The organism is Phyllobacterium chamaecytisi (assembly GCF_020164455.1).
In the GTDB taxonomy this organism is placed as follows: domain Bacteria; phylum Pseudomonadota; class Alphaproteobacteria; order Rhizobiales; family Rhizobiaceae; genus Phyllobacterium; species Phyllobacterium chamaecytisi.
This window is the reverse complement of record NZ_JAIQWW010000006.1, coordinates 1-57,510: the sequence shown is the minus strand read 5'-3', so window position 1 is coordinate 57,510 and position 57,510 is coordinate 1. Positions and strand designations below refer to the sequence as shown.

The window sequence follows — 57,510 nt, the reverse complement described above, 5'->3', positions numbered from 1 at the left end:
CTTCATCGGCTACGACGGACTTTTCCAGGTACCGTTCTTTGTTGATATTGACGTTTTTGCCAAAGTATCACCGACGCCGGAATCAGCCGAAGACGATTATCTCGCGGCATTCGACGCGGCGCGTGCGTCGATCCAAGGCGCAGCAACAAAGGCCTATTCCCACGGACGCAAAACCATGTACGTTCTGACCGCAACGGACTTTCGTTAGTAGCTCCAAGCTTTGAAAGGAAAGCGTGGACCGGATGGGACAGGCGCTCGTCTGCCATTTCGTTGGCCAGGATTGGAAACCGGAAAAACGTTCCTGTCCGCCTTGCCATCGCGTCCGGTTGACACGGTCATCACACTTTCCAGGGAGTCAACGGCCCGCCTAGAAGATGGTTCCGAGCTTTTCGCTTGCTTCAGGCCAGCTTTTTGGCCTCGCGAAACGAGATAAGCTTGCGACGATTTTCATCCCAAAGGACGAGGTCAACGCAGCGAAGACTTTCCATGATGGTGATGCGGCCGACATCGCCGAGCTCCGGATAGTCTTTCAGCACTTCCGGAAGCCGGTAACAGGGAACCCTCGAGGACAAATGATGCACGTGGTGGATGCCAATATTGCCGGTCATCCAGCGCAGCACGCCCGGCAGCACGTAATGCGAAGAACCATGCAGCGCGGCCTCTGCAAATTGCCACTCGGGACCGGACGACCAATGCGTTTCCTCGAACTGATGTTGCACGTAGAACAGCCAGATACCGGCAGCGCCGGCCAGAGTGACGATCGGCAGATGGATCAGGAGAAATGGGCCGACGCCAACCAGCCACATAAGAAATATCGCCAGAACCGCTATTCCGAGATTGGTCGCCATCGTCGAAACCCACGGCTCCAAGCCAGAACGCATCATGCCGAAGGGTAGTCGCTGCTTGAAGATGAAAAGCCAGATGGGCCCGATACCGAACATCACGGCTGGGTGGCGATACAGCCTATACCCAAGCCGGCCCCAGCGCGACAGTGCGCGATACTCCGCAACGGTCAGCGTCGTAATGTCGCCGTCGCCGCGCTCGTCAAGATTGCCGGCCGAAGCGTGATGCAAAGCGTGCGTACGACGCCAGTAATCATAAGGAGTCAGAGTCAGAACGCCGATCACTCTGCCCGTCCAGTCATCCGTATGACGATGTGCAAAAAAAGAACCATGGCCGCAATCGTGCTGGATCATGAATAGCCGAAGCAGGAAGCCAGCTGCGGGAACGATCAATACCAGACCCCACCAGTATCCATAGTGCACGGCGGCCCAGGTCAATGCCCAGAAAAAAGCGAACGGAATGACAGTAACAGCGAGTTCGAAGGCGCTGCGTCCTCTGTGCGGTTTACGGTAGCTGGAAAGAATCTTGAGCCAAGGACGATCGCCCGAGCCAATTGCAGGTAAAGTTTTAGCGGAAGTGGTTTTCATCGGCTATCATACCCTTGGCGTGCCAGCGCGCGCAAGATGTTTCGACAAGAAACATTTGGTGAATTCACAGCCTGTGATTTCTGTTTGGTTGTATGTACGACACCAACCGTGCGACGTCGTTTTCGGATTCATGGCTGGCTAGAGGCGAGGCCCGACGAAAGACCTTTTCGACTGGGGGTCAAGCGCCGAACCTCTATACCCAGGGGAGGGCAGGATGAAGCGTGACTCTCGGCAACCCCTTCGTCAAATCACATTCGGGTGCGCCACTCTTTGCAATTTGGTGGCAACTGATGTCCCGATTGCATAGAAGCCAAGAAAAATGCAGCATACCATTTCTGGCGCGGCGGCAGGCCATCAGATCGGACTTACTCCTCCGGGTGAGAACTCCTTGTCGTCAGGCTTTCGGTAGAAGGGGTCTGATACGGCATCCATGACGCGCGCGCAGCAAGTTGGCGTACTTATCGGCTTAGCGATCGTAGCGGCGCTCACGATCCTGCGGGCAAGTGACCCGCCGCTGCTGAAGCAGGCCCGCGACCTCACATTCGACGAATATCAGCGCATCGCGCCACGAACGTTCGAAAACCTGCCCGTCAAGGTCGTCGATATAGATGAAGCCTCGCTGCGGGAGTTCGGTCAGTGGCCATGGCCGCGGGACCGGCTTGCCACCCTGGTCGACAGGCTCACTGAAATGGGGGCATCTGCAATCGCGTTTGATGTTCTTTTCGCTGAGCCGGACCGTTTATCGCCGCGTACAGTCGTACGGGACGTTGCCGGAATTGATCCCTCGCTGCTTGGTCAACTGCCTGATAATGATGAAATTTTTGCTCAAGCGATTGCCGGGAAACCTGTCGTCCTGGGCTTTGGTTTGTCTAACGAAGGGAATTATCGCCCACAGGTGAAGGCCGGCTTTGCCTTTACAGGTGAAAATCCTGCCGGCGCGCCTCCACGCATCAAGGCCGCGACACCGTTGCGGCCGGAATTTGAAGCCAATGCCGCCGGTATTGGGCACATCAGCCTCAATCCCGGTGACCCTTCGGCGGTCGTTCGCGCGGTTCCGCTTTTCCTGAGCGATGGCGAACAGCTTTATCCCAACCTTGCGCTTGAAGCGCTGCGCGTCGCCCAAGGCGCTTCTACCTATGTGCTTGCAGGCGCGACAAACGTGCCCAACACCATAACCATGGTCAAAATCGGGGAATTCGTTGTTCCGGTGACTGCCGAGGGTGAACTATGGCTCTATATCACCCCCGATACCGCCGAGAGATATATTTCAGCCAAGCAGGTACTGGCGCCTGGAGGCGCCGCTCCCGAGATAAAGAACGCTATCGACGGCAGTATCGTCTTTATCGGGACATCCGCTGCCGGGCTTCAGGACATCCGAACCACTGCCCTTGGACAGAACGTGCCTGGCGTTTCGCTGCACGCGCAAACCGTCGAGCAGATATTGTCGGGACGGTTTCTCTCGCGTCCGGATTGGGCAAATGGGCTCGAAATCCTGTCAATCGCAGCGATGGGAAGTCTGCTGGTGATATTGACGACTTTCGTTAGTCCGGCCGTCGCCTTGGTTTGTGGGCTTCTGATCACGGTCATGGCTCTTGTCGCGTCGTGGCTAGCCTTTTTCTACGCGGGCCTCTTGTTTGATCCCTTGGCGCCAATCGTCAGCGGGTCGATAACGCATTTTGCAGCGACGTCGTTTCGCTTTCTGGTGATCGACCGCGAACGCCGAGCGGTCAGACGCGCATTTGGCCACTATCTCTCGCCTTCGCTGCTGTATCGTATCGAGCATACGCGGAATGCATTGCGCCTTGGAGGAGACGACCGGGAACTGACGGTTATGTTCGTCGACGTTCGCAATTTCACCGAAATCAGCGAGCGCCTGACCCCGGCAGAAGTCGTATTGTTCCTTAACACGCTTCTCGATGCGCTTAGCCGTCATGTCATCGCCAATGAAGGGACTCTCGACAAGTTTATCGGCGACTCGATAATGGCCTTCTGGAACGCCCCTGTGGATGTAGCCAATCATGCCAACAAAGCGGTCCATGCCGCATTGGCCATGCGTGAGACACTCGCGCGCCTCAATCAGGATAATGCGTTTGGCTTTGGAGACGAACAGAAAGTCGGAATAGGTATCGGTATCCATACCGGACTTGCATGCGTCGGAAACATGGGTGCGGAGACACGCTTCAACTATTCCGCCATTGGGGATGCGGTCAACATTGCTGCGCGTATCGAATCCTCGTGCAAGGAGGTCAGCTTCGACATTCTTGTTTCAGATAGCACTGCCGAAATGCTGCCGGGCTATGCTTTGCTTGAAGCAGGCGCCCTCGCCTTGAAGGGGAAAAGTATGCGGACCAGGCTTTTCGCGGTTGTCGGTGATGAAAAGATCGGCGGAACTGCCGAATTTGTGCAACTGCGGGCTATCCACGCCCAACTCATCGAAGCCTTGCGGTTGCGGTCTTCAAGCAGTCGTAAATTCTTGCGGATCGTAAAATTGCAGGCGGTGAAACTCACAAGTGGTCTGCCGGAATTCTATCGCCGTATATCGCGTCGATCCGATCACTTCATCGATCAGCCGGCAGCGAAGGACCGGTCCCCTGGCATTTGATCGGATCCGGTTATCTGTTGTGCCTTGGTCCATTACCATCCCGGTTGTCGCGGCCTCTATCGTGATCGTGGCGATCTCTACCGCGCCGATCATCATCATGCCTGTCGTGGTGATGACCGTCTTTATCGTGGTGCCTGTCATGATGATGGTGCTTGTCGGGCTTATCAGGTTTATCCGGCTTGGATGGCGTATCAGGCGTCCTTGGCGTAGCCGGCGGATCGGGCGCATCGGAGGGTGCTGCAGCAGGCGGATCAGAAGCCCGAAGACTCTGAGGAGCAGGCGGATCGGGAGCTCGCGGACTTTGCGGGGCAGGACCGGGTGCCCTGGCTGGAGGAAGCGAGCCGTTATCCGCGGGCTCCGCTGCTGCCATCGAAAGGCCGCACCCTGTGCCAGTTATTCCCAATCCTCCTGAAAGCTTTTGATTGCCCGACAGGAAAGGCAGTGCCTTCGTACTGCCCAGCGTCTTGAAGATGTTCCGATCGACGCGGCGGGTATCGGTTATTCGGCCATTGGGCTTGGCAACGACACAATCGCAACGGCGCTTCAGTTCTTTGCAGCCGCCCGCACCGCAAAATCGTGCCGAACCGTTCAACAGGACGACTGCTGTGGTTCCGTCCGGGCCCACGTAGAAGTCGAATGCGGTTCCACGTACGCCGATCGTTCCGGCAGGGGTCAAGATATTATAGGCCGACGATTTTGAATTTCCGCTGACCCAGCGAAACGTTCCCTTGGCGGCTTTGATCGTCAGATTTTTGACCGAGCTGGTGTCATCATAGACGAATTTATCGATCGTCACTGACGAGCCCCAGCCCACCGCCAGCTTGGTACCATCACGGAACAGGAATTGACCAAGGCCCGACTGAGAGGTCTTGATCCTTTCGTCGCGATGGACTGGCGTATCCACCGCGATAGGGCCGCCTCCACCAGTTACTTCCGTTTTGATAAGGACAGCCTCACCAACAGGCTCCGCCGCCATCGTCGGCAGCGGGCCTAAAAGCATCATACTGAGCGCCGCTACGGCGGCAGCACGCGAGTACGGCATTGGACCCCCATCTGAAGCGGAACATAGTACATGCGATAGAGACAAGTGTCCCTTCATCCTTATTGGTTAGAGAGCTTCCGGGTCATGACTGCCCTGATCTTGCATTGGAGAAGGTCGGCAGGGGGTAATCAGCGAGCGTCGACTGTTCAACCGGGATTGGCGCAGTGACGTCAGACTCCGCAAGTCGCGGTCAGATGTAGACGGACTTGCTATACCGACGTTCCGGCCTCTAGCCGTCGTTCGTTGCAGCGTGAGAATAGGTCAACCAGGCGAGCACCGCTGCCACGAATAGCAAGGCCGGCACGTCGCCCAGCATATGGCCCATATGCGCGCCGGGGCTGTAGGACTGGACCGCCATGATCAGCGCGTGCACGACACTCGACCAGATCGTGAACTCTATCAGCGACCGATGCGCTATGGGATTGCGCGACGCACGGACCAGAAATATCCCCAGCGTTGCGTATATGCCCACGATCATCATGAAATACTGCGAAGCGGTGGGCGGGCCATCATGCCAGGCCCAACCTGACGGCCAGATAATCGCGAGTGGATAGACCAGACAGAATACGACACCGAAGGCAAACAAAGCGATCTGTAAAAGTTTTAGCCGGGACATGGGCGCGCTACTTTCTTAAGGGACCGAACGGCATTCTTCGTCAGAAGTATATTTAAAACCAGCCATCCAGGAAACGTATTGCTCTAGAGTCAGCGGCCGTTCTACCCCCTGCTTGCCTGCAAATGCGCGCTGTCTCGACCGATATATCTCTTTAAAATTATTTCGTGTTTTGGCGCACCCGACAGGATTCGAACCTGTGACCTCTGCCTTCGGAGGGCAGCACTCTATCCAGCTGAGCTACGGGTGCTGATACAAGGCTTGGCCTTACATGCGCGAAGCGTTTCTAGCCGATGCGGCCCGCCGCTTCAATGGCGAATTTCAGTTGTGCGCCGGGAAATGGAGGGCATTCGTCGTCACGCTTGATCTGGACGTTTGATGATGGCGAAGTTCATCTCGGAGCGCACGCGAAAACCCATCGCCTTGTAAAGCGAGATGGCGGGCGTGTTTGTGGCATAGACATGGAGGTAGGCAAGCTCATTCCTTGCCGAAATCTCGCCAGCGACGAAACGAAAGAGCATCGTGCCGAGACCGCGACCCTGAAAATCGGGATGGACACAAAGGCCGCTGAGTTCGGCAAAGCCGGGCTGACGCATCCGCTGACCAGCCATGGCGACAAGGCTGCCATCGATCTTGACGCCCCAGAAGTTGCCGAGGCTTTGGGCGTGAAGTGTGAAGGGTCCGGGTTTGGTCAGCATGGCCAAGGCGAGCATCTCGGCTGAATCGGCTTCAGTCAGCAGTTCGATTCTGCTGTCGCTGATCCGCTCGAAGGCCTGTTCGGCGATCATCTGCACGAGCTTGGCTTCGGAAGCAACCGTCAGGCCTTTTGGAACTGTGATGGCATCGGATTCGACGAGCGCCATGACCTCATGGGCAGTGACCAAATTCTCCAGGGCCTCCAGGCTTTCGGCCGTATTGTCGGCTGCGGCGGCGAAGGGGACGATGGAGGGTGGATATCGGCGGGCACGCTCATTGCCTTGGGCCAATGCCGAATGGACGGTTCGAAGGGCATCCCAGGCCGGGCGGTCGAGAATATGGCTCATGATTTCTGTCCCTTGTCGAGTTTGCCGCGATTGGCAAGGGGCGCATCTGCAAGCTCGCTCTCGATTGCTGTCAGTTGTTCCAGGATCGGGCCAGAAAGATCTTCACAAAGTTCGCTTACTGCCCGTTCTATGCGCGGCCAGATCAATCGCTTCGAATAATCAACGAGTTCCCGTCCCTTCCGCGTCAGCGACACCAGCTTTCGACGCTGATCCTCGACTGAAGTCTGCATGTCGACATATCCCAGTTCTTGAAGCTGCGAGATGATGCGGGTGGCGCCCGGTTGTGTGATACCGACAGCTTGGGCAAGTTGCCCTGTGGTCAGCGGGCCGGCGCGGTCGATCGCCGCAAGAAAGGGATATTGAGCGGACTGAATGGGGACGCCGAACTCTTCCATGATACGCTGCGTATCAGCCTGAAGGCGTTCGCCGATACGGCGGAAGCGGCTGCCGAGGCAGAGGAAGCCCAACGATTTGACGATATCTTCAACCAAGATGTTTCCTCGCGACAAATTGTATAACAAGTTATATAATACTTTATGAAATCAAAAACAAGAGCGGTAGAATGCGCCGATGCTGGCCAAGGCTTCGATGGTGAATTTTGTCGTATAAAAAGGAAGTTGTGCGGGTTCCGCAGGTGCAGGTTACAGTCGCGGATCCTGTCATGTGCCTGATGCGTACTAAGTATAATCTTTCGAGCTGATGCAGCGCTTTCTATGGCGAATTCGCATTGATTCCTGCGCCGCATGGCGCGATGATAAATTGCGGGCGCTCGCTGTCTGCACGGTTGGCCTCGTTGACAGAAACGGGAGACTTCTCATGGCGACCAAGACAGATTTCACCGCAGAGGAATGGAGCGAAGTGCTCGGCAGTGTCATGATGGCGGGGATGGCAATCACATTGGCCGATCCAAGCGGCCTCATCGGCATGACCCAGGAGGGACTGGCCAGTGGCAGCGCACTGCTTGCAGCCAAGACCGATCCGAATTCTAATGCCTTGATCAAGTCGGTGGTATCCGACTTCGAGACGTCCGAGGGACGCACGACAGCGCGCGGCCTGATCAAAAGCAAGCTTGCTGGCAAGCAGGCGGCCGAGATGAAAGGCGCCATTCTGGAGACGCTCGGCCAAGCCGTCGCACTCGTTGACGCGAAAGCTCCAGACGACGCTGCCGGATTCAAGGCTTGGCTTTATAGCATAAGTGAACGTGTCGCGAACGCAGCCAGCGAAGGTGGCTTCATGGGTTTTGGCGGTGTGCGGGTGAGCGACGCGGAGAAAGCCACTCTGGACGAGATTTCGAAGGCGGTTAAGCTCACGGCTTGAAGGGCCAGATCAACATCAACGGGAGGAAGTTTCGATGGCCAGCAACCAATCAGTGCTAGAGCAGATGCTTCAAGCCGCCCTGCAGGGAGGTGGGCTCCGCGCAGGGCAGGGAGGGGGAAACCCTAGCCAGCCTGCGCCGGGCGGGGAGGGCAATCTCGGCGATATTTTGGGAAGCCTGCTAGGCGGTAGCCCAGCATCGGCGGGCGGAGCCATCGCGGGCCGATCCGTGCCTGCCGGCTCCGGTGGCCTTGGCGATATTCTGGGCAGTCTCCTTGGAGGTGCAGCAGCCGGCAACGGCGCGAGCAGTGCTCCAACGAGATCGCCGCAGCAGCAGACGCAAATGCCACAAAAGGCGGGAACGAATGATCTCGCCCGCTATGGCGGCATGGCGGTGATCGGCGTGCTCGCCTACCAGGCGTTCAAACGATTTCAGGCACAGCAAGCTGGCGGAACGGGGACGAAATCGCCTGCAGCAGACACAGCTTCAGTGGCGCCGCCAGCCGACAATGGCTTTCATCCGGCGCAGGCGCCGGGGGGTGCCGATGCTCTCTCAGGTGTGTTCGTCAAGGCAATGGTGGCCGCGACACAGGCCGACGGCGTCATCGACGAAGATGAACAGCGCAACTTGGCTGGACGCCTTGATCAACTCGGTATCAGTCCGGCGGATCGTCGAGGTCTGACCGAACAGCTGACAATGCCTGTGAATCTGCGAGAAATATTGAATGCCGCGACTTCGCCGGAGGTAGGGCTACAGATTTACATGGCTTCGGTTCTGGCGATAGCGGTCGATACACCCGCTGAGAGAAATTATCTCGACGGGCTCGCGCGTGCTCTCAAAATCGATCCGGCGCTGAAGGCACAGGTCGAACAAACTCTGGGGCGTGCCTGACGCGCCCTGGTCCATGAACGATTTGAGTTCATCTGGAACACTGAGTCACGTCGCCGCCCGTGTCTTGCTCAGCAGCACGATGGCGATGAAGTGCTCGTGAGGTTGTGGATTGGCGGCGAGGCGATCGGCGAATCGGCTGAAGATCTCGTCGACCAATGCTGCACGATCTCGCGCAGGGTCAATACAGTTCATGATCGTTGGACCTGAGAAACCTCGCATCATCCCTGTCCAGCCGCCAGCGAGTTTGGTGGCATCCCCGGACCGCTTGAAATCATCCCAATGAATGTCCGGTCCTGGTTGGATTTCGGCGTGCTCGATTTGCAACCCAGCGAATTGCTTTTCTTTGGAGAAGGGTGCGTAAACGTCCGCTAGTCGACGTGGCGCAGTCGGAACATTTATGAGCGCCAGTTCATGGTCGGAAAAGACGCCGCCGCGCCTCATATCGCAAAAGACTTCCCACAATTCGCCGGTTAACCACTCCCATCCCAGCCTGTCCGGACGCCCCCCCGGGAAAAGCGACAGAAGCCATCCTCCAGGTCGAAGTTCCCTGGACCGAAGTTCCAAGAAATTCCGCCAGTCGCGGGCCTGTTGCTCGACAACTGCTTCCTGAATCTCTGGCAACTTGCTGCGCATTGCAAACGCATGATCTGGCGCGTCGATCGGATTTCGGCTCATCCACTGTATCGTCCAGGAATTCCAACCGAGATGAACGCGTCCCGGCGGCATCAAACCTTCGAAATAGGTGCGGCCGATAGCGGAGGGAAAGATTCCCGATCGACCTGCCATATAGCTGTCGGGATTGTCGCTCAGCGCCGTGAAAAGGGACGTAAAGTCATTTGATGGCAAGTCAGTGTGGATGACTTCCACCATTCGATCCTCACCCACTCTACTTCGAAGCACCCTAATCGCCGTCGAGACGGGCTCCATCGAATTGACGCCTTGCGACGAGCCGTAGTCGGCAATGACCAGCGTCTCTTCTCCCAATTCCACAGATTGGGCGGCCTTTTCCCAGAGCGCCAGAGCGGTTGCGTTTCCGGCTGCTTGCATGGCGGAATTACGATTGTAGAAGCCACGGCCCTCCATGGCAGCGATCGCAGGGCTGACTGCCTCAGACATGTTTTCCCCCAACCCGACACAGTGCCTCCGCAAGCGGGTTTTGTGTATTTTATACGCCTTTCTGCGCATGCTTACAAATCCGGGCGGTTGTTGTGGGATTCCATGTTTTGGACACGGCTACGGTGTCCAACGGCGACGGCGCGCACCGTGACCAAAAATCATACCGGTACCATTCAGCGGCGAAAATGAATGTCGCTTTGCAAAGGAAGCGCACTGACCATGTCGTCGAACGCTGCGCCATCACGAATATTTTAAAGTGTTCCAGATGCTATTTGTGAGATATCTAATGGTACTGCGCCGTAGCCAAGCCAAGGAGATCGACATGCAGATGAACCGACGCCACGTGTTGGCACTTTCCGGAGCCGCCGCTGCAACTACGCTCTTCGCGCCAGCCATGCAAGCTCACGCAGCCGCGCCTTTCAAACAGCCGGAACTCCCTTACGCGGAAGGCGCACTTGCACCGGCGATTTCGGCGAGAACAGTTGGCCTCCACTATGGAAAACACCATGCCGGTTACTTCAAGAAGCTCAATACCTTGGTTGAGAAGACACCCTATGCGGACCTCTCACTCGAGGAGGTTGTCGTACGTGCCAAAAAGGATGGAGATACCGCGATCTTCAACAACGCAGCACAGGCATGGAACCACAATCTCTATTGGCAACAATTCAAAGGCGGATCTGCCGCACCCAAAGGTGAATTCCTGCAAGCCATCGAGGGCAGTTTTGGCGGCTTTGACGAACTGAAGAAGAAGATGACCGCCGAGGGCGACAATGTTTTCGGCACAGGATGGGTATGGCTGGTCAAGGATGGTGACAAGCTCTCAATCGTCGGGATGCAAGACGCCGGTGACCCGCTCGCGGAGGGCAAGAAAGCGCTGCTCGGTATCGATGTCTGGGAACATGCCTACTACCTCGACTACGAGAACCGCCGACCGGAACACGTTGCGGCAGTTCTTGGCAAGCTTGTTAACTGGGAATTTGTCGGCGAACAATTTCAGGCATGATATTTTGTGCACAACGCCGTCCCCCGTTTCCGGGGAACGGTGTTTGAAATCTGATTAGTCGATGTCGAAGGATACACCCTGCGCCAGGGGAAGGGCGGACGAATAGTTCACCGTATTTGTGGCACGGCGCATGTAGGCTTTCCACGCGTCGGATCCGGACTCGCGCCCGCCACCCGTTTCCTTCTCGCCGCCAAAGGCTCCACCGATTTCGGCGCCCGAGGTGCCGATATTGACGTTTGCGATACCGCAATCTGACCCGTCAGCGCTGAGGAAACGTTCGGCTTCCTGTAAATTGAGCGTGAAAATCGAGGATGAAAGCCCCGCTCCGACTGCGTTGTGATCGGCAATCGCTTTGTCGAAATCGCTGTATTTCATGACATAGAGGATAGGAGCAAAGGTTTCTTCGGTAACCGGCCCATCCTGTTTCGGCATTTCGACAAGAGCGGGACGAACATAATAGGCATTGTCGTATCCGGTATCGATGCGCACACCGCCGGTTACCTCGCCGCCATGATCGATTGCTTGCCGCAGCGCCTTTTGCATATTGTCATAGGCAGCCTTGTCGATGAGCGGACCGACCAATGCCGATGTATCGAGCGGACTGCCGACGGAAACACTCTCATAGGCCTTCTTCAGGCGAGGCACGAGTGTTTCATAGACGCTTTCATGTACGAATAGACGGCGAAGGCTGGTGCATCGCTGACCTGCGGTTCCCATTGCGCCGAAGGCAATAGCACGCAGTGCCATGTCGAGATCGGCCGACGGGCAGACGATGCCGGCATTGTTGCCACCAAGCTCGAGGATCGAGCGGGCGAAACGCTTGGCGAGACGCGGCCCGACCTCACGGCCCATGCGGGTCGATCCCGTCGCCGATACGAGCGCAACCTTCGGATGATCGACGAGTGCCTCGCCAACGGTGCGGTCGCCCATCAACACCTGGGTAAGGCCGGCGGGAACATCACCAAAACGCTTGGCAGCTCGCTCAAAGATGGCTTGGCATGCAAGCGCGGTTAGAGGTGTTTTTTCCGATGGCTTCCACACAACAGCATTCCCGCAGACGAGTGCAAGCGCCGTGTTCCACGACCAGACGGCAACCGGGAAATTGAAAGCGGAAATAACCCCAACGACGCCAAGCGGGTGCCAGGTTTCCATCATGCGATGTCCGGGACGTTCGGTTGCGATGGTCAGGCCATAGAGCTGGCGCGACAAGCCCACAGCAAAATCGCAAATGTCGATCATTTCCTGGACTTCGCCGAGACCTTCCGACGGGATCTTCCCGGCCTCGATCGAAACGAGGCGGCCGAGTTCACTCTTCAGCGCGCGCAACTCCTCACCGAAGAGACGCACGAGTTCGCCGCGCCTTGGGGCAGGAACCAGACGCCATTCGCGGAACGCTGCATCAGCCTGTTCGATCGTCCTTGCCGTATCGTCCGCCGAATGAACCACGATATCGGCGATCTTCTCTCCGCTTACGGGACTAAAAGAAGGCATATTGCCTCCGGCATAAGCGGATTCAGCTACGCCGAGCTTGGAAAGGAGTGTTTTCACTTCTTGAGCAATGGTCATCTTGCTTTTCCTTTGTCTGTTTGCCTGCCGGTTTGGGGCAGCTTTTATCAGGCGGTTCGAATTTTTGATACAGCCGCTGCTCAGCTTGCGAGCGCGATGGGTTTGAAGTGTCTCAGGCACGTATCGATAGATGCTTTTTCAAGGCTTTCGTAATGCGCGAATTCGTCGAGAACCGATGTGCCAAGCTGGCCCTCGAATTCCAGCTGAATGGGGGTTGCTGCGAATTTCTGGTTCGCATCGTCACCGAGATTGGATTGGAAAATTCCGGCTGCACTTACGGGCAGAAAATCCTCGTAGACAATTGGGTCGTATTGGACGGCGCCCATCGCCACGAGCGTTTCGATGTTGGTGGCTTCGCGGGGTGACAGCATGTTTTGTGGAAAGCACTCTGCGACAGAATAGCGGAAGTAGCCGAGCCCGTTGGCGCGGATATTATCCCAATCATCGGGGAAGGCTTTGAACGCAACAGCCAGCGCGGCAATGTAGGCTTTGGCATTCGAGCCATCGGCGGCAGGGCGAACTACTTCACGCGATTTGGCCAGGAGTTGGTCGTAGAGCGCGCGACCTTTAGGTGTCAGCGCAATGCCACGCTGCTCGATTTCGCCGAAGCGGGCCGTATGCGAACCGGCTTCCCATTGGCCTTGAGCGTTGCGGAACGACACGTTTTCTTCAAGCGCCTTGAAAGAGGTCTGCCGCAGGAGAATGGGACAGGCCCGGGTTGGAGGGCCTTCGATGACCGCCTTGGGCGAAATACCGTGTGCAGGCATCAGGTCCTGAACGGCATCGATATCCAGTGTGCGCGGCGTCAGATGATTGATGTGCGGCCCCTTGAAAGACACGACATCGGCGATCAGCCGGTGCGCATCGTGCAGGCGGTCATAAAGCTCAGTACCGACACTCGCATGGTCATGCCAACGGAAGGTTTCGAGGATTTCCTGTACGAAAAGCGCCGCATCGTCAGCGTTGAGGCCACCTTCAGTCTCGGCCTTCTGAATGAGAGAAATCGCCTCTGCGGTGAATATCTGTCGTGCTTCGAGGATCTTCCGGGCTTCGTCGCGAAGCTCAGGATCCGCAACGAGATCGAGCCGCAGCAATGAGGTAAAAACGCGAAACGGATTGATCTTCAACGCGGCATCGCCCACAGGGCGGAAGGCGGTTGAATGGACGGGGACGCCGGCCTCACTCAGATCGTAATAACCGACCGGATACATGCCCATGATGGCGAAGACCCGGCGCAGCATGGAAAGTTCTGCTGCTGTGCCGACACGGATGGCGCCGTGCCGCTCTTCCGAAATGCGGTCAAGCGTGTCGGTTTTTTCGAGGCGATGTCTCAATTCCGGCGACGCGGCAAGCGTTTGCGCGTTTACTTTCGCGACGAGCGACAGAAGTGTTCCATAGGCGGGAACTTCCGTCCGGTACATGGATGACATGGCTGAAGAAAAAGATGCGCGGATAGCATCTGTCGAGACAAAACTTGTTGATTTCACAATGATGGTTCCGTTGCAGTGGTGCGACAGCAAATTTCATCGCCGTCATGCTTAAACTGGATTATAGATAAGATAATGGCCCGCGGATTGCGATGATTTAAACTGGGTTGATGCGAGACACGAATGAAGTTAAGCCGCAGATTGATCCCGGACATCGATATTCTGCAGACATTCGAATGTGCGGCGCGGCATGGCAGCTTTACCCAAGCGGCGAGAGAGCTCAATCTTACGCAGAGTGCTGTCAGCCGGCAGATGAGTGAACTCGAAGGCCAGATCGGCGTGCTGTTGTTCGAGCGTATCCGCCAACGTGTCGTCCTTTCCGATGCCGGGCAGAAGTTTCTTCCGGAAGTACGGCGCCTGCTTGGTCTGACTGAAGAAACGATGCTCCGTGCCATGGCGGCGTCACAGTCGGCATCCTCCCTGAATATCGCCACGCTGCCTACCTTCGGCAGCCGCTGGTTGATGCCAAGGCTTCCCGATTTCTTGCGCCGCCATCCCGAAATGGCGCTCAGCGTCGCATCGCGGTCGGAACCCTTCGATTTCGAGGAGGAGCCTTTTGATCTGGCCATCCACTATGGACAGCCGGTCTGGGCGCATGCCACATGCACGTATCTCTGCAGTGAACTGATTGTACCCGTGGGGAGCCCGGAGCTTTGCACAGCCAACCCCGTAAACACGCCGGCTGAACTGGCAAGCTCCGCGCCGTTACTGCATCTCTCGACACGGCCCAAGGCTTGGGCCTCCTGGTTCGAAACAGTGCAGGCAGAGATTGCCACGCCCTACAAGGGGCATCGTTTCGAACATTTCTCCATGGTTATAGAGGCAGCGCTTGCCGGTCTGGGCTTCGCGTTGCTGCCCCGTTATTTGATTGAGCAAGAAGTCGCATCAGGGCGCTTGCTCGTGCTGTTCGAGCAGCCACTCCAGACCGAGAATAGCTACTATCTTGTGGTGCCCGACCACAAGAAGGAGAACGTTTTGGCACAAAGCTTCTTCACCTGGATAGCCGATCAGGTCACCGAACGACCGACGCGACCCTAATCATTCGATAACCGCATCATGTCTTCAGGAAATTTCATTTCCGTTGGCAAGATCACACCCTATAACGACATGATAATGCGCCGGTTATCTCTGGCCGACCTGACGGTGATCCCATGCTGAATGATGAGCGTTCCCACGGCCTGTGGGAAAAGACCGCGCCGCCCGCGCCAAAGACGGAACGGCTGCATGGGGATATCTCCGTCGATGTTGCAGTGATCGGTGCAGGCTTCACCGGGCTTTCCGCCGCGTTGCATCTGGCCGAAGCAGGAACGAAGGTGGCGGTCGTCGATGCCGTTGAGATAGGGTTCGGCGGCTCAGGCAGAAATGTCGGCCTCGTCAACGCGGGAATGTGGGTGATGCCAAATGATCTGCCGGGGGTATTGGGAGCAGTTCATGGCGAGCGCCTCCTGGAACTGCTCGGAAACGCGCCGCAATCGGTTTTCAATCTTGTCGATAAATACAATATTGACTGCGAACTCGAGCGCAAAGGCACACTGCACTGTGCGGTTGGCCAGGAAGGCCTGAAGCAGCTCGAGCAACGGGCCGAACAGTGGCTTGCCCGTGGTGCAGCGGTTCGACTGCTGGATGCAGAGGAGACCGCTGCCAAGGTTGGTTCAAATGCTTTTGCTGCGTCGCTTCTCGATAACCGGGCGGGCACGATACAGCCGCTGGGCTACGTTCGCGGGCTCGCGGTAGCTGCTCTAGCGCGCGGCGCTGCTGTTTATACCGGGACGCCGGTAGTGGCCACCGATCAATCCGGCAAGCGTTGGATAGTGCGAACGCCATCTGGCACGGTATCGGCCGACTGGGTGGTCGTTGCGACTAACGCCTACACGACATCGCCTTGGCCGGAATTGCGGGCGGAACTTCTGCATCTCCCCTATTTCAATTTCGCCACGGCACCGTTGCCGGAGGAAATGCGGAAAACTGTCCTTCCCGAAAGGCAGGGCGGCTGGGATACGAGAGAAATATTGAGCTCCTTCCGCATGGACCGGGCAGGGCGACTGATTTTTGGTAGCGTCGGTGCATTGCGCGGCACCGGCATGGCCGTGCACAAGGCCTGGGCCGCGCGCTCTATCCGTAAGCTTTTTCCGCAGATCAAGGATGTAAGATTTGAAGCTGGATGGTACGGCAAGATCGGCATGACGAGTGACAGTCTGCCGCGCTTTCATACGCTCGCGCCGAACATCATAAGTTTCAGCGGTTATAATGGCCGCGGCATTGCGCCGGGCACAGTATTCGGCCGTCTTCTTGCTGAGCATATAGTCGGCAAGATCACCGAAGCGGACTTGCCACTACCAGTAACCGTGCCCAAGGATCAGGGTTTGCGGACACTTCGTGAAGGATACTATGAAGTCGGTGCACAATTGGCGCATCTGGTCGGGAACAGATTTTAAGCGAACACGACTATCGCCGGTTGTGCCGTTCGTTCAACAGCACGATCAGCCAGCCTCCGGCAGCGAGCGCAAGCGGCAGAATAACAAAGGCAAAGAGTTGAATGCCGTTCATCACCGTAGTCCTCTCAGAGTCCTTCGTGCAGCTAAATGTAACGCTACCGCAGCAAAGCCAAATGACAGTCCCAACAAGGAAGATCAAAGACGGCACGACTGTTCCAGAAACAGTGTAGATGGCCGCTGCCCCGGGCCAAAACACCGACTGTAACACACGAAGTTGATGCCCGGTCGATTGAGTTTGCAAGCAGTTTAGTACGCTCGTTGTGTATGAGTTTCATGCGAGATCGCTTATAAACTGAATGGACTCGTCCGCATGAGATTATGGTTATCGATGACAAACGACCACCCCGACGATAGACTAAGAGCGTCGGTGACGGAGCAATCACGTTAACCCCGTCTACTCATTCGCTTGCCATTCTTCGCATCCCGACATATCTCTAAGCGATGGACAGCAAGAAGCCGATGCGGCACACCAGACCCAGCGTCTCCGCCAGCATTCTCGCCGCGGTCAGGAACCGCAACAAACGCCCGGTTGGCATTACCCGAGTCGTGCGCAACGATCTGCTGATTGCTTCCTACAATGTCCACAAATGCGTCGGGATCGATAAGAAATTCGACCCAGATCGCGTTGCTCATGTGATTGGCGAAATTGGCGCGGACGTTATCGCCATTCAGGAGGCCGACAAGCGTTTTGGCGAAAGGACAGGCTTGCTCGATCTTGCCCGTCTCCATCGCGAGAACAGCCTTGTTCCAGTTCCGGTAACTTCGCTTTACCCAAAAGGCCATGGCTGGCACGGCAATCTGCTGTTGTTCCGCGAGGGCGTGGTTCGCCGAGTTCAGCAACTTGTACTACCTGGTCTTGAGCCACGCGGCGCATTGGTGGTCGATATCGATCTGGAAGCAGGCCCACTTCGCATCATTGCCGCACATCTCGGCCTCCTCAGACACTCGCGGCAACAACAATCGGAAGCAATTTTGAATGCCGTGAAGGCGGATCCATCGCGTCCGACTTTATTGTTGGGTGACTTGAACGAATGGCGTGTGGGCAAAGGTTCGTCGTTGCACTTCCTTCGCCCGGTCTTCGATCCGGCAAAAAATGCGGTGCCAAGCTTTCCGTCACGGTTTCCTGTCCTGGCGTTGGACAGGGTTCTTGGCCATCCGCACAGCCTCGTTACGACGATCGAGGTTCACGACACACCCTTGGCCCGTGTTGCATCCGATCATCTGCCGATCAAGGCCTATGTCGATCTGAAATCGGCGTTGGCCGAAACGGAAGAAATCAAAGATAGGGCGAGCCTAGCCAGATGATTCGCTCTACCAAGCGTACCCAGAACGACCTGGCGCGCAGGTTTTGAAGCAGAACCGGTTTTGCTGAGGCCATTGCGTTCTCGACAAGCGCTTCCACTTCGGACGCAAATGCTGCATCCATTACCTCGAGATCGACTTCGAAATTAAGTCGTAACGACCGCGGATCAAGATTTGACGATCCGACGTAGGCCCACTGCCCATCGACCACCAACAATTTGGAATGGTTGAAGTTGCCACGGGCGCGCCAGATGCGGCAGTGACCTTTAAGTATCTGATCGAACTGAGCCGTCATGGCGCGGTCCACCAGCTTGAGATTGTTGATTGAAGGCACGACGATATCCACCTCGACCCCGCGGCGTGCGGCCGTTACCAGCGCGCTGATCAATTCGCGGTCCGGCAGAAAATAGGGTGACATGATGCGAATGCGCGATTGCGCAACGGAAAATGCGCCCATCAGCATCCGGTGATTGGCTTCGACACTGCGATCCGGTCCCGACGGTACAGCGCGAATGAACACGGGTTCTCCCGGTTGCTTTTCCGGCGTGGCGAGGTGCCAGGGTTCACCCGTCAGCACCTCGTGCGTTGTAAATCGCCAATCCTCGGAAGCAATATGAAACAGGTCCGTCACAATAGGTCCGGTGAGTTGGAAGTGCGTATCGCGCGCGTTGTCTTCCCCCACGATCTCCGCTGAAAAACCTGCCCTGATATTCATGCCGCCTGTAAAGGCTACACGCCCGTCGATAATCATTATCTTGCGGTGGGTACGAAGATTGGCATAGGGCAAGCGTAACCCCATGATAATATTACCGTTAAAGACGGCAACTTTGATGTTGTGTTTGGCGAGATAGCCGACAATGCTCGGAATGGAATATCGAGCACCCACCGCGTCAATTAATATTCTCACCTCGACCCCACGCTTGACGGCCGCGATCAGCGCATCGGCAATGCGCAGACCAAGCTTGTCTCGGTCGAAAATGTAGGTCTCAACCAGAATACTGCGCTTGGCTTGGTTAATCTCGGACAGCATCGCGTGATAGGCTTCATCGCCGCCTTGCAATATGTCGATGTTGTTGGCGGTCGTAAGCCGGCATCGGCTGACGCGGTCTCCAAGTGTCTTCATCGCCGCAAAACGCTTTTCGAAATGCGCCAGAACATGTTTGTCCTTGGCATCGAAGCGCATGAAGACGTCTTGGCCAATCTCGTGCAGGAATTTGCGCTGCGAAGAAATGGACGACCGTCTGATGCGGTTAATCCCTGCCACGGCATAGATGAGTGCACCGATGACCGGAGAAAGGATGATCACACCGACCCAGCCGATGGCGGCGCGAACCTCTTCCTTGGTCATTGTCGCGTGAACGGCCGCCGGGACGCCGAGAACGATCGACAGCACAAAGAAGATATGCGGCAGGTGGGTATAGAGGTAATCAGCCATTGCGGCGTTTCATGTCAGGACGCTGAGTCCCGGCGGGAACGCCATTCGGCCAAGGATACCGGCTGGTCCGGAATACGAATTTCAAAACTTGTTCCCGCTCCATCGCCTCCCCGCAACTCAATCGTTCCCCCGTGCGCTCGTACAAGTTCATGGACAATAGCAAGACCAAGGCCGGTGCCACCCGATCGCGCCGACCCTTTGAAGGCTGTAAACAGATTTTCGCGCGCCTTGGGAGGCAGGCCGGGCCCGGTATCGTCAATGCCGATGATAGAGGTCGTGCCGATCTGTCCTGCAGTGATTGTCAATCGCTTGACCACGGACGGATCACTTCGGGTGTCGCTGGCCATAGCTTGAACCGAGTTGCGGCACAGATTGGAAATGACACGGAAGAATTGGTCTGGATCGACATCGATTTCAAAGTCGGCGGGAACCAGGTTCTTGAATTCGATCTCCGATTTTGCGTCGAGGTTAAGCATCTCCTCGACGTCACTGATGATCGTGCGCAACTTGACCCGCCGTCTTTGCGGCGGTGCTTCCTGTGTGCCGCCATAGGCAAGCACGGTCTGCGAATAACTGATCGCGCGATCGATGGTACGTACCAATTTCGGCACGAAACGCTGGATCGCCGGATCGCTGGTGTTTGCGAGGTGATCGGATATGAGCTGGGCCGAGGCCAGGATATTGCGCATGTCGTGGTTGATCTTGGAAACCGCCAGGCCGAGGTCGGCGAGGTGTTTCTGTTCGGACAGCGTACGTTGCAACTGGTGCTGCATGTCTGCCAGCTCCCGCTGGGCGATGCCAAGTTCGTCTTCACGCTCTTCCGGCTTGATAATCCGCTGCGGATCGTCGGGTGCCTGGGCAAAGGCCAACATGTTGTCACTCATGCGCTGGATTGGTCGGATCAGCAAGCGGCTGATCGTCAGGAAAACCAGGCCCGCGGTAATGAGCGAAATAAACAACGAGATCAGTGCGACATTCCCGGCATAGCGCAACATCGCATTCCGCAGCGGGGCGTCGGAGGTAAGGAGTTCGATGATCTTGCCGGTATCTCCGACCGGACCATAAACGCGGATAATCCGGTGCCCGCCGTTGATCAGTGTGTCGAATGCGTCGCGGATCATCGTAACCGGATCCGTGACTGTAATATCGATGTGCTTGTCGACTTTGGAAGGCATCTCCGATACAGCGAGGAGCCGGGAGGCTCCTTTTTCGCGCAAAACGATCGCTTTCGTTCCTGTAGCAAGAAGGACGTCATTCTGCACTGATTGCGGTACATTCTCGCTATCGCTCGCAGCTAGCACGACGCTCGCCGCAGCAACGGTGTTGAGCCGGTCGGAAAGCCAGCGAATACGCATATCTGCAATGATAGGGACGAAAATCATCACTTCTGCGAGAAGGCCGAACAAGAGGGTGAGGCGCAGCAACTTGCCGGAAAGACGTTTCAGAACGGGCAAACGCCGACTGGCATGCAGAGGCACACTCGTGTTTTCTGGCTTTTGCTGAGTCGCCGTCATATACGCTCCATCGGCATTCGATGTAGGTCAAATGCTTGCCCAGCACAATAAATCAGTTGCGTGGATTTGCCTATTTTTGAATCGCGTCAATCAATTGACTTATCAGCATCGTGCCTCTATAAGCCGCGCACGTCCGGGCTGACCGCCCCCACGACGAATATCGACGGCATATTCGCATATGCTAACGGCGGTCCTGATATGCTCCTGTCAAGAACAGACCACAAGAAGGGCCGCACACCGCGGTATTTAACAAATGAAGCGTACTTATCAGCCATCCAAGCTTGTCCGCGCACGTCGTCACGGGTTCCGTGCCCGCATGGCAACGGCAGGCGGCCGCAAGGTTATTGCAGCGCGTCGCGCTCGCGGTCGCAAGCGGTTGTCGGCATAAGGCATTCCGCGCAGACTTGTGCGGTTGGCCAGAGTTGGCACTATAGAATGAATGAGCAAAAACCACTCCGCCTTCGCAAGAGAGCGGAGTTTTTGGCTGTCCGAAACGGAGAAAAGCGCCGCGGCGTCTACTTTCTTGTCGAAGTCAAAGAGCGAGAGGACCAGGCTGGACCCCCGCGCGTAGGTTTCACGGTCACCAAAAAGAACGGGAATGCTGTTATCCGCAATCGCATCAAGCGGCGCCTCAGAGAGGCGGTGCGCGTCAATGTTGCTGATGACATGCAAGCTGGAACCGACTATGTGATCGTTGCTCGCCGCGATGCGCTGAACGCGCCGTTCGCTGACTTGACGCGGGAACTCTCCAAACGGGTTTCCAGGAAAATATTGACCCGGCGTTCGACAAAGCCTTGACAGGTACCCGCGAACCCGACCCAAGGACTGACAATGGAAACCAACCGTAATTTCTTCATCACCATTGCCTTGTCCATTGTGATCCTGACGCTTTGGCAGGTGTTCTATATGAACCCCAAGATCGAAGCTCAGCGCGAACAGGCCCAGATCGAGGCTACGCGACAAGGACAAACGCGTGTTGACGGACAGGCGAGCACGCCGGCAGGTACTGCCACCAACGGCAATGCAGCAAATAATCTCCCGTCTTCGACCCCCGCTACTCCCGCTGCAAATGTCCCAGGCCAGTCGCAAGATGCTGCTCAGGCAGGTAGTCTCACGCGTGCCGCCGCCCTTGGTCAGACACAGCGTATCAAGATCGATACACCCAGCCTTGGCGGCTCGATCAGCCTGACCGGAGCGCGGCTCGATGATCTGCAGTTGAAGCATTATCACGAGACCGTCGACGATAATTCGCCCAATATCGAGTTGCTAAGCCCTGCGCAGATGGCCGATGGCCAGTTTGTTGAGGTTGGGTTCGCGGGAAATGATCTGACCGGGACCGTTCCAGGCCCGACGACCGTTTGGACCCGCGAGGGCAACAATGATTTGACGGCGTCCACACCTGTTACGCTGTCCTATACCAATGAGAAGGGTCTGGTCTTCAAACGGACGATCAGTGTCGACGAGAACTACATGTTCACGGTCAAGGACGCTGTGACCAACACGACCTCAGCACCTGTTTCGCTGGCCTCTTACGGACGTGTGACGCGCTTCTCGAAGCCTCTGCATCCGAGCACCTACGTGCTGCACGAGGGCCCGATTGGCGTGGTCAACGACAAACTGATCGAATACAAGTTTGCCGCAATTGAAAAAGAGCGGGAAGTTGCGCCAGACCGGTCGACCACCGGCGGATGGGTTGGAATTACTGACAAGTATTGGGCTGCTGCGCTCGTTCCAGCGCAGGCAACGCCGTTCAAGATACGCTTTTCATATTTCGATGACGGACGTCCCCGCTATCAAAGCGACTATCTGTCTGATGCGGCGACAATCCAGCCGGGCCAGACTGCATCGACCGACAACCTCATATTCGCAGGCGCGAAAGAGGTCGGCAAAATCAATGCCTATATGAATGACCTGCATATTCCGCTCTTCAAGAACTTGATCGATTGGGGCTGGTTCTATTTCATCACCGAGCCGATGTTCTATCTTATCGACTGGCTCTACAAGGCTATCGGAAACTTCGGCGTCGCCATTCTGGCGGTGACTGTTATTCTGAAAGCCTTCTTCTTCCCGCTTGCCAACAAGTCTTATGCCTCTATGGCGAGGATGAAGCTGGTACAGCCGAAGATGACCGAAATCCGCGAGAAGTATGCGGATGACAAGGTCAAACAGCAGCAGGCCATGATGGAATTGTACAAAACGGAGAAGATCAATCCGATTGCCGGCTGTTGGCCGGTCCTGATTCAGATTCCGGTTTTCTTTGCGCTCTACAAGGTCCTCTACGTCACCATAGAAATGCGCCACGCGCCTTTCTTTGGCTGGATCCAGGATCTGGCTGCTCCCGATCCGACATCTTTGTTCAATCTCTTCGGCCTTATCCCGTGGGCGGTCCCTGCGTTCCTGATGATCGGCGTCTGGCCTTTGATCATGGGCGTCACGATGTTCCTGCAGATGCGTATGAACCCGACACCCCCGGATCCGACGCAGCAAATGATCTTTAACTGGATGCCGCTCATATTCACATTCATGTTGGCGACTTTTCCGGCAGGATTGGTAATCTACTGGGCGTGGAACAATACGCTGTCGATTATCCAGCAGGGCATCATAATGAAGCGCCAGGGGGTCAAGGTCGAATTGTGGGACAATCTCACCGGGCTTTTCCGCAAGAAGCCGAAACCCGCCGAATAGCAACGAACCGCTGAACTACTCAGAAGGCCCCCGGCTTGATCGGGGGCTTTTCTTTTGCGCGGTTGACAAGCCTCTCATAAACATTGATTGCAAGCACGGCCGTCTGCGGCAAATGGATGGAAGAAATTGACCGAAACGCAGCAAAACACCAACAGGCTCATCGAGAAGGGCAGAATGCTCTTCGCACAGGGCTGGGTTTTTATCCGCGGCGTTCCTGCGATGAAGTTCCTGCCGCCGGAGGGCCCGCTCGAAATTGCGTTCGCCGGGCGTTCCAACGTTGGCAAATCGTCGTTGATCAACGCGATCATCGGCCAGAAGGGCTTGGCCCGAACATCGAATACACCTGGACGGACACAGGAGCTCAACTATTTCGTTCCAGATGGCCATTCAGGCCAAGACGGCGATCTTCCTCCCCTCGCGGTCGTGGATATGCCGGGCTATGGCTTCGCTGAAGCGCCCAAAGAACAGGTCGATGCCTGGACACGGCTGGTTTTCGATTACTTGCGCGGACGTACGACGCTCAAGCGTGTCTACCTGCTGATTGATGCCCGCCACGGGGTGAAGAAGAATGACGCCGAGGTATTGGACCTGCTTGATCGAGCCGCCGTATCCTACCAGATCGTCTTGACCAAGATCGACAAGATCAAACCCGCCGGAGTGCCGCGTTTGATAGAAGAGACAGCACAGGCCATCAGAAAGCGCGCCGCGGCCTATCCGGAAATCCTGGCGACATCGTCTGAAAAAGGTGGCGGGCTGGATGAACTCCGGGCGGCAATTGCCCAGCTTCTCGAAGAACAACGTAAATAAAAAAAGCCCCCCACGCGATCCAACGGATCGGGCGGGGCAAAAGCCTGGTTCACTCTGCGCAAATGAACCAGGGTCTCTGACTACATTTTTGGCAGAAGAACCTTGTCGATCACATGGATGACGCCGTTCGATTGCTTGACATTGGCGATGGTGACTGTAGCCACCGTGCCGTTTTCATCGGTCAGGGTAAGCTTCTTGCCCTTGTATTTGGCGGTCCATACGCATCCACCGACCGTCTTTACCGGATGAGCACCTTCGTCATCATCGATCATCTTCATGATGGTCTTGGATGAAGCGTCGGCAGCAACGACGTGACAGGTGAGGATCTTCGCCAGCTTTTCCTTGTTTTCGGGCTTTAGCAGCGTGTCGACGGTTCCTTTCGGAAGCTCGGCAAATGCCTCATTTGTAGGGGCGAATACCGTAAAAGGCCCCTTGCCCTGAAGCGTTTCGACAAGGCCGGCCGCTTTGACTGCAGCCACCAGTGTTGTGTGATCCTTGGAGTTCACTGCATTTTCAATGATATTCTTGTTCTCGTACATGGCCGCACCGCCCACAGTCGGGTTCTTGGCGTACGCAGTTCCGGCAACCAGCATGGCCGAAAGTGCGATCAGGCCCAATGATTTCTTCAACATACTTCATCTCCATTGTTTGTTTCCCCTCAGGTGAGGACAGATGGAGATACGGGAGGTTGGAGACTTAAGTTTCAGACGACGTCAAAATTAACGCTCTAAATTTTGCGCACGATACCCGCAGCGACAATTGGGCCGGTAGGAGCGCCGCCTGGTGCACCTCCAACAGGCTCTACAGTCAGCGCCAGTGTCGTACCGTCACGCAGCTTGGCGAGTAATGGCGACGGTAGATTGAACTCTGTCACTTGCGGGGAAACCATCAGGCCGAGCGAGACGGGCGCTTCATTGCCGTCAATCAGCCAAAGTTCGAGCGAACGGTCCTTCGGCATGTCGCCGCTGACGACGGTTACTTTCAGTTTCTTGGTCTGGTCATCAAAAATCGCCAGCGTGTGAACGTTGCTGCCTTGTGTCTCCATCGATGCGACCAGTTGCTCGCTGATCCGGGCAGGGCGCTCGATCAAATCACGGCCAATGCCGATCACAGCAAAAGCAAGTGCGGCGAAGGCCAGTCCGCGCCAAAAGGCAATATTGTTCCAGAACGACGAACTGGCGGCCACCTCGATGGCAAAGAGACGTTGATCGATCCGGCTCTTCAGATGTTGCGGGGCTTGCGCCGCGTCGTACTCATCGTTGAGAGGGTCGAATTGTGTCTGCCAGCGTGCAACCAGTTCCGCAAACGGCTTGTCCGTTTCGATACGGCGCGCAACTTCCCGGCGCTCCTGCTCGGGGAGCACACCCAACACATATTCGGCGGCGATGAAATCATCGCCCTCCGGTATCATGTTATCATCGGGTTCAGTCGGGCTCATCCCTCTAGGCATTCCTTCAGTTTTATCAGGCTGCGGCGCAGCCAGGTTCTCATTGTATTCAACGGCACATTATGGCGGCTGGCCAGTACCTCGTAACTGTCGCCATTCAGGTAGGCGCCACGGACGGCCGCTGCTCTGTCTGCCTCCAGCTGGCCGAGGCAATCATAGATCCGTTGCGCTTCCCCACTGGCGACAGCAGCCTGTTCGGGATTGGGTGACGGCTCAAAAACGTCTGCAGCCTGATCCAATTCGACCGCTGCAGGCTTGCGGGACCGCAATACGTCAATGCAGTGATTGCGGGCGATCGCCACCAGCCATGAAATAGGACTGGTATCCGCGACGGCGAATCGGCCCGCCTTGTTCCAAATCTTGACGTAGATGTCCTGTAGCGCGTCTTCTGCTTCCGTTCGATTACCCAAGACACGCAGGCATACACCAAAAAGTTTCGCGCTTGTGGCGGCATACAGCACATCGAAGGCCGCGCGGTCCCGTAGCGAAACTCGCGAAATCAGCTCCGATATGCCTTCAGGCGTCATATAAATGGCGTTTCCAACTCTTATCGCTCAATTTAAATCTGCCGAGGGGTTGCACTGTCAATGGCGGATAAGAAAAACGTCTGCAAATGGCCTAAATCATGTTTGCCCGAAACCGTCTTTAGCGTTAAGAACCCCCGTCCTTCCCAAGCTGGAGCTTGCGCATGTCCTCCACATCCGACGCCGACCACACTGCTGAAATTCAGGCAAGTCTGCTTTCTGCTGCTCTGCCCTATATGCAGCGCTATGAAAACAAGACCGTCGTCGTAAAATATGGTGGCCATGCCATGGGTGACGCGGCTCTCGGTAAGGCGTTTGCCCGCGACATAGCGCTTCTCAAGCAGTCCGGTATAAATCCCATCGTTGTCCACGGCGGCGGACCGCAGATCGCATCCATGCTGGCACGCATGGGCATCGAGTCCAAGTTCGAAGGCGGACTGCGCGTAACCGACGCGAAGACGCTCGAAATCGTCGAAATGGTGCTCGCTGGCTCGATCAACAAGGAAATCGTCGCTTTGATCAATGCCGAGGGCGAATGGGCAATCGGCCTGTGCGGCAAGGATGGCAATATGGTCTTTGCCGAAAAGGCGAAAAAGACCATCATCGATCCCGATTCCAACATCGAGAAGATCGTCGACCTCGGATTTGTCGGAGAGCCGGTAGAAGTCGACCGCACGCTGCTCGACCTTCTTGCTCGTTCCGAGATGATACCCGTCATTGCGCCTGTTGCGCCCGGGCGTGATGGCCACACTTACAATATCAATGCAGATACGTTCGCTGGCGCCATCGCCGGCGCGCTTGCCGCCTCTCGCCTTTTATTTTTGACGGATGTTCCCGGTGTTCTCGACAAGGACAAGCAGCTTATCAAGGAACTTTCCGTCGCGCAGGCACGTGCTCTGATCAAGGACGGCACCATATCAGGGGGCATGATCCCGAAGGTTGAAACCTGTATCGATGCGATCAATCGCGGTGTCGAGGGTGTGGTCATCCTTAATGGCAAGACGCCTCATTCGGTTCTGCTCGAACTTTTCACGGAACGCGGTGCAGGAACGCTGCTCGTTCCGTGATCACTTTTTGAGATGATCGAGCGGGATTTTCCCGGGCCCTTTGATATTCTGCAGCACCAGTTGGGTATGCACATCTCGCACGCCCTTCAAGCGCATCAGCCTGTGCATGACGAAAGCATTGAGATCGTCCACGGTGGGCACCATGACATGCAGAAGAAAATCATGTTCGCCGGTCATGGTCCAGCAAGACGAAACCTCGTCCATACGCTGAATTTCTGCGATAAAGCGCTCGGGAGAATCGTCGCTATGGGTGTTGAGACGCACCTGTATGAAGACTTCTACCATCAGTCCGATCGATCGTCTGTCAATGGTGGCTGCAAAGCCTTTGATAACCCCGCTTTCCTGCAACTGCTCGAAGCGGCGGGCGCAGGGCGTGGCGGACAGGCCGATCAATTGGGCGAGGTCAGTTATCGCAACGCGCCCATTGCTTTGGAGAATTTGTAGCATTTTGATTTCGAAGTCGCTGAATTGAGGTGAAGTCACTCAAAACTCTCCCTATCATTTGTTAATTCACTCATAATGATGCTTAGCGCAGCTGATTAAGTCAAATCCCCTCATTTCCCCATCGTATCCTCCTGGAAACCAATCTAGGAGGAAACGATGACTATCAGCGTTGAGGCTTATGCCCGGGAGTGTGCCGAACAGGGACTTCGCGGTAACTATGCGGTTTGCCAGGCGGATTTCACCGTTGAACAGAAATATGACTATTCCGATGAAGACCAAGAGGTCTGGCGTACCCTGTGCGATCGCCAGACAAAATTGACGGAGAAGCTTGCGCACCACAGCTATCTCGACGGCGTGGATGCCCTAGGACTTCTCGACCGAATACCGGATTTTCACGAGGTGAGCGAGCGGCTTCATAAGCTGACCGGTTGGGAAATCGTTGCCGTGCCAGGTCTTATCCCGAATGAGCCGTTTTTCGACCATCTTGCCAACCGGCGCTTTCCGGTGACGAACTGGCTGCGCAGCAAGAAGGAACTCGACTATATCGTTGAGCCGGACATGTTTCATGATTTCTTCGGTCACGTTCCTATTCTCAGCCAACCGGTATTTGCCGATTTCATGCAGCTTTATGGTGAGAAGGGTGGTGCCGCATCTCGCATGGGCGGAGAACAGCTGGCAGGCCGGCTTTACTGGTACACTGCCGAGTTTGGTCTTATGCGTGAGGGGGGCGCATCACTCAAAGCGTTTGGTGCCGGTCTTATGTCGTCGTTCAGTGAACTGCAATTCGCTGTAACGAGTCCGGACGCCCATCACGTACCATTCGATCTGGAAACGGTGATGCGTACTGCGTATGAAATCGACAAGTTCCAACGGGCATATTTCGTGTTGCCATCCTTCGCCGCGCTGAGAGATGCGTTTGAGAAAGCCGACATGGAAAAACTGGCTGCGCGCTGGAAAGATGTTGATCCATTGGATCCGGCAACGGTCTAAGAAACAAGCCTTCTATCGATGGGTCATCTCAAGCCGCATTCTTCATGTTTGACTCGATGATCACACAATTGCGGCCGTTGCGTTTGGCCTCATACAACCTGCGATCGGCGATCTGAAAATGATCGGCGATCGCTCCACTTGCCAGACCAACAATACCCCCAATACTGACACTCAACGAGACGCGTTCGTTTTCCGGAGTACGGAACTCAATGCGGTTCACTGCCGCCCGAATGTTTTCGGCAACAGATTTTACATTGTCCTCATCATCCGTTGCGAGAAAGACAGCGAATTCCTCGCCGCCGATGCGTCCGATACTGTCCTCTTTTCCAAGACAGCCAGCGATACTCTGAGCAATTGCCATCAACGCGCCATCGCCATTGTAATGGCCATGAACATCATTGATTTTTTTGAAATGATCCGCGTCTATGATCAGGAGAGAACTTGCCTCTCGCGTACGGACATCCTCGATATGGTTGAAGAACGCTTCGCGATTGAGCAGGCCTGTCATACTATCGCGTGATGACTTCTCGAACAGTTTCGCATTGGTGGTCTCAAGCTCCCGCATGACGTGATTGAGTCTTTCGAGGGTCAGCCGCAGTTTTTCCGACTGGCGAAAGACGATGAAGGAAATGGCTGGAGAAATCATCAAGGGGCAAATGGTCGCGATCATATATCCCCTTGCGTCATGCATATCGTTGGCCGTCATGATGGCCCCGGTAATCAGCAGGGAGCCCATAACGGAAACGACCATAACCATTGCACATTTGAGGAGAATTCTGGACATCGGACCTCGGAGACAGCTCTTAACCAATACGAGGAACAAATGAAGCGGTTATTAGCGAAAAATTTAAAAACGGTCGTAGTTCAGACTCTTTTCGTCTATTGATTCGGGAGCGAAACAGAATTTTCTGCATTTGCTTTTGCCTATCAGAAAACGGCGGAACCTTAATCGCGTATGACAAATCAACCAGAATCCTTGAACTTTGCCCATGTGACCGATTGGGTCTTTGATCTCGACAATACCCTGTATCCACATCATTCAAATCTGTTTTCCCAGATCGATGTGAAAATGACGGACTATGTTGCTGATCTTCTGAAGCTGTCCCGGACCGATGCGCGGCAGATGCAGAAGCAATTTTACAAGGATTATGGCACGACGCTCAAAGGATTGATGGACCGTTACGAGATCGATCCGGACGACTTTCTACAGAAAGTCCACGATATCGATTATTCCTGGCTGGTGCCGGACCCTTCATTGGCCACCGCCATCCGGCAACTGCCTGGTCGCAAGTTCATTTTCACCAACGGTAATCGCGGACATGCCGAGCGCGCTGCCCGTCAGCTTGGCGTTCTTGATGAGTTCGATGACATCTTCGATATTGTCGCGGCGGAATTGCTGCCAAAGCCTGCTCAAGCGACTTATGACCGCTTTTTAGCGCTGCACAAGATCGACGCGGCAAGCAGCGTGATGTTCGAAGATCTGGCGCGCAACCTTATCGTGCCCAAAGCTCTGGGGATGACGACGGTGCTGATCGTTCCAAACAATTTCGAACCGACATTCTCGGAAATCTGGGAGCGCGATCCGGGTCATACCGATCACGTCGACTATGTTACGGACAACCTGGCCTCGTTCCTCAGTGCTATCCTGCCCGGTCAGACGGCGCTGAATGTGCCTGCTTGAAGCGGTTTACCTCCGTTGAAGCGATAATCGATGATGCGGCGCATCGTGTGCTTGAACGATTGCCGCAGTCCGGTTTTTGTGGCGCTCTTGTCGAGTTTATCGTTTTCGGGATCAAACAGGCTTGGGCCTGTCTCTTCGGTGGTGCGCTGCTTGCCGCGATCATGCTAACACGGTTTTTCTGGCCCGATGGCAGCTGGCTAGCGCGCTACGACTTTCTCTTTTTTGTAGCCCTCACGATTCAAGTTTGCATGTTGCTATTTAGACTGGAGACCTGGGAAGAAGCCAAGGTCATTTTCATTTTCCATGTGGTCGGAACAATCATGGAGATATTCAAAACCCATGTGGGATCATGGATTTATCCGGAAGCCAATATTTTCAGAATTGGCGGGGTGCCGCTGTTTTCAGGTTTCATGTATGCAGCAGTCGGCTCATATATGGCGCGCATCAATCGGATATTCGATATCAGGCTTGAACGCTACCCCTCATTCCCGCTGACGTTTCTGCTCGCCATTGCCATTTATGCGAACTTCTTTGCGCATCATTTCATACCGGACATCAGGGTTGTCCTTTTTGCTGCGACAATCGCCCTGTTCTGGCGCACCACGATGCATTATCGCGTCTTCCGCTTTCGCCACAAAATGCCCTTGCTCGTAGCTTTCTTTCTTGTTGCGTTGTTCATCTGGGCTGCCGAAAACACCGGCACCTGGTCAAGGGCTTGGATTTATCCGGCGCAGGTCAATGGATGGGCGCCGGTGTCTTTTGCAAAGCTGGGATCCTGGTATCTGCTGATGATCATTTCCGTCGTACTGGTGACCTGGGTCTATCCGCCACGCGGCAATGACGAAAATCAGGAAAGATCGTAGAAGGTCTTGATCACGTCCCAAGCCTCCTCGGCAGTATCGACGAATGTAATCAGCTCGCGATCGGACGGCGAAATGACTCCCTGCTCCGCCAGGAAATCGAAGTTGATAGCCTTTTCCCAAAATGGCTTGCCAAACAGGAGAAAAGGAATGCGCTCCATACGTCCGGTCTGAATGAGGGTGAGGGCTTCGAAAGTCTCGTCCATCGTCCCGAAGCCACCAGGAAAGATCGCCATAGCCTTGGCACGCATGAGGAAATGCATCTTGCGAATGGCAAAGTAGTGGAAGTTGAAGCAAAGCTCAGGCGTTACGTAGGCGTTAGGTGCCTGTTCGTGCGGCAGCACGATATTAAGCCCTATCGTTGGCGCGCCGACGTCCGCGGCGCCACGATTGCCGGCCTCCATCACCCCGGGCCCGCCTCCGGTAACGACAACGAATTCGCGATTATAGGTCGTTGAAGAGTAGGTCGAGCAAAGCTGGGCGAACTTGCGTGCCTCGGCGTAATAGTGAGAATTGGCTTCGAGGTTCTTCTTCTGGATTTCGTTTTTTGCAGCCCAGGCAGCACCGCCCGGCTCAGGAATGCGCGCCCCGCCGAAAAGCACGACGGTTGATCGAATGCCGCGCTCGGCCAGCGCCATCTCCGGCTTGAGCAATTCGAGCTGCAGACGCACTGCACGAAGTTCACGCTTCGTCATGAAATCTGGATCGGCAAAGGCCAGGCGATAGGTAGGCGATTGGGTTTGTGGCGTTTCCGGTGCGCTCTCTACGCGGCGCACGGCTTCGGAAGAATGCGAGAATGGCGTCCAGCTGTGTTTTTCATCAGTGTTCAATTGTTTTTCTCCTTCTGCGGACACTTATGGCGCTTAGAGACATAAAAATCGATTCGTCATCCAACAATGTGGCGCAGCGAATTGACGCTCTCGCAGACTTAACATAGTAGCCCTTGTCATTAGCCATAACCCGCCCGTTTAATGGAGTGATCTGAAAATGTCCAAGCCTGATCTGACCAGTCTCGAGAAGACGATCGACAAGGCCTTCGAAGAACGCGACGCAATCAGCACCGAAACGCGCGGCGAAATACGGGAAGCAGTCGAGGCCTCTCTTTTGCTGCTCGATAGCGGAGAAGTTCGCGTTGCGGAGAAGCAGTCGAACGGCGACTGGAAAGTCAATCAATGGTTGAAAAGGGCGGTCCTGCTTTCCTTCCGGCTTAACCCGATGGGCATTATCGAGGGTGGTCCAGGTGGTGCGACCTGGTGGGACAAGGTGCCATCGAAGTTTGACGGCTGGGGTGCGACCGAATTTGCCAGATCAGGTATTCGCACCGTTCCCGGGTCGATTGTCCGCCGCTCTGCCTATATTGCCCCCGGCGTGATCCTGATGCCATCTTTTGTCAACCTTGGCGCTTACGTCGATGAGGGGACTATGGTCGACACCTGGGCGGGCGTTGGTTCCTGCGCACAGATAGGCAAGCACGTGCACCTGTCAGGTGGCGTCGGCATTGGCGGTGTTCTCGAACCCATGCAGGCCGGACCTACGATCATTGAAGACAATTGCTTTATCGGAGCACGTTCCGAGGTGGTCGAGGGCTGTATCGTTCGCGAAGGTTCAGTTCTTGGTATGGGCGTATTTATCGGCAAATCGACCAAGATCGTGGATCGCGCTACCGGTGAGATTTTCTATGGCGAAGTCCCTCCCTACTCGGTGGTCGTAGCCGGTTCAATGCCCGGCAAGAATGTCCCGGGCGAGAACTGGGGTCCCAGCCTTTATTGCGCCGTGATCGTCAAGCGCGTCGATGAAAAGACGCGTTCGAAGACCTCCATTAATGAGTTGCTGCGCGATTGATCGAATTCGGGAAAGAGGGTTTTCAGAGCCCTCCTTCCTGAATGGTCACCAGCGAATGTCTTCGACGGAATGACTTCGCAATGGCTTGCCCTCAGCCTGTTTCACACAGGCAGAGACCTTGCGGGTGAGCGGGACTGCGATATTTTTCTCGTCGGCCAACCGGATGATCACCCCCTGCAGGTAATCAATCTCGGTGGCGCGCCCCCGCGACAGATCTTCCCACATGGATGAGCGGGCGTGCGGGTTGATCGCGAGCATTCGCGCCGCGGCGATGCGAAACAGAAAATTCGGCAATCGGAGTATCCAGGGGAGAACGGCGGGCGGTGCCCCTTGCACTTGTGCCGGCGTGATACCGTGCGCTCTCACAACTTTGAGACCTTCGCTCATCTGATCCGCTATCAACAGCCGCCAATTTCGATCCGCCAACTGTTCAACGAGCGGCAGGTTTGAAAGGGCATTGAGAGCATTATTGAGATTTATCAGCAGTTTGCCCCACAGGATACCTTGCATGTCCGAATGCACCTGGACGGAGAGCCCCGAAACCGAAAGAACCTCTGCCAAGCCGTCCAGGGTGTCGTCGATGAGAATGGTCCCTGGCATTGTCCGCCTTACATTAAGCGGGCTGACGCCAGGCTCAGACTTGACGACATTGAATGGAACCATTCCGGAGACAACAGTCGCTTCCGGAGGCAGATGTTGGCGGAGAGTATCAGCGTTTCCGACGCCATTTTGCAGGCTGACCACAATGACATTGGATGGCGCACTTTCCCTTATCGACTTTGCCATTTCGTCGGTTGCGCCGCTCTTGACGGCGACGAGAACAATGTCGGCTTGCCGGAAGGCGATCTCAGGATCACTTGTCAGGGAAAATTGCCCGGGCTCCACCAGTTTTTCCGATCCATCCGGGTCAATGATTCTCAAGCCCTCCTGTTGAAGTCCCTCCATCATCCGCGGCCGAACCAACAGGGTGACTGCCTTGCCTGCTGCAGCGAGGCGTCCCCCCGCATAGCATCCGATCGACCCGGCGCCGGCTATGACGATCCGGCTATTAATTCCGATCATGTTGCTGGTCCTTGGTTGAGTCGCTGGTGTTATTAAATCAGACGCAGGAACCCCCATCCAGTACGTGACAGGATCGTGCTTTTCCATTATCGCTTTGACCATGAAAGCCTCGATCGATCCCGTCCAGAACCTTGCTGAACTCATCGCATGTCCGTCGATAACACCTGCGGAAGGGGGGGCGTTGACGGCACTCGAAGCCATGTTGGCACCGTTGGGTTTCTCCGTGGAAAGACCAACTTTCGGTGAAGATGGTACACCGGATGTCGAAAACCTTTACGCGCGGCGCTCTGGTAACGGACCTCACCTGATGTTCGCGGGTCACACGGATGTCGTACCCGTCGGCGACGAAGCAGCCTGGACTTACCCGCCATTCTCGGCAGCGATCCACAATGGCGAAATGTATGGACGCGGCGCCGTCGATATGAAGGGTGGCATTGCCTGCTTTGTCGCGGCTGTAGGGCGCCATCTGGAGAAGCACGGGGGGCTCAACGGTTCGATATCCTTTGTGATTACCGGCGACGAAGAGGGGCCGTCCATCAACGGGACGGGGAAGCTGTTGGAGTGGGCCAAGGCAAAAGGCGAGAGCTGGGACGCTGCAATCGTTGGCGAACCGACCAATCCTGACAAACTGGGCGACATGATGAAGATCGGGCGCCGTGGCGGGTTGTCGGGCACGATTGTCGTTAATGGCGTTCAGGGCCATGTTGCCTATCCGCACCTGGCCGACAACCCCATTCGAGGGCTGGTGACGCTGGTTGAAAGCTTGCTTTATCCCGCTTTCGACAATGGAACGAAAGACTTCCAGGCCACCAATCTCGAAATTACAACGATTGACGTCGGCAATCCGGCGGTAAATGTCATCCCGGCAAAGGCCACCGCGACGTTCAATATTCGTTTCAACGACACCTGGACCGACGAGACACTGATGGCCGAGATCCACAACCGTCTCGATAAGGCTGCGGGTCGTCACAAGCTGCGCCCCGGTAAAAAGACGCCGGTTAACTACGAGTTGACTTGGCGTAACCGCGTGAGCCATGTTTTTCTGACGCACGATGAAAAGCTCATCGGAACCTTGACCTCGGCGGTCGAAGCGACAACAGGAAAGCGGCCGCAACTTTCCACATCAGGCGGCACCTCGGATGCCCGGTTCATCAAGGACTATTGCCCCGTCGTTGAATTCGGACTTGTCGGTAAGACGATGCATATGGTTGACGAGCGAGTGGCTATTGCCGATCTTGAAACACTGACGCAAATCTACGAACGGTTCATCGCGGATTTTTTTGCATGACTACGAGTGAAATGCCGGATTTTGACGAAATTCAGCAGTATCTGTGGGGCGCCTGGCGTATGATGAACGGCCATGCCGACGGGCTTGACCAGCTCGATTTCTCCGAAGATGGCTTTTGGCAGTCATTCCATGCCATTACGATTTCCCTGCCGCCGCTCATTCTCGGCTGGATTATCTTCGCCAACGATATGATCTCATTGCAGCCGGAAACGGGTAACCGCTTTTCCATCATGGGCCGGGTGGCGTTCGTCGATCTTGCATCGTGGGTGGTACCGCTGGTGATTCTCGCCCTCAGTGCCAAGCGGCTTGGCCTTAACAAGCGTTTCAGTCCCTATGTCGTGGCAAGCAACTGGGGAACCGCGATCGCGGCCTGGCTCATGGTCCCAGCGACGTTGGCACGGCTACTGCTGCCTGGTTGGCCCGCTTTGGCAACAGGTTTCGGCCTTGTCCTCTATGGAGGCATAATGTACCTGACCTACCGTTTGACGCACGTCGCCCTGAAAAAATCCCATGCCTATACGGCCACGTTTTTCGTGATCATGATTGTCGGCTCGCTGTTCCTCATGATTCTGCTTCAGAGTTTGCTAGGAATTTCTCTGCCCGAACCGGTAATGATGGGATAGTCGACGCCGACAAGATAAAGACCGTACGGCGGTGCAACTGGCCCGCAGGCTTTGCGGTCGCGGGCCGCAAGCGCAGCGGTGACATCATCTGCATCCCATCGCCCGCATCCCACCTCATTGAGTGTTCCGACGAAAGAGCGGATCTGGTTGTGCAGGAATGATCGCGCGGATGCCCTGATCTCGACGATTTCACCGCTGCGCTTCACACTCAAATGCTCAAGTGTCTTCACCGGGCTCTTTGATTGGCATTGGGTTGCGCGGAACGTGGTGAAATCATGGGTGCCGATAAGCCGTTGCGCCGCGTCGTGCATGGCGATTTCGTCAAGCGGTTTCTTTACCCACCACGCGCGATGCGCCTCAAGCGGAGCGGGTGGCCTGCGGTTGACGATGCGGTAAAGATAGTGCCGGCCCGTCGCTGAAAACCGCGCATCGAAATTGTGCCCGACGAGTTCGACATTGATGATGCCGACGGTTTCCCCTGCGATGACGAGATGGGCGTTCAACGCTTCGCGTACCTTGGAACTGGCCCAGTCTTTCGTCAAATCAACATGCGCGATCTGTGCGGTTGCATGCACTCCGGAGTCCGTACGCCCAGCGGCACCAAGTGCAACCGTTTCGCCGCAGAATTTGAAGATCGCCTGTTCGATGGCAGCCTGAACCGTATGACCGTTCTCCTGCCGCTGCCAGCCGGCATACGGCGTGCCGTCATATTCAATGGTGAGCTTGTAACGAGGCACTTAGGTCTTGCCGTTCATGGCAGCCGCGTTCCCTGTGCGATCTTGGCGCCTCGTTGGAACTCGAGGCCATCCATGACTTTGCCGCCCGCACGCTGCAAAGAGCGCAGGCGAATAGCGCCTTCGCCGCAAGCAATCCGCAGATCGTCGCCAAGTACCGTTCCCGGATCACCTACTCCGGTTGCCAGGATCGAACGCAGCAGTTTTACCCGTTCGAGTTCCTCGCCGATTTCCATCTCGCACCATGCACCCGGAAACGGTGCAAGGCCGCGTATACGGTTATGAACATCAATGGCAGCTTGCGTCCAGTCGATGCGCGTTTCGGCCTTGGTGATCTTGGAGGCATAGGTGACGCCGTCTTCGGACTGCGGCGTGAGCGTAAGACTGTCACGTTCCAGCGCCGCCATGGCCCGAACCATCAGATCGGCGCCAGCAACACTGAGCTGGTCGTGCAACTCGCCAGCAGTCATATCTGCGGTGATCTTCACCTTTTCGGCCATGGCGACAGGGCCAGTGTCGAGGCCCTCGTCCATTTTCATGATCATGATCCCGGTCTCGTCATCACCGGCCATGATCGCACGCTGAATTGGCGCCGCTCCGCGCCAACGCGGCAGCAGCGAAGCGTGTCCATTGTAGCAACCAAGCCGCGTGCCCTCGAGAATTGCGGCAGGCAGGATAAGCCCGTAAGCCACGACCACAGCAACATCGGCTTGAAGGTCCCGAAACGCCTGCTGCTCTTCCTCGGACTTCAAACTTTTTGGTGTGCGCACTTCGATGCCGAACTGTTCGGCATTTCGCTGCACGGCGGAGGGCGTCAGCTCCAGCCCGCGCCGTCCTGCAGGACGTGGCGGCTGACTGTAAACAGCGACAATCTCGTGACCCTGGCCGATCAGGGCATTGAGGATGGGCACCGAAAATTCCGGTGTTCCCATGAAGATAATACGCAGGCTCATTGTCTCACACCGCCAGCCGGCCTGGCGGGCGGTCCTTGGCAAGTTTCTTGAATTTCTTCATGACCATCTCACGCTTCAATCGCGAAATATGGTCGATGAACAGAACACCGTTCAGATGGTCGATCTCGTGCTGCAGGCAAGTGGCGAGGAGCCCTTCCGCGGCGACCTCGTGCTGTTTGCCATCGATGTCGACATAAGAAATGCGCACCTGTGCCGGCCGCTCGACTTCAGCGTAGTAGTCCGGGATGGAAAGGCAGCCTTCCTCATAGACGTTACGTTCATCGCTCGACGACAATATCTGAGGATTAATGAATATCTGAGGGGCTTTAGGCTCGTCTTCCTTGGCAAGGTCGATGACCAGAATACGCAACGGCTCACCGACTTGAATGGCCGCGAGCCCAATACCGGGCGCGTCATACATGGTGTCGAGCATATCGGCCGAAAACTTGCGCAAATCGGCGTCGAAGCGCTCCACAGGCATTGACACCTGGCGCAGCAATGGATCGGGAAGAATGACAAGTGGTTTTATAGACATGAGCATCACCTAATATCTCGGCTTTCAACCGTCAATCCGGCGTGAAAGTCGTTTATAAAAATGTTCTCGTTTTGATCTCACATTTGCCGTCCGAATCGGTTAGTCTGCACATTATGGAAACGTCAATTTCTCTGGATCAGACTTTGTTTCAACTTGGCTCGAGCTCTGTATCGCTCGGTATGGCCTTGCTGATAACGGGTGTCGCAACAGCGCTTATAGTATTCTTCGCTGTCATTGCAGCGTTACGCTCGACCCGGATGCGGATGGTCGCCGAGATCCAGGCAGAAGACCGGGCGCGCGATGCGGAAGCCCGTATGGGCGAAATTCTGAAAAGCCAGTCGGAGATGCAAGGCCGGATGCAGACAATGGCCGAGCTGTTCGGATCAAGGCAGGCCGAACTCAATCAATCGATCCGCGAACGGCTCGATGGCATGACGAGCCGCATCGGCCAGACCATGACGGAACAGACGCAGTCCACACACGAAAATCTGACGAAATTGCAGGAACGGCTGGCGGTCATCGATACCGCGCAGAACAACATCCAGGCTCTCGCCGGTCAAGTTGTGCAACTACAGGCAATCCTTGCGAACAAGCAGACGCGCGGGGCCTTTGGCCAAGCCCGGATGGAAGCAATCATCGCTGATGGCCTGCCGCAGGGGGCGTATGAGTTCCAGGCGACGCTCTCCAATGGCAGCAGGCCGGATTGCGTGGTGCGGATGCCGAATGGCGCGCCAAATCTCGTTATCGACGCAAAGTTTCCACTGGAGGCATGGAACGCTATCCGCGAGTCGGAAACACCAGATACCAAGAAGCTTGCAGCCGCTCAGTTCCGACGGGACGTCGAGATTCACATTCGCGACGTGGCGGAGAAGTATCTGATCAACGGCGAGACCCAGGATACGGCGTTTCTCTTTGTGCCGTCCGAATCGATTTTTGCGGAAATTCATGAGAATTTTGAGGCCGTGGTCCAGAAGGCGCATCGCTCGCGCATCGTGATCGTCTCGCCTTCACTTCTGATGCTTTCAATCCAGGTTATTCAAGCCGTCCTCAAGGATGTCCGCATGCGTGAGCAGGCGCATCTCATTCAGGGCGAAGTCATAAGGCTCATGGAGGATGTGGTGCGGCTGGATGACCGGGTGCGCCGCTTGCAAACGCATTTCGGTCAGGCGAACAAGGATATCGACGACATTTTGGTCTCTTCCAGCAAGGTGACCAAGCGCGGCCAAAAGATTGAAGCGTTGGAGTTCGCCGAAGCGCCGGTTAGTGACCCTCTTAAAGATGCCGAAACGACACGTTCCGCTGCCTCGGCAACGGGTCAACTGCGCCTGCGGGTGGTTGACGGAGACGACTAAGACCTAAGCCGCCTCGATCTTCTGACGCCGTGCTTTCCAGGTACCGGTCGTCTGCGGTTTGACGAATAGCGTGACAATATCCGGATTGGCCTTTTTCATGGCGGACTCAAGCCGTTCCACGCAAGCTTCGATTTCGGGTGCCTGGACGTGATCCTCGAACTCGACGCTGAGGCCGGCCACGATTTGTTTGGGGCCCATGTGCACAGTCAGCACGCCATTGGCCTTCTGAACGTCCGGATCGCTGTTTGCGATGTCCAGGATTTGCTGTTCGACTTCGGGCAACGCCGATTCGCCCATAAGGAGTCCTTTGCTTTCGCGCGCCAGGAAAATCGCTGTCGCGGCAAGGACAAACGAAATGCCAATCGATGCAACGCCATCGAGCTCCGGTATAGCGAAGATTTGCGCAGTAGAGATACCGATGAAGGCTATGACCAGCCCCAGCAATGCCGCTGTATCCTCAAACAGTACGGTGAAAACGCTCGGATCCTTGCTCTGCTGTACGGCTCGGACATAACCGAGGTCGCCTTTCGCCGCACGAAATTCCTTCAGGGCAACCAACCACGATGCTCCCTCGAAGACAGTTGCAAAGCCAAGCACAACATAGTTCACAAGCGGGTTGGCGACAGGTTCAGGGTCCAGGATATGGATAATTCCTTCGTAGAACGACACGCCGGCACCGACTGCAAAGACGAGCAGTGCCACGATGAAACTCCAGAAATAGAGTTCGCGTCCATGGCCCAGCGGATGAGTCTTGTCTGCGGGCCTCGCAGCGCGGCGAAGCCCATAAAGCAACAGCCCTCCATTGCCGGTGTCCACCAGTGAATGCACACCTTCAGAAAGCATTGCCGAACTGCCGGTGAAAAAGGCCGCAATAAACTTGGTTGCAGCAATGAGCAGATTGCCAAGGATCGCAGCGTAGATCACTTTCTTCGATCCAGCGTGCGTCGTTGCTGATTGTGATGACATCGCGATTCCCCTGACCTTGCGAAACGCCATATGATTTGATTGGTTCCGGGGGCTGGTCACGACCACGTGTCTTACAAGCTTGCGGCAGAGAATGGTCGGAATGGCGCTAGCTCTTCGACCATTCATGCGATAACCCTGCCTCAAATAGTGCAGGGCATCATGAGTGAATCCACAACTGAAAGTGCTATCTTCCTCGGGCTGGATACCGGCGGCACCTATACCGATGCGGTGCTTTGGTCCGAGCAACGCGGCGTCATCGCCAAAGCCAAATCTTTGACGACGCGGCATGATTTGAGCGTAGGTATTTCCGGCGCCGTCAAGAGCATCCTTACCGAAACATCGGTCGCTCCTGCCGACATACGGCTTGTTTCCATGTCGACAACGCTGGCCACCAATGCACTTGTAGAGGGGCAAGGCGGCCGCATCGCACTCGTCATGATCGGATTCTCCAAAGTTGATCTGGAAAAGGCTGATCTTGGCACGGCCCTCGGATCAGATCCCGTGATCTTCATCCCCGGTGGACACGATGTCTATGGCCGGGCACAGCCATTCGACACGAGTGCCTTGAGCGAGGCCCTGCCACAGTTGATGCGGGAGGTAACTGGTTTTGCCGTCTGCGCTTATTTTGCCGTGCGTAACTCTGAACATGAAATCGCAGTTCGCGATCTCGTGCGAAGAGAAACCCGTTTGCCCGTTACCTGCAGCCATGAACTTTCGGCCAAATTGAACGGCCCGCGGCGTGCTTTGACCACTGTTCTCAATGCCCGCCTCATCGCCATGATCGACCGGCTGGTGGCTGCAACGGAAAGCTTTCTCGATGGGAGCGGTATCCACGCCCCGCTCATGGTGGTGCGCGGCGACGGCGCCCTTGTCTCTGCTGCCTTTGCCCGGCATCGTCCGATTGAGACCATTCTTTCGGGACCGGCGGCTAGTCTTGTCGGTGCGCGGTATATGACGGGGCTCGATAATGCGATCGTCTCAGACATTGGCGGCACGACGACCGATGTGGCGGTTCTCGACAAAGGTCGGCCTCGGCTCGATCCCAACGGCGCGACGGTAGGTGGTTTCCGTACAATGGTTGAGGCGGTCGCCATGCACACTTTTGGCCTTGGGGGAGATTCGGAAGTATCCCTCGACGACAATGCCATGGTCCCAGGCATCAAGCTTGGACCGAGACGGCTCGTGCCCTTGTCGCTGCTTGCCGCCAATCATGGCTCATTGGTCATCGACCACCTGATGCGCCAAGCAAAGGCAGCCACTGCCGGCCGGTTGGATGGGCGTTTTGCGCTTCTTACCGGTGTTCCGACCCAAATGGCATCCGGTTTGAGCAAAAATGAAGCAGAACTATATGGACGCATCACATCCGAACCGCAGCCGCTGGACAGGCTTTTGAGTTCGATCTCACAGGCAACCACTGTCAACCGGCTTGTGGCGCGGGGTTTAGTTCATCTGTCGGGTTTCACGCCGTCAGATGCTTGCCACGTTCTTGGGCTGCAAAATAATTGGAATGCAGAGGCAGCACGTTACGGTGCCATACTCTATGCACGGCGCAAGGATGGTGCTGGTCGTCCACTGTGCGATACGCCCGAGGAAGTCTCCCACCGTACCTATGATGCCCTGATCCGCCGCTCGTGCGAAGTGATTCTAGAGACGGTTTTCGCCGAGGATGGGCTCGAAGGGCGGGAAACAGTGGCGAGCCCATTGGTTCAGAGGGCCCTTTCGGGCGAGAGCGGGATTGCCGCAGCAAAGCTGGATATAGATCGGCCATTGATTGGACTAGGAGCCTCTGCGCCGGTCTACTATCCGGCCGTGGGTGACATGCTTGGCACAGAATGCATAGTCCCTGTAGACACGGACGTCGCCAACGCTCTGGGCGCTGTCGTTGGCCAGGTTCGTGTTTCGGTTGAGGCCCATATCAGCCAGCCCGCCGAGGGCATTTTCCGCGTCATGGCCGGGGAGGTCGTTGGGGACTTCCAGATTGAAGAAGAATCGATCGCCTTTGCGGAAACAACGCTGGAGCATCAAGTCGCGCAGTTGGCCCTGGAAGCTGGAACCGATGAAGCGCAGATCAGCATCACTCGTGACGTCAGCGCCGCCACAGTCGAGGATCAGCGCAAGTTCATCGAAGCGGTGGTGATAGCAACAGCCTCCGGCAGGCCGCGCATTGCGCATTGAAACATTCTTTCCAACTTGGTCCGAAATTCTGCTGCTATTGAAGAATTGACTGACAATGCTTCTGCGTGTTCAAGGGTAGGTCTAAGAAAATTTAAGGAATGAACTATGGTTGAACGCATCGAAATCAATGGCTTGAAGGTAGCGAAGGAACTCCACGACTTCGTGGCCAATGAAGCTATCCCGGGTACTGGTATCGATGCAGCGAAATTCTGGTCTGGCTTTGCACAGATTGTTGAAGATTTGGCCGCAAAAAACCGCGCACTTCTGCAAAAACGCGACGCATTTCAGCAGAAGCTGGACGATTTTTACAAGAGCAAGCGCGACAGTGGCTACAGCCAAGAAGAATACGAGACCTTCCTAAGGGGGATCGGGTACCTTCTGCCAGAAGGCGGAGCCTTCGCCGTTTCAACCAGCAATGTCGATCCTGAAATTGCTGTTGTCGCTGGTCCGCAGCTTGTCGTTCCCGTGATGAATGCCCGTTATGCGCTCAACGCCGCCAATGCGCGCTGGGGTTCGCTGTATGATGCTCTTTACGGCACGGATGCGATTTCTGACGCGGACGGCGCCGAAAGAGGCAAGGCGTTCAATCCGGTTCGAGGATCTAAGGTGATTGCCTGGGCCAAGGCGTTTCTCGACGACAGCGCGCCACTGGATGGTGCACACTGGGCCGATGTTTCCGGCCTGAGTATCGAAAATCATAAGCTTATTCTGAAGGCCAATGGCAAGCTTGCTGCGCTAAAAGATGAAGGACAGTTCGCCGGTTATCGCGGCGACGCGACGGCACCAACCGCAATTCTTCTCGTGAAGAATGGCCTGCATGTCGAGATCGTTGTCAATGCCGATCATCCGATTGGCAAAACAGATTCCGTACATATCGCCGATGTTTTATTGGAATCGGCTCTGACCACGATTCAGGATTGCGAGGATTCCGTTGCTGCCGTCGATGCGGAGGACAAGGTTGTCGTCTACCGCAACTGGCTCGGCCTGATGAATGGCGATCTCGAAGATACATTCGAGAAGGGCGGCAAGACGGTTACGCGCAAACTCAATGCAGATCGGGAGTATACAGGCAAGGACGGCAAGCCTCTGACCGTACCTGGGCGCTCGCTGATGCTGGTGCGCAATGTCGGCCATCTGATGACCAATCCTGCCATCCTCGACAGGGAGGGCAACGAGGTTCCCGAAGGTATTATGGACGCGGCGATTACCGCTTTGGCTGCGCTCCACGACATAGGACCAGACGGCCGCCACATGAATTCCCGCGCCGGATCCATGTATGTGGTCAAACCAAAAATGCACGGTCCCGAAGAGGTAGCATTCGCTTCCGAGCTGTTTGGAAGGGTCGAAGTGCTGCTGGGTATGCAGCCGAACACCATGAAGATGGGGATTATGGATGAGGAACGACGCACCACGGTCAACTTGAAGGAATCCATACGTGCTGCGAAGGAACGCGTCGTCTTCATCAACACTGGCTTCCTCGACCGTACGGGCGATGAAATTCACACGTCAATGGAAGCCGGTCCCATGATCCGCAAGGGCGACATGAAACAGGCCGCCTGGATCGGCGCCTATGAGGACTGGAACGTCGATGTCGGTCTCGAGTGCGGACTTTCAGGTCATGCGCAGATCGGCAAGGGCATGTGGGCCATGCCCGACCTGATGGCGGCGATGCTTGAGCAGAAGATCGCGCATCCGAAAGCCGGTGCCAATACCGCCTGGGTACCATCCCCCACAGCGGCAACACTGCATGCCACCCATTACCACAAGGTCAATGTCGCCGACGTCCAAGCCAGTTTGAAAAAGCGCGAGCGCGCCAAGCTCAGCGATATTCTATCCGTACCCATCGTCTCCCGCCCCAACTGGACGCCGGAAGATATTCAGCGCGAACTCGACAATAATGCGCAAGGAATTCTCGGTTATGTCGTGCGTTGGGTCGACCAAGGCGTCGGCTGTTCCAAGGTGCCGGACATCAACAATGTGGGCTTGATGGAAGACCGTGCAACGCTTCGTATCTCCGCCCAACATATCGCCAATTGGCTGCATCATGGTGTAGCAAGCGAGGCACAAGTGCTTGAGACACTGAAGCGTATGGCAGCGGTCGTCGACAAGCAGAACGCTGGCGACCCACTCTATCACCCGATGGCCGCTGATTTCGACGGTTCAATTGCTTTTCAAGCGGCTTGCGACCTCGTTTTCAAAGGCCGCGAACAGCCAAATGGCTATACGGAGCCGGTTTTGCATCGCCGTCGGCTCGAGCTGAAGGCAAAGCAGACCACAGTCTAGGTCAACGGACACATGGCTCATTACGTCAGATATCTTGTATTCCTCATCGCTGTGATGGTGTGGAACACTGGCCTGGCAGAAGAAAGACAAACGTCGGCAGTGGAGATTGTCGACTGGGGGCTGACGAGCCCGAAAGAAGTCGGATCCGAAGTTTCACCAGATACGCCAACGGGCGTGAACCGACTGGTCGAAGGTCCGGTCGATGTCACGCGAACCACGAAAATCCGAGCATGCATCGGCACAAGTTTCGGTGTTCTCTACAGAACGTTGGATGTCGGTGAAGCGGTCCTTCCAATAATGGTCGTGGTTTTCCATCCAATGATCAAAACACAGGACGGCCGATCGATGCTGAAAAGCAGCTGGCCTGACAGTGCGACCTCCCTGCGGCGCTATGCCGGCTGGGTTTTCGAAAAGGACTTCGAACTCGTCTCCGGTGCGTGGACGATCTCGTTGCGTGACCTGTCCGGTCGGGAACTGGTATCAAAAAGTTTCGATGTAACTGCCGGAAGCTGCCCGATTTCATAGAAGGGAGAGGGGCTGGGATGAACGGAACGTGAGTTCTATGTCCGAACCGTCACATCCACCTACTTGTGTGCTGGCTGATTCTTGTTTAGGCGAGGCGCATGAAACTGCTTGCGCTCGATACTGCTGCCAATCTCTGCTCCGTCGCCGTTCTCGACGTTGAAAGCGGGACTATACTGGCGGCGTCTAGCGAAGATATCGGCAAAGGGCATGCCGAGCGATTGATGGCCGCGATCGAGCAGGTGGCCACTGCGGCCCAAATTTCCATCACGGATATTGGCAAGATTGCTGTCAGCATCGGACCGGGTTCATTCACCGGCGTCCGCGTCGGCGTCTCCACGGCGCGGGGTTTTGCGCTTGCGCTGAAATGTCCGGTAGTTGGTATCAGCACGCTTCAGGCCCTCGCTTATGATGCCGCCAAGGCATTTTCGCATCGGCCAATCCTTTCGATTATCGATGCACGGCGTGACGAGCTTTATGCTCAATTCTTTGGCGAGGATGGATCGGCGGCATCGGAACCGATGGTGACGACATTGCCCTTGATTGTGAAACAATTGGAAGAACGAGGCAGCGAGCATGTGCTCGCGGGTTCGGGTGCAATTCTAATCGAAAAGGAGCTTGGTCGTCCTCTCGACATTGCCGCGACCACGGCGACAGGAAGCATAGAAGCCTTCGCGCGGCTTGGCGCATTGCGGAGGGACGACGGCGAAGCGCCAAGGCCGCTTTATCTCCGTGGTCTTGATGTCAAGCAGCAGCAGGGTTTTGTTCTGAGAAGAAAGATCGTTGAATGATCGGCTTTCCATTCGACGCCATGCGATCGCAACAATTTGTCATTGAGCCCATTCTTCCAGAGGATGCGCCACATCTGGCCAGGATCCATGAGAAGACATTTCGGCAACCGTGGAGCGACGAGGAGTTTCATGCCCTTATCGTCGACGACAAGGTTTTCGGGTTTATCGCTCGGGAGGAGGGGAACCGAAAAGCGCAACCGGGCGGGTTCGTTTTGGCGCGTCTTGTGTTGGACGAAGCGGAAATCCTGACTATAGCCGTTGCACCCCAGTCACAGCGTAAGGGTCTTGGCCACGCTTTGATGGATGCAGCGCTCCGTTATCTTCACAATGCGCGCGCAAATATGCTGTTCCTCGAGGTCGATGAGCTCAATATACCGGCACTGGCGCTTTATCGGAGGCTCGGCTTCAAGCAGGTTGGAAAACGACCAGGCTACTATGAAACGGCGGCAGGGCGCTCGGCAGCCTTGACGATGCGCCGCGATTTGAAAAAGAGCCGCTGAATGATCGCGTGGTTGCGTTTTCTGGTGACGGCGACGGCATTTGTTCTCGTTATAATACTGCTGGTGCCCTTGCAGTTCGTATTCCTGAAAGCTGGGTGGCGGCCGCGCACCACCACGCCAATTTTGTTTCATCGGATCGTGCGGCGTCTCCTTGGTTTTCGAGTTCATATCCATGGCGAGATGGCAAAGGGACGGCCCCTTCTGTTGACGGCCAATCATTCCTCGTGGACGGACATTGTCATCCTCGGCTCATTGCACGAGATGGCTTTTATCGCCAAGGCGGAAGTGGCGAACTGGCCGCTGTTTGGCATGCTGGCCAAGCTGCAACGCACGGTCTTTATCGAACGGGAAAAACGCGGCAAGACCCATCATCAAGCCAGTGAAATCGCAACCCGGCTTGCCGGAGGCGACGCCATGGTATTGTTTGCCGAGGGGACAACCTCCGATGGCAACCGTGTCCTTCCGTTCAAGACATCACTTTTTGGCGCCGCACAGGTGGCTATCCGCGATGCAGGTGCAGAAACGGTCACTGTACAGCCGGTGGCGATCGCCTACACCCGGGTTCATGGCATACCGATGGGACGGTCGCATAGACCGCTTGTTGCTTGGCCGGGTGACGTGCCGTTAGGCCCAAGTTTGATTGGTCTTCTCAAAGATGGCGCTATCGACGTCGATGTCTGGTTTGGCGAACCAGTCGTCATCGACAGGAAAAGTGACCGCAAGGCTTTAGCACGGACGATGGAAGAGCGGGTCCGCGCAATGGTACGCTCTTCGGTGATGGGACGTGATTTTGTCAATCCGGACGCCGAAAGCGACTCAGCTATTCTCAACGACGCCAAAAAGCTTTAGAAGCCTGCAAATGGACGACATGAACATCAAAACTGAGCCGGGCGAAGCTTCCGGCACCGCTCCGCATTCGCCGGCGCTCGCGAACACGCGCAAGGTCTATGTGAAGACCTATGGCTGCCAGATGAATGTCTATGACAGTCAACGGATGACTGACAGCCTCGCCGCCGAAGGCTATAGTCCGACCGATACCGCTGATGATGCGGATCTCGTGCTGATCAACACTTGCCATATTCGCGAAAAGGCTTCCGAAAAACTCTATTCGGCTCTCGGCCGCCTGCGCAAGATGAAGGATGCGCGGGCAAAAGAGGGTCGTGAACTGACTGTCGGTGTTGCCGGTTGTGTTGCGCAGGCAGAAGGCGATGAGATCACGCGCCGGGCGCCGGTGGTGGATCTCGTCGTCGGTCCCCAGACGTATCATCGTCTGCCCCAGGCATTGGCCCGCGTTCGCCAGGGCGAGCGTGTAGTCGAGACCGAATATGCGATAGAAGACAAATTCGAGCATCTGCCTGCGCCTGCAAAAGAGCAGACAAGAAGTCGCGGTGTGACAGCGTTTTTGACGGTGCAGGAAGGGTGCGACAAATTCTGCACCTTCTGCGTGGTGCCATACACACGGGGTTCGGAAGTTTCCCGTCCCGTCGCACAAATTCTGAAAGAAGCCGGAAAGCTTGCCGATGCGGGCGTGCGTGAGCTGACTTTGCTCGGTCAGAACGTCAATGCCTGGCACGGCGAGGGTCCCGACGGGCGCGAATGGGGCTTAGGCAAATTGCTCTACCGTTTGGCCGAAGTCCCTGGCATCGTGCGGCTTCGTTACGTCACCAGTCATCCGCGCGATATGGACGATACGTTGATCAACGCGCATCGCGATCTTGATATGCTGATGCCTTATCTGCATTTGCCCATTCAGTCCGGGTCCGATCGCATCCTGAAAGCCATGAACCGCAAGCACACGAGCGCCGACTATCTGCGTTTGATCGAGCGTATTCGCGCGGCCCGTTCCGATATCGCCCTGTCTGGTGATTTCATTGTGGGATTTCCAGGCGAGACGGAAGAAGATTTCGAGGCGACGATGCAGATTGTACGTGATGCTACATATGCCGCAGCCTACTCGTTCAAATACTCGCCGCGTCCAGGAACGCCAGGCGCCGATATGGATAATCATGTTGCCGAAACCGTGAAAGACGAAAGGCTCCAGCGCCTGCAGGGTTTGCTCAGTGAGCAACAATACGCGTTCCAGCGCAGCCTTGTTGGAAAGAGCATGGACGTGCTGATCGAAAAGGCCGGAAGGGTATCCGGCCAGATGGTCGGAAGATCTCCCTGGTTACAACCTGTAATTATCGATGTACACGGGGCAAGAATCGGCGACATTATCAACGTACGAATCATCGACACGGGTACCAACAGTCTGATTGGCATTCGGGAGATGAACTCAGCGAGCAATGGGACTATATAAAAGGCTGAACACATATTCAGGAGAGCCGTTTGAACGCCACCGAAAAACTGAAACCCGCTCCCTCGGGAGCCCCCCATGGAGCTTCAGATCTGGCGCATATCGTACTGACATTTGATAATAACCGTCTGGCGAGTGCGCTGTTCGGCCAGTTCGATGAAAATCTCGCCCGCATCGAGCAGAAGCTTGGTGTCGATGTTCGCTCAAAAGGTAATCAGCTTGCCATTCGGGGTGAGCCTGGCGCAACGGAACAGGCACGCAGGACGCTCGATCAGCTCTATGAACTTCTGCAGAAAGGCCATGACATCTCCGCGTCCGATGTCGATGGCGCGTTGCGCATGGCAATTGCCGCCGATGACCAGTTGACGCTCCCGACGATGGAAAACAAAAGCAAGATGGCTGCAGCCCAGATATCGACCCGCAAAAAGACGATCTTTGCTCGCACGCCGACTCAGGATGCCTATATGCGAGCGCTGGATCGCTCGGAAATGGTGTTCGGTGTCGGGCCGGCAGGTACTGGCAAGACTTATCTTGCAGTCGCGCACGCAGCCATGCTGCTGGAGCGCGGGCTTGTCGATCGGATCATTCTGTCGCGTCCCGCCGTGGAGGCCGGCGAACGACTCGGCTTCCTGCCGGGCGACATGAAGGAAAAGGTCGATCCCTATCTACGACCGCTCTACGATGCGCTCTACGACATGATGCCCGCCGACAAGGTGGAGCGGGCGATTGCGGCTGGCGTAATCGAAATAGCGCCGCTCGCCTTCATGCGCGGCCGTACACTCGCCCATTCGGCAATCATTCTCGACGAGGCGCAGAACACTACTGCCATGCAGATGAAGATGTTTCTGACGCGTTTAGGTGAAAACGGCCGAATGATCATCACCGGTGATCCAAGCCAGATTGATTTGCCTCCAGGCCAGAAATCCGGATTGGTGGAGGCGCTGAGAATTCTTGATGGCGTCAGCGGGATCGTCACCGTGCGCTTTACTGACGTAGATGTCGTACGGCATCCGCTGGTTGCCGCGATTGTCCGTGCCTATGACAAGGAAGGCGCCAAGCCCTGACGCTTGGCGATGCTGTCTTGATCGATATCGATATACTGGTTGAAACGGACAGCTGGGGCGATGAATCCGTGTTGCGCGATCTGGCGACCAACGCCATTGCTGCCGCGTGGCAAACCTTGGATGGCGGAAAACAACCCGTGAGCGAGCTCAGTCTTGTCTTCACCGACGATGCAACGATCAAGGAACTCAACAATGACTGGCGTGACAAGGACAGACCCACCAACGTCCTGTCCTTTCCAGCTTTCACGCTAAAGCCAGGTCAGAAGCCTGGGCCAATGCTCGGCGACATTGTCATTGCGCATGAAACAGTGGCGCGCGAAGCTGTGGACGAGGGCAAGCCTTTCGAGCACCATCTCAGCCATCTCATTGTTCATGGATTTCTGCATTTGCTCGGCTATGATCATCTTAGCGAGACGCAAGCGGAGGAGATGGAAGGACTTGAACGCAAAGCCCTTGAACGTCTTGCCATCCCCGACCCATATGCGCTATCCGTCATTGACGATCAATTCGATTGAGGACCATGTCTGACACGTCACACCAGAACGATTCTGCCGCTGCTCCCGCGAGGGGAATGTCGGGGCAGGAGAGTGATGCCGAAGGGCAGAGTAGTACCAGAGCGCAAGGTCCAGAAAAGCGCTCGCTCCTTTCCACCCTTTTTCCATTTCTGCGCGCTCGCCCCGGTACATCTCTCAGGGAAGATCTGGACGCGGCTCTGGCCGAAAGCCAACACGGAGACACGGCGTTTTCCCCCGAAGAGCGCGCCATGCTGCACAACATCCTGCGGTTGCGGGAGTTGCGGGTCGAGGATGTCATGATCCCGCGCTCCGATATCGAGGCCGTAGAGATTTCCACAACGCTTGGCGACCTGTTGGAGGTTTTTGAAAAGTCTGGCCATTCGCGTATGCCGGTTTTCGCGGAAACGCTCGATGATCCGCGCGGCATGGTTCATATTCGCGATGTCGTCAATCACATCACCAATATTTCCAGGATCAAACCGCGAAGGACAGCGGCCCGGGCGTCCAAGATACCTGCTGCTGCAAAGTTCAACCTGTCCAATGTCGACTTGACCAAAACCATTTCTGACCTGAGTTTGATGCGGCCAATCCTGTTTGTGCCACCGTCGATGCTAGCCAACGATCTGATGGGTCGCATGCAGGCACAACGCATCCAGATTGCTCTTGTCATTGACGAGTATGGCGGAACCGACGGCCTGGTTTCACTGGAAGACATCGTCGAAATGGTCGTCGGTAATATTGAAGACGAGCACGACGACGATGAAGTGATGCTCGTTGAAGACCCGGAAGGTGTTTTCATTGCTGATGCCCGCGCGGATCTCGATGAGGTTTCCGAAAAGATCGGAGCCGGATTCGTCGTTGGTGAACACGGTGAGGATGTCGATACTGTCGGCGGACTGATCTTCTCGATCCTCGGCCGTATTCCGGTGCGGGGCGAGATGGTGCAGGCGGTCCCTGGCTACGAGTTCCACGTGTTGGAAGCTGACCCCCGCCGCATTCGCAAGGTACGTATTGTGCCGCTACGCCATGCGGAACGGCGCCCAACTCGCCTCGCCAAGCAAGAAGATCCTGCGGATCAGCCGTCGGATCATGGCCAATGATCGTTTTCCTCGTGTCGCGCCAGTGAATGTCACAATATCCCGAGCCGGAAAAAAGACGGGCGTAATGCAGCGGTTGGCGGGGAAAATCATTCTTCTGTCGGGCTGGAGGCGGGTTGCGCTGGCGTTCCTTATGGGCGCGCTCGCGAGCTTCGCGCTTCCGCCCTATGATTTCTTCGCCGTTTGTTTCATATCGTTTCCGGTTCTTGTCTGGCTTATTGACGGGGCTGTCGATAATGCGGGCGCTGGGCCGATCCGCCGTCTCTTACCTGCCGCGATGGTGGGCTGGTGGTTCGGCTTTGGCTATTTCGTATTCGGGCTCTGGTGGATCGGCAATGCTTTGCTTGTCGACGCCGCCAATTTTGCCTGGGCGATACCTTTCGCCATTCTCGGCCTTCCCGCTTTCCTCGCCATCTTTTATGCCCTTGCGGCAGCGCTCGCACGGCTCTTGTGGAGCGATGGTCTTGGCCGAATATTCGCGCTGTCTTTTGGCTTTGGAATTGCCGAATGGCTGCGATCGTTCGTTCTGACGGGCTTTCCCTGGAACGCCATAGGCTATGCGGCTATGCCGGTACCAGTTCTGATGCAATCATCTGTCATCGTCGGGCTGCTCGCGATGAATGTGCTAGCGGTGATCGTTTTTTCAATGCCTGCGCTGCTGGCAGGTCGGCATGGTCTGAGAACTGGCACTATTCTCGCCCTTGTCCTGATATCTGCCCACGTCGGGTTCGGCGTCTATCGTCTCAGCAATGCAAAGGTCGAGGCCAAAGGGCTGCAAGTGCGTGTGGTCCAACCATCGATCGCGCAGGATCTCAAATGGGATGCCGATGCACGACGGGGTATAATGGACAAATATCTCGCCATGACCGGCGAAGTACCCAAGGACGGCAAGCCCAAACCACAGCTCATCGTTTGGCCGGAAACAGCGGTTCCTTATATTTTGACGAAAACGCCGGAAGCGCTGAAGAGTATTGCCGACATTCTAACGGATGATCAGGTCCTGTTGGCGGGGGCGATTAGAATGGAAGAGCCCGGCGGCAGCGATGCGCCGCTTTACTACAATTCAATATATTCAATCGACTCCGAGGGAGAAATTACCGGCGCTGCAGACAAAGTCCACCTTGTGCCTTTTGGAGAATATGTGCCGCTGGAGAATATTCTGCGCAGGTTTGGCATCAGCGAAGTCATCGAGCTTCCTGGCGGCTTCACAGCAGCGGCGACTCGCCGTTCGCTTGCCGTCAGCGACAATTTCACCGCCTTGCCCCTCATATGTTACGAAGCGATTTTTCCAGCTGAAATGTCGTACGAAGGACCCCGTGCGGACGCCATTGTCAACGTCACGAACGATGCTTGGTATGGAGACACTCCCGGTCCTTACCAGCATTTCCGGCAGGCGCAGTTGCGCGCTGTGGAGCAGGGATTGCCCCTTGTAAGGGCTGCCAACAACGGGCTCTCCGGTGTTGTAGATCCGTATGGCCGAATCATTGATGCATTGGCGCTCAACGCTGTTGGCGTGATCGATGTCGCTCTTCCGACGAAAGTGGAACTACCAATTCGTGCGGGTGCGCGCCATTTTCAATTCTGGATTGTAATTGGCATTGTTCTGGTTGTAACGCTGGCTTATTTTTTTCGCTATAGGGCGAGGGTTGGTTGACATTTTAGACGTGGACCTATCGAATAAAGCCTTATTTGGCCCGTTGATACATTGATGATAAAATTCGTTTTAAGCTTCATTTCATACGAATGAGATTTTTATGACTGATACTAATAAGAAGAGACCGAATCCAGTAGATGTACACGTGGGTGCACGCATTAGGTTGCGACGCAACATGATTGGATTGAGCCAAGAAAAACTTGGTGAAAGCCTTGGAATAACATTTCAGCAAATTCAGAAGTACGAAAAGGGAATGAACCGGGTCGGCGCCAGTCGCTTGCAGGCTATTGGCAATATTCTCAATGTACCCGTCACATTTTTCTTCGACGACATGCCCGGACAATCCGACAAGCCCAAGGGGTTCGAGGAGGAGAGCGAGACAACCTATGTTGTCGGCTTCCTTAACAGTTCAGAGGGGATTCAGCTTGCCCGTGCATTCGCCAAAATCGGCGATGCCAAGATAAGGCGGAAAATTCTCGACCTTGTCCGTACATTGGGTCACGAAGAAGAATAATCGGCTGAAATGCGTGTTCGGAGATCAAAGCGCATTCCAACGCTTTAGAAAAAAATTCTCAAACTGCCATTTGTTTAAAAACGAAAGCAATTGACTGATCCCCTCGACCTTGGCAAAGACTACGCTGCCCAATTCAGACTTTGCTGATTGAGCATTCGTTCGCTTTCAAGAGGGGTTCCCCGTGACACGCAGTTCTTATCTTTTTACCAGTGAGTCCGTATCTGAAGGTCATCCAGACAAGGTCTGTGACCGCATTTCCGATGAAATCGTAGACATGATCTACAAAGAGGCAAAGAAAACGGGCGTTGACCCGTGGACCGTGCGCATTGCCTGCGAAACGCTGGCAACCACAAACCGTGTCGTGATCGCCGGCGAAGTGCGTGTGCCTGACACATTGCTGAAGAAAGACAAGGACGGCGTCGTGCTGAAAGACGCCAAGGGACATCCGGTCATCAATCCCTCGCGCTTTCGCGCCGCTGCCCGCCGCGCCATCCGCGATATCGGTTATGAGCAGGACGGTTTCAACTGGAAGACGGCAAAGATCGAAGTGCTGCTGCATCCACAATCAGCTGACATTGCGCAGGGCGTCGACAACGCTGCCGACCGCCAGGGTGAAGAAGGTGCTGGCGATCAAGGCATCATGTTCGGCTATGCTTGCCGCGAGACACCAGACCTGATGCCAGCTCCGATCTATTATTCCCACAAAATTCTGGAACTTCTGGCTAGTGCTCGCCACAAGGGCGAAGGCGAGGCTGGTAAGCTCGGACCGGATGCCAAGAGCCAGGTTACTGTGCGATATGTGGACGGCGTTGCAGCCGAAGCTACGCAGATCGTGCTTTCGACGCAGCATATGGATGCGAGCTGGGACTCCAAGAAGGTTCGCAAGGTCGTTGAGCCGTATATCCGTGAAGCGATGGGCGATCTGAAGATCGCGGACGATTGTGTCTGGTACATCAATCCTACCGGCAAGTTCGTTATCGGCGGGCCCGATGGGGATGCCGGTCTGACGGGCCGCAAGATCATCGTCGACACGTATGGTGGCGCCGCGCCCCATGGCGGTGGTGCATTCTCAGGCAAGGATACGACCAAGGTCGATCGTTCCGCCGCCTATGCTGCCCGCTATCTTGCGAAGAATGTCGTGGCTGCCGGGTTTGCCGACCGCTGCACGATCCAGCTCTCCTATGCAATTGGCGTTGCCCAGCCGCTGTCGGTATATGTTGATCTGCACGGAACCGGCAGCGTGAATGAGGATCAGGTGGAAGCCGCGCTTCGCAAGGTCATGGATCTCTCACCAAGCGGCATCCGCAAGCATCTCGACCTCAACAAGCCGATCTATGCCAAGACGTCCGCCTATGGCCATTTTGGTCGCAAGCCCGGCCGCGACGGCTCTTTCTCCTGGGAGAAGACCGATCTGGCCAAGCAGTTGAAGTCCGCTCTGGCCGCTTGAGCGGCCATTGCAATCCCATGACTGAGGCACGGCGCGAGCGTTCAACGGAGGCCTTCTTCGGTAGAAGAAGCGGTAAAGCGCTGCGTCCTTTGCAGCGCTCCATCCGTGATGAGCTCTTGCCGCTGCTTAAGCTTGATATCGGTGTGCGGGCACCCGACGACCTCCGCAGTTTGTTTTCTGGGGAGGTCGAAACGGTCCGGATGGAAATTGGCTTTGGCGGCGGCGAACACCTGTTGCACGAGGCGCGGCGTTGTCCCAAATCCGGTTTCATCGGTGTGGAGCCGTTCGTCAACAGCATGGCGAAACTCGTCGTCGATCTCCATGATGATCCGATACGGAACATTCGGCTCTACGATGATGATGCAACGCAGGTCCTCGACTGGTTGCCGGACAACTCCTTGGACGGCATCGATCTATTCTATCCCGATCCATGGCCGAAGAAGAAGCACTGGAAACGCCGCTTCGTTAGCCAGAAGAATCTCGACCGTTTTGCCCGCGTACTGAAGTCCGGGAGTCGTTTCCGGTTTGCTTCCGACATTGACACTTATGTGAACTGGACGCTGCAACATTGCCACGCGCACGGGCAATTTGAGTGGCAGGCGAAGACTTCCGCCGACTGGCATACGCCCTACGAAGCGTGGCCGGGCACTCGTTACGAACAGAAAGCCCATCGCGAAGGCCGCATTGGCGCTTACCTGACCTTTTCGCGCCTGTAGTCACGACCTAATATCAATCTGCGACGAGATCGCGGTTAGTTCGTCATTTCGCGTGACAGCTTCCTGACAGTTTCCTAGTATCATTTTAAGGATGAGGAGACCGCTGGGAGGCTGTCCGTACATTAAAGTTATCGAACCCAAGGATTTTGGCATCTGCCATCCGGTTTGATAAGCTTTGGCATCTTCCCGTTTTCTTCAGTATCTATCAAAAACAGGCGGCCGCGATGGCCGTCATGGGAGGGATTTCCAGAATGCGTAAGATGTTGCTTGCTTTTGCGGCCGCCGGAGCGGTGGTGCTGTCCGGCCAGGCCTTCGCCGCCGATTATAAAATCATGGCTCCAGCAGCACCAGGTGGCGGTTGGGATCAGACCGCTCGCACGATCCAGAGCTCACTGCAGGATGAGAAGATTTCCGGCAGCGTTCAGGTCGTGAATGTTCCCGGTGCGGGCGGTACTATTGGCGTGGCGCAATTCGCCAACTCAGCCAAGGGCGATCCTTCGCAACTCATGGTTGGCGGCTACGTCATGGTGGGCGCCATTCTGACGAACGCATCCCCTGTAACGCTGGATCAGGTTACTCCGATCGCTCGCCTGACAGGTGAGTTTGAGGCTGTGGTTGTTCCGGCTGCGTCGCCGATCAAGACGATGGCTGAACTGGTCGAAAAGCTGAAGGCTGACCCAGGGGCGGTTTCCTGGGCCGGTGGCTCGGCCGGCGGCACTGATCAGATCACAGCTGGTCTGATTGCAAAGGCTGTTGGCGTCGATCCAACAAAGATCAATTACGTTGCCTTCTCCGGTGGTGGTGAAGCTTTGGCTGCACTCCTTGGCGGACAGGTTACGGTCGGCATTTCCGGTTACGGCGAATTCGAATCGCAGATCAAGTCCGGCGCTCTGCGCATCATTGGCATTTCCAGCGATGCAAAGGTTGAAGGCATCGATGCGCCGACGTTCAAGGAGGGCGGTGTAGATGTCGCTATCCAGAATTGGCGCATGATCGCAGCGCCTCCCGGCATCACGCCGGAACAGGAAGCCGCGATCAGTGCAGACGTCGAAAAACTGGTAAAGTCGAAAACCTGGCAGGAACAGCTCAAAGCCAAGGGCTGGGCTGACACCTATCTTGCCGGTGCCGAGTTCAAAGCACAGCTGAAAAAGGATACCGACGCAACAGCAGCTATCCTGAAAGATATTGGCCTCGTGAAATGACACAAGAGACACCGAGTTCC

56 protein-coding genes and 1 tRNA gene (1 of these 57 only partly in view) are annotated in these 57,510 nt (G+C 55.8%); 35 read left to right on the top strand and 22 right to left on the bottom strand.

What is annotated here, in order from left to right:
* Positions 1-208, top strand: partial view of a DUF1488 family protein gene (locus tag LB462_RS11120; protein ID WP_224508235.1) — the 3' portion only. 59 nt of this gene lie to the left of the window's left edge; only the last 208 of its 267 coding nucleotides appear in the window; the start codon falls outside the window, past its left edge; it ends in the stop codon at positions 206-208.
* 190 nt (positions 209-398) lie between these two features.
* Here the strand turns inward: LB462_RS11120 and LB462_RS11115 are convergent, their stop codons facing one another.
* On the bottom strand, positions 399-1,430 hold the full coding sequence (locus tag LB462_RS11115; RefSeq protein ID WP_224507829.1) for a fatty acid desaturase: 1,032 nt from the start codon (positions 1,428-1,430) through the stop codon (positions 399-401).
* A 430-nt stretch (positions 1,431-1,860) separates the two neighbouring features.
* Here LB462_RS11115 and LB462_RS11110 point away from each other — a divergent pair, with 430 nt between their 5' ends.
* Positions 1,861-4,032, top strand: coding sequence for a CHASE2 domain-containing protein (locus LB462_RS11110; RefSeq protein ID WP_224507827.1), 2,172 nt, complete (start codon positions 1,861-1,863; stop codon positions 4,030-4,032).
* Between the two features lie 10 nt (positions 4,033-4,042).
* Here LB462_RS11110 and LB462_RS11105 read toward each other — a convergent pair whose 3' ends face one another.
* The 5 genes from LB462_RS11105 to LB462_RS11085 form a co-directional block, all read right to left on the bottom strand.
* Positions 4,043-5,074 (bottom strand): FecR family protein, encoded by a 1,032-nt coding sequence (locus tag LB462_RS11105; protein WP_224507825.1) that lies wholly within the window; start codon positions 5,072-5,074, stop codon positions 4,043-4,045.
* A 229-nt stretch (positions 5,075-5,303) separates the two neighbouring features.
* Positions 5,304-5,690: a DUF6632 domain-containing protein gene (locus LB462_RS11100; protein WP_224507823.1), complete on the bottom strand. Its 387-nt coding sequence runs from the start codon at positions 5,688-5,690 to the stop codon at positions 5,304-5,306.
* Between the two features lie 170 nt (positions 5,691-5,860).
* Positions 5,861-5,937 (bottom strand) — tRNA-Arg (locus LB462_RS11095).
* Positions 5,938-6,043: 106 nt separating this feature from the next.
* Complete coding sequence (locus LB462_RS11090) at positions 6,044-6,730, bottom strand: GNAT family N-acetyltransferase (protein ID WP_224507821.1); 687 nt, start codon at positions 6,728-6,730, stop codon at positions 6,044-6,046.
* On the bottom strand, positions 6,727-7,221 hold the full coding sequence (locus tag LB462_RS11085) for a MarR family winged helix-turn-helix transcriptional regulator (RefSeq protein ID WP_224507819.1): 495 nt from the start codon (positions 7,219-7,221) through the stop codon (positions 6,727-6,729). Before LB462_RS11085 ends, LB462_RS11090 begins: the two co-directional genes overlap by 4 nt.
* A gap of 325 nt (positions 7,222-7,546) precedes the next feature.
* Here LB462_RS11085 and LB462_RS11080 point away from each other — a divergent pair, with 325 nt between their 5' ends.
* Both LB462_RS11080 and LB462_RS11075 read left to right on the top strand, forming a co-directional pair.
* Entirely contained in the window at positions 7,547-8,047 is a 501-nt protein-coding gene (locus tag LB462_RS11080; protein ID WP_224507818.1) for a hypothetical protein, read from the top strand.
* Between the two features lie 34 nt (positions 8,048-8,081).
* On the top strand, positions 8,082-8,936 hold the full coding sequence (locus tag LB462_RS11075; protein ID WP_224507817.1) for a tellurite resistance TerB family protein: 855 nt from the start codon (positions 8,082-8,084) through the stop codon (positions 8,934-8,936).
* Between the two features lie 45 nt (positions 8,937-8,981).
* Here LB462_RS11075 and LB462_RS11070 read toward each other — a convergent pair whose 3' ends face one another.
* Entirely contained in the window at positions 8,982-10,052 is a 1,071-nt protein-coding gene (locus tag LB462_RS11070; protein ID WP_224507816.1) for a class I SAM-dependent methyltransferase, read from the bottom strand.
* A 322-nt stretch (positions 10,053-10,374) separates the two neighbouring features.
* On the opposite strand from LB462_RS11070, the gene LB462_RS11065 reads away from it, so the two are divergent.
* Positions 10,375-11,055 (top strand): superoxide dismutase, encoded by a 681-nt coding sequence (locus LB462_RS11065; protein ID WP_370637121.1) that lies wholly within the window; start codon positions 10,375-10,377, stop codon positions 11,053-11,055.
* Positions 11,056-11,109: 54 nt separating this feature from the next.
* On the opposite strand, the gene amaB is transcribed toward LB462_RS11065, so the two are convergent.
* Together amaB and hglS are read right to left on the bottom strand one after the other, a co-directional pair.
* A complete protein-coding gene (gene amaB / locus LB462_RS11060; RefSeq protein ID WP_224507814.1) occupies positions 11,110-12,621 on the bottom strand; it encodes an L-piperidine-6-carboxylate dehydrogenase in 1,512 nt (503 codons plus the stop codon).
* Between the two features lie 80 nt (positions 12,622-12,701).
* On the bottom strand, positions 12,702-14,108 hold the full coding sequence (hglS, locus tag LB462_RS11055) for a 2-oxoadipate dioxygenase/decarboxylase HglS (RefSeq protein WP_224507813.1): 1,407 nt from the start codon (positions 14,106-14,108) through the stop codon (positions 12,702-12,704).
* A gap of 123 nt (positions 14,109-14,231) precedes the next feature.
* Between hglS and LB462_RS11050 the strand changes: the two genes are divergently transcribed.
* The 3 genes from LB462_RS11050 to LB462_RS11040 all read left to right on the top strand — a co-directional run bounded on the left by LB462_RS11050 (position 14,232) and on the right by LB462_RS11040 (position 17,908).
* On the top strand, positions 14,232-15,146 hold the full coding sequence (locus LB462_RS11050) for a LysR family transcriptional regulator (protein WP_224507812.1): 915 nt from the start codon (positions 14,232-14,234) through the stop codon (positions 15,144-15,146).
* A 113-nt stretch (positions 15,147-15,259) separates the two neighbouring features.
* Positions 15,260-16,543 carry an NAD(P)/FAD-dependent oxidoreductase gene (locus tag LB462_RS11045; RefSeq protein WP_224507811.1) on the top strand — a complete coding sequence of 428 codons (1,284 nt, stop codon included), beginning with the start codon at positions 15,260-15,262 and terminating at the stop codon, positions 16,541-16,543.
* Between the two features lie 519 nt (positions 16,544-17,062).
* Positions 17,063-17,908 carry an endonuclease/exonuclease/phosphatase family protein gene (locus LB462_RS11040; protein ID WP_224507810.1) on the top strand — a complete coding sequence of 282 codons (846 nt, stop codon included), beginning with the start codon at positions 17,063-17,065 and terminating at the stop codon, positions 17,906-17,908.
* Here the strand turns inward: LB462_RS11040 and cls are convergent.
* Positions 17,880-19,340, bottom strand: coding sequence for a cardiolipin synthase (gene cls / locus LB462_RS11035; RefSeq protein ID WP_224507809.1), 1,461 nt, complete (start codon positions 19,338-19,340; stop codon positions 17,880-17,882). The two genes, LB462_RS11040 and cls, sit on opposite strands and share 29 nt — an antisense overlap.
* Before the next feature lie 14 nt (positions 19,341-19,354).
* Positions 19,355-20,854, bottom strand: a complete 1,500-nt coding sequence (locus LB462_RS11030; RefSeq protein WP_224507807.1) for a sensor histidine kinase — start codon at positions 20,852-20,854, stop codon at positions 19,355-19,357.
* Between the two features lie 253 nt (positions 20,855-21,107).
* On the opposite strand from LB462_RS11030, the gene rpmH reads away from it, so the two are divergent.
* From rpmH to yihA, 4 genes are all read left to right on the top strand, one after another.
* The gene (rpmH, locus tag LB462_RS11025; RefSeq protein ID WP_040853797.1) at positions 21,108-21,242 is read left to right on the top strand and encodes a 50S ribosomal protein L34; all 135 of its coding nucleotides are present in this window, start codon (positions 21,108-21,110) and stop codon (positions 21,240-21,242) included.
* Between the two features lie 47 nt (positions 21,243-21,289).
* Positions 21,290-21,652 (top strand): ribonuclease P protein component, encoded by a 363-nt coding sequence (rnpA, locus tag LB462_RS11020; protein WP_224507805.1) that lies wholly within the window; start codon positions 21,290-21,292, stop codon positions 21,650-21,652.
* A gap of 33 nt (positions 21,653-21,685) precedes the next feature.
* Positions 21,686-23,539: a membrane protein insertase YidC gene (gene yidC / locus LB462_RS11015; protein ID WP_224507803.1), complete on the top strand. Its 1,854-nt coding sequence runs from the start codon at positions 21,686-21,688 to the stop codon at positions 23,537-23,539.
* A gap of 174 nt (positions 23,540-23,713) precedes the next feature.
* The gene (gene yihA / locus LB462_RS11010; protein ID WP_224508232.1) at positions 23,714-24,346 is read left to right on the top strand and encodes a ribosome biogenesis GTP-binding protein YihA/YsxC; all 633 of its coding nucleotides are present in this window, start codon (positions 23,714-23,716) and stop codon (positions 24,344-24,346) included.
* An 80-nt stretch (positions 24,347-24,426) separates the two neighbouring features.
* On the opposite strand, the gene LB462_RS11005 is transcribed toward yihA, so the two are convergent.
* From LB462_RS11005 to LB462_RS10995, 3 genes are all read right to left on the bottom strand, one after another.
* Positions 24,427-24,978, bottom strand: a complete 552-nt coding sequence (locus LB462_RS11005; RefSeq protein WP_224507801.1) for a fasciclin domain-containing protein — start codon at positions 24,976-24,978, stop codon at positions 24,427-24,429.
* 95 nt (positions 24,979-25,073) lie between these two features.
* The gene (locus LB462_RS11000; protein ID WP_224507800.1) at positions 25,074-25,784 is read right to left on the bottom strand and encodes an anti-sigma factor; all 711 of its coding nucleotides are present in this window, start codon (positions 25,782-25,784) and stop codon (positions 25,074-25,076) included.
* Positions 25,781-26,320 (bottom strand): sigma-70 family RNA polymerase sigma factor, encoded by a 540-nt coding sequence (locus tag LB462_RS10995; RefSeq protein WP_224507798.1) that lies wholly within the window; start codon positions 26,318-26,320, stop codon positions 25,781-25,783. Before LB462_RS10995 ends, LB462_RS11000 begins: the two co-directional genes overlap by 4 nt.
* A 161-nt stretch (positions 26,321-26,481) precedes the next feature.
* On the opposite strand from LB462_RS10995, the gene argB reads away from it, so the two are divergent.
* On the top strand, positions 26,482-27,384 hold the full coding sequence (argB, locus tag LB462_RS10990; protein WP_112526645.1) for an acetylglutamate kinase: 903 nt from the start codon (positions 26,482-26,484) through the stop codon (positions 27,382-27,384).
* Here argB and LB462_RS10985 read toward each other — a convergent pair whose 3' ends face one another.
* Positions 27,385-27,867: an Lrp/AsnC family transcriptional regulator gene (locus LB462_RS10985; RefSeq protein ID WP_271895734.1), complete on the bottom strand. Its 483-nt coding sequence runs from the start codon at positions 27,865-27,867 to the stop codon at positions 27,385-27,387.
* Positions 27,868-27,984: 117 nt separating this feature from the next.
* Here LB462_RS10985 and phhA point away from each other — a divergent pair, with 117 nt between their 5' ends.
* Positions 27,985-28,818, top strand: a complete 834-nt coding sequence (gene phhA, locus LB462_RS10980) for a phenylalanine 4-monooxygenase (RefSeq protein WP_224507796.1) — start codon at positions 27,985-27,987, stop codon at positions 28,816-28,818.
* Positions 28,819-28,846: 28 nt separating this feature from the next.
* Here phhA and LB462_RS10975 read toward each other — a convergent pair whose 3' ends face one another.
* Entirely contained in the window at positions 28,847-29,602 is a 756-nt protein-coding gene (locus LB462_RS10975) for a GGDEF domain-containing protein (RefSeq protein ID WP_224507794.1), read from the bottom strand.
* Between the two features lie 171 nt (positions 29,603-29,773).
* On the opposite strand from LB462_RS10975, the gene LB462_RS10970 reads away from it, so the two are divergent.
* Positions 29,774-30,499, top strand: a complete 726-nt coding sequence (locus tag LB462_RS10970) for a pyrimidine 5'-nucleotidase (protein ID WP_224507791.1) — start codon at positions 29,774-29,776, stop codon at positions 30,497-30,499.
* On the top strand, positions 30,496-31,362 hold the full coding sequence (locus tag LB462_RS10965) for a DUF817 domain-containing protein (protein ID WP_224507789.1): 867 nt from the start codon (positions 30,496-30,498) through the stop codon (positions 31,360-31,362). The genes LB462_RS10970 and LB462_RS10965 overlap by 4 nt, the downstream gene beginning before the upstream one ends.
* Here the strand turns inward: LB462_RS10965 and LB462_RS10960 are convergent.
* On the bottom strand, positions 31,347-32,189 hold the full coding sequence (locus LB462_RS10960) for an LOG family protein (protein ID WP_224507787.1): 843 nt from the start codon (positions 32,187-32,189) through the stop codon (positions 31,347-31,349). The two genes, LB462_RS10965 and LB462_RS10960, sit on opposite strands and share 16 nt — an antisense overlap.
* A gap of 157 nt (positions 32,190-32,346) precedes the next feature.
* Here LB462_RS10960 and dapD point away from each other — a divergent pair, with 157 nt between their 5' ends.
* Positions 32,347-33,201, top strand: a complete 855-nt coding sequence (gene dapD, locus LB462_RS10955; RefSeq protein WP_224507785.1) for a 2,3,4,5-tetrahydropyridine-2,6-dicarboxylate N-succinyltransferase — start codon at positions 32,347-32,349, stop codon at positions 33,199-33,201.
* A 45-nt stretch (positions 33,202-33,246) separates the two neighbouring features.
* Here dapD and LB462_RS10950 read toward each other — a convergent pair whose 3' ends face one another.
* Complete coding sequence (locus tag LB462_RS10950; protein WP_224507783.1) at positions 33,247-34,263, bottom strand: 2-dehydropantoate 2-reductase; 1,017 nt, start codon at positions 34,261-34,263, stop codon at positions 33,247-33,249.
* 100 nt (positions 34,264-34,363) lie between these two features.
* Between LB462_RS10950 and dapE the strand changes: the two genes are divergently transcribed.
* Positions 34,364-35,551, top strand: coding sequence for a succinyl-diaminopimelate desuccinylase (gene dapE / locus LB462_RS10945; RefSeq protein WP_224507781.1), 1,188 nt, complete (start codon positions 34,364-34,366; stop codon positions 35,549-35,551).
* Positions 35,548-36,174 (top strand): hypothetical protein, encoded by a 627-nt coding sequence (locus LB462_RS10940; RefSeq protein ID WP_224507779.1) that lies wholly within the window; start codon positions 35,548-35,550, stop codon positions 36,172-36,174. Before dapE ends, LB462_RS10940 begins: the two co-directional genes overlap by 4 nt.
* On the opposite strand, the gene truA is transcribed toward LB462_RS10940, so the two are convergent.
* The 3 genes from truA to def are packed head-to-tail and all read right to left on the bottom strand — an operon-like array spanning position 36,126 to position 38,396.
* Positions 36,126-36,911: a tRNA pseudouridine(38-40) synthase TruA gene (truA, locus tag LB462_RS10935; protein ID WP_224507778.1), complete on the bottom strand. Its 786-nt coding sequence runs from the start codon at positions 36,909-36,911 to the stop codon at positions 36,126-36,128. The two genes, LB462_RS10940 and truA, sit on opposite strands and share 49 nt — an antisense overlap.
* A 14-nt stretch (positions 36,912-36,925) precedes the next feature.
* Positions 36,926-37,855, bottom strand: a complete 930-nt coding sequence (gene fmt / locus LB462_RS10930) for a methionyl-tRNA formyltransferase (RefSeq protein ID WP_224508230.1) — start codon at positions 37,853-37,855, stop codon at positions 36,926-36,928.
* Positions 37,856-37,865: 10 nt separating this feature from the next.
* Complete coding sequence (gene def, locus LB462_RS10925) at positions 37,866-38,396, bottom strand: peptide deformylase (RefSeq protein ID WP_224507776.1); 531 nt, start codon at positions 38,394-38,396, stop codon at positions 37,866-37,868.
* Positions 38,397-38,509: 113 nt separating this feature from the next.
* Here def and LB462_RS10920 point away from each other — a divergent pair, with 113 nt between their 5' ends.
* Positions 38,510-39,748, top strand: coding sequence for a DNA recombination protein RmuC (locus tag LB462_RS10920; protein WP_224507774.1), 1,239 nt, complete (start codon positions 38,510-38,512; stop codon positions 39,746-39,748).
* Between the two features lie 3 nt (positions 39,749-39,751).
* Here the strand turns inward: LB462_RS10920 and LB462_RS10915 are convergent, their stop codons facing one another.
* A complete protein-coding gene (locus LB462_RS10915; RefSeq protein WP_224507772.1) occupies positions 39,752-40,714 on the bottom strand; it encodes a cation diffusion facilitator family transporter in 963 nt (320 codons plus the stop codon).
* Between the two features lie 159 nt (positions 40,715-40,873).
* On the opposite strand from LB462_RS10915, the gene LB462_RS10910 reads away from it, so the two are divergent.
* The 15 genes from LB462_RS10910 to LB462_RS10840 all read left to right on the top strand — a co-directional run bounded on the left by LB462_RS10910 (position 40,874) and on the right by LB462_RS10840 (position 57,490).
* Complete coding sequence (locus LB462_RS10910; protein ID WP_224507770.1) at positions 40,874-42,889, top strand: hydantoinase/oxoprolinase N-terminal domain-containing protein; 2,016 nt, start codon at positions 40,874-40,876, stop codon at positions 42,887-42,889.
* Positions 42,890-42,994: 105 nt separating this feature from the next.
* The gene (locus LB462_RS10905; RefSeq protein WP_224507768.1) at positions 42,995-45,172 is read left to right on the top strand and encodes a malate synthase G; all 2,178 of its coding nucleotides are present in this window, start codon (positions 42,995-42,997) and stop codon (positions 45,170-45,172) included.
* A 12-nt stretch (positions 45,173-45,184) separates the two neighbouring features.
* A complete protein-coding gene (locus LB462_RS10900; protein ID WP_224507766.1) occupies positions 45,185-45,697 on the top strand; it encodes a DUF3859 domain-containing protein in 513 nt (170 codons plus the stop codon).
* 98 nt (positions 45,698-45,795) lie between these two features.
* Positions 45,796-46,485 (top strand): tRNA (adenosine(37)-N6)-threonylcarbamoyltransferase complex dimerization subunit type 1 TsaB, encoded by a 690-nt coding sequence (tsaB, locus tag LB462_RS10895; protein WP_224507764.1) that lies wholly within the window; start codon positions 45,796-45,798, stop codon positions 46,483-46,485.
* Complete coding sequence (gene rimI, locus LB462_RS10890) at positions 46,482-46,985, top strand: ribosomal protein S18-alanine N-acetyltransferase (protein WP_224507762.1); 504 nt, start codon at positions 46,482-46,484, stop codon at positions 46,983-46,985. The genes tsaB and rimI overlap by 4 nt, the downstream gene beginning before the upstream one ends.
* Entirely contained in the window at positions 46,986-47,834 is an 849-nt protein-coding gene (gene olsA / locus LB462_RS10885) for a lyso-ornithine lipid O-acyltransferase (protein ID WP_224507760.1), read from the top strand.
* A gap of 10 nt (positions 47,835-47,844) precedes the next feature.
* The gene (miaB, locus tag LB462_RS10880) at positions 47,845-49,284 is read left to right on the top strand and encodes a tRNA (N6-isopentenyl adenosine(37)-C2)-methylthiotransferase MiaB (protein ID WP_370637111.1); all 1,440 of its coding nucleotides are present in this window, start codon (positions 47,845-47,847) and stop codon (positions 49,282-49,284) included.
* Between the two features lie 29 nt (positions 49,285-49,313).
* Positions 49,314-50,345 (top strand): PhoH family protein, encoded by a 1,032-nt coding sequence (locus LB462_RS10875; protein ID WP_183660991.1) that lies wholly within the window; start codon positions 49,314-49,316, stop codon positions 50,343-50,345.
* 17 nt (positions 50,346-50,362) lie between these two features.
* The gene (gene ybeY, locus LB462_RS10870) at positions 50,363-50,860 is read left to right on the top strand and encodes an rRNA maturation RNase YbeY (protein ID WP_224507758.1); all 498 of its coding nucleotides are present in this window, start codon (positions 50,363-50,365) and stop codon (positions 50,858-50,860) included.
* A 5-nt stretch (positions 50,861-50,865) separates the two neighbouring features.
* Entirely contained in the window at positions 50,866-51,960 is a 1,095-nt protein-coding gene (locus LB462_RS10865; RefSeq protein WP_224507755.1) for a hemolysin family protein, read from the top strand.
* A 64-nt stretch (positions 51,961-52,024) separates the two neighbouring features.
* Entirely contained in the window at positions 52,025-53,611 is a 1,587-nt protein-coding gene (gene lnt, locus LB462_RS10860) for an apolipoprotein N-acyltransferase (RefSeq protein WP_370637110.1), read from the top strand.
* Positions 53,612-53,711: 100 nt separating this feature from the next.
* A complete protein-coding gene (locus LB462_RS10855; RefSeq protein ID WP_112526604.1) occupies positions 53,712-54,125 on the top strand; it encodes a helix-turn-helix domain-containing protein in 414 nt (137 codons plus the stop codon).
* Between the two features lie 181 nt (positions 54,126-54,306).
* Entirely contained in the window at positions 54,307-55,572 is a 1,266-nt protein-coding gene (gene metK, locus LB462_RS10850; RefSeq protein ID WP_224507753.1) for a methionine adenosyltransferase, read from the top strand.
* 17 nt (positions 55,573-55,589) lie between these two features.
* Complete coding sequence (gene trmB / locus LB462_RS10845) at positions 55,590-56,288, top strand: tRNA (guanine(46)-N(7))-methyltransferase TrmB (RefSeq protein ID WP_224507751.1); 699 nt, start codon at positions 55,590-55,592, stop codon at positions 56,286-56,288.
* A 251-nt stretch (positions 56,289-56,539) separates the two neighbouring features.
* Positions 56,540-57,490 (top strand): Bug family tripartite tricarboxylate transporter substrate binding protein, encoded by a 951-nt coding sequence (locus LB462_RS10840; RefSeq protein ID WP_224507750.1) that lies wholly within the window; start codon positions 56,540-56,542, stop codon positions 57,488-57,490.
* Positions 57,491-57,510: the final 20 nt, after the last annotated feature.

Coding starts and splice junctions, on each gene's coding strand:
- LB462_RS11115 (WP_224507829.1), bottom strand. CDS start 1,430: ATGAAAACCACTTCCGCTAAAACTTTACCTGCAATTGGCTCGGGCGAT.
- LB462_RS11110 (WP_224507827.1), top strand. CDS start 1,861: ATGACGCGCGCGCAGCAAGTTGGCGTACTTATCGGCTTAGCGATCGTA.
- LB462_RS11105 (WP_224507825.1), bottom strand. CDS start 5,074: ATGCCGTACTCGCGTGCTGCCGCCGTAGCGGCGCTCAGTATGATGCTT.
- LB462_RS11100 (WP_224507823.1), bottom strand. CDS start 5,690: ATGTCCCGGCTAAAACTTTTACAGATCGCTTTGTTTGCCTTCGGTGTC.
- LB462_RS11090 (WP_224507821.1), bottom strand. CDS start 6,730: ATGAGCCATATTCTCGACCGCCCGGCCTGGGATGCCCTTCGAACCGTC.
- LB462_RS11080 (WP_224507818.1), top strand. CDS start 7,547: ATGGCGACCAAGACAGATTTCACCGCAGAGGAATGGAGCGAAGTGCTC.
- LB462_RS11075 (WP_224507817.1), top strand. CDS start 8,082: ATGGCCAGCAACCAATCAGTGCTAGAGCAGATGCTTCAAGCCGCCCTG.
- LB462_RS11070 (WP_224507816.1), bottom strand. CDS start 10,052: ATGTCTGAGGCAGTCAGCCCTGCGATCGCTGCCATGGAGGGCCGTGGC.
- LB462_RS11065 (WP_370637121.1), top strand. CDS start 10,375: ATGCAGATGAACCGACGCCACGTGTTGGCACTTTCCGGAGCCGCCGCT.
- amaB (WP_224507814.1), bottom strand. CDS start 12,621: ATGACCATTGCTCAAGAAGTGAAAACACTCCTTTCCAAGCTCGGCGTA.
- LB462_RS11050 (WP_224507812.1), top strand. CDS start 14,232: ATGAAGTTAAGCCGCAGATTGATCCCGGACATCGATATTCTGCAGACA.
- LB462_RS11045 (WP_224507811.1), top strand. CDS start 15,260: ATGCTGAATGATGAGCGTTCCCACGGCCTGTGGGAAAAGACCGCGCCG.
- LB462_RS11040 (WP_224507810.1), top strand. CDS start 17,063: ATGCGGCACACCAGACCCAGCGTCTCCGCCAGCATTCTCGCCGCGGTC.
- cls (WP_224507809.1), bottom strand. CDS start 19,340: ATGGCTGATTACCTCTATACCCACCTGCCGCATATCTTCTTTGTGCTG.
- LB462_RS11030 (WP_224507807.1), bottom strand. CDS start 20,854: ATGACGGCGACTCAGCAAAAGCCAGAAAACACGAGTGTGCCTCTGCAT.
- rpmH (WP_040853797.1), top strand. CDS start 21,108: ATGAAGCGTACTTATCAGCCATCCAAGCTTGTCCGCGCACGTCGTCAC.
- rnpA (WP_224507805.1), top strand. CDS start 21,290: ATGAATGAGCAAAAACCACTCCGCCTTCGCAAGAGAGCGGAGTTTTTG.
- yidC (WP_224507803.1), top strand. CDS start 21,686: ATGGAAACCAACCGTAATTTCTTCATCACCATTGCCTTGTCCATTGTG.
- yihA (WP_224508232.1), top strand. CDS start 23,714: ATGCTCTTCGCACAGGGCTGGGTTTTTATCCGCGGCGTTCCTGCGATG.
- LB462_RS11005 (WP_224507801.1), bottom strand. CDS start 24,978: ATGTTGAAGAAATCATTGGGCCTGATCGCACTTTCGGCCATGCTGGTT.
- LB462_RS11000 (WP_224507800.1), bottom strand. CDS start 25,784: ATGAGCCCGACTGAACCCGATGATAACATGATACCGGAGGGCGATGAT.
- LB462_RS10995 (WP_224507798.1), bottom strand. CDS start 26,320: ATGACGCCTGAAGGCATATCGGAGCTGATTTCGCGAGTTTCGCTACGG.
- argB (WP_112526645.1), top strand. CDS start 26,482: ATGTCCTCCACATCCGACGCCGACCACACTGCTGAAATTCAGGCAAGT.
- phhA (WP_224507796.1), top strand. CDS start 27,985: ATGACTATCAGCGTTGAGGCTTATGCCCGGGAGTGTGCCGAACAGGGA.
- LB462_RS10975 (WP_224507794.1), bottom strand. CDS start 29,602: ATGTCCAGAATTCTCCTCAAATGTGCAATGGTTATGGTCGTTTCCGTT.
- LB462_RS10970 (WP_224507791.1), top strand. CDS start 29,774: ATGACAAATCAACCAGAATCCTTGAACTTTGCCCATGTGACCGATTGG.
- dapD (WP_224507785.1), top strand. CDS start 32,347: ATGTCCAAGCCTGATCTGACCAGTCTCGAGAAGACGATCGACAAGGCC.
- LB462_RS10950 (WP_224507783.1), bottom strand. CDS start 34,263: ATGATCGGAATTAATAGCCGGATCGTCATAGCCGGCGCCGGGTCGATC.
- dapE (WP_224507781.1), top strand. CDS start 34,364: ATGAAAGCCTCGATCGATCCCGTCCAGAACCTTGCTGAACTCATCGCA.
- LB462_RS10940 (WP_224507779.1), top strand. CDS start 35,548: ATGACTACGAGTGAAATGCCGGATTTTGACGAAATTCAGCAGTATCTG.
- def (WP_224507776.1), bottom strand. CDS start 38,396: ATGTCTATAAAACCACTTGTCATTCTTCCCGATCCATTGCTGCGCCAG.
- LB462_RS10920 (WP_224507774.1), top strand. CDS start 38,510: ATGGAAACGTCAATTTCTCTGGATCAGACTTTGTTTCAACTTGGCTCG.
- LB462_RS10915 (WP_224507772.1), bottom strand. CDS start 40,714: ATGTCATCACAATCAGCAACGACGCACGCTGGATCGAAGAAAGTGATC.
- LB462_RS10910 (WP_224507770.1), top strand. CDS start 40,874: ATGAGTGAATCCACAACTGAAAGTGCTATCTTCCTCGGGCTGGATACC.
- LB462_RS10905 (WP_224507768.1), top strand. CDS start 42,995: ATGGTTGAACGCATCGAAATCAATGGCTTGAAGGTAGCGAAGGAACTC.
- LB462_RS10900 (WP_224507766.1), top strand. CDS start 45,185: ATGGCTCATTACGTCAGATATCTTGTATTCCTCATCGCTGTGATGGTG.
- tsaB (WP_224507764.1), top strand. CDS start 45,796: ATGAAACTGCTTGCGCTCGATACTGCTGCCAATCTCTGCTCCGTCGCC.
- rimI (WP_224507762.1), top strand. CDS start 46,482: ATGATCGGCTTTCCATTCGACGCCATGCGATCGCAACAATTTGTCATT.
- olsA (WP_224507760.1), top strand. CDS start 46,986: ATGATCGCGTGGTTGCGTTTTCTGGTGACGGCGACGGCATTTGTTCTC.
- miaB (WP_370637111.1), top strand. CDS start 47,845: ATGGACGACATGAACATCAAAACTGAGCCGGGCGAAGCTTCCGGCACC.
- LB462_RS10865 (WP_224507755.1), top strand. CDS start 50,866: ATGTCTGACACGTCACACCAGAACGATTCTGCCGCTGCTCCCGCGAGG.
- lnt (WP_370637110.1), top strand. CDS start 52,025: ATGCAGCGGTTGGCGGGGAAAATCATTCTTCTGTCGGGCTGGAGGCGG.
- LB462_RS10855 (WP_112526604.1), top strand. CDS start 53,712: ATGACTGATACTAATAAGAAGAGACCGAATCCAGTAGATGTACACGTG.
- trmB (WP_224507751.1), top strand. CDS start 55,590: ATGACTGAGGCACGGCGCGAGCGTTCAACGGAGGCCTTCTTCGGTAGA.
- LB462_RS10840 (WP_224507750.1), top strand. CDS start 56,540: ATGCGTAAGATGTTGCTTGCTTTTGCGGCCGCCGGAGCGGTGGTGCTG.